Annotated in this window: 48 protein-coding genes; 13 read left to right on the plus strand and 35 right to left on the minus strand. The window is 63.0% G+C overall.

Annotated elements, in window-relative coordinates:
- Nucleotides 1–208: hypothetical protein (locus tag KFO72_RS23595; protein WP_225033164.1), on the minus strand; the 208-nt coding region annotated here is incomplete at its 3' end.
- Nucleotides 209–220: 12 nt separating this feature from the next.
- Here KFO72_RS23595 and KFO72_RS23600 point away from each other — a divergent pair.
- Nucleotides 221–763, plus strand: coding sequence for a hypothetical protein (locus KFO72_RS23600; protein WP_062917231.1), 543 nt, complete (start codon nucleotides 221–223; stop codon nucleotides 761–763).
- A gap of 8 nt (nucleotides 764–771) precedes the next feature.
- Here KFO72_RS23600 and KFO72_RS23605 read toward each other — a convergent pair whose 3' ends face one another.
- On the minus strand, nucleotides 772–3,204 hold the full coding sequence (locus tag KFO72_RS23605) for a GNAT family N-acetyltransferase (protein ID WP_225033165.1): 2,433 nt from the start codon (nucleotides 3,202–3,204) through the stop codon (nucleotides 772–774).
- Nucleotides 3,205–3,525: 321 nt separating this feature from the next.
- Between KFO72_RS23605 and KFO72_RS23610 the strand changes: the two genes are divergently transcribed.
- Nucleotides 3,526–4,395, plus strand: a complete 870-nt coding sequence (locus KFO72_RS23610; RefSeq protein WP_054933373.1) for a LysR family transcriptional regulator — start codon at nucleotides 3,526–3,528, stop codon at nucleotides 4,393–4,395.
- Nucleotides 4,396–4,636: 241 nt separating this feature from the next.
- A complete protein-coding gene (locus KFO72_RS23615) occupies nucleotides 4,637–5,644 on the plus strand; it encodes a fimbrial protein (protein WP_225033166.1) in 1,008 nt (335 codons plus the stop codon).
- Between the two features lie 71 nt (nucleotides 5,645–5,715).
- Here the strand turns inward: KFO72_RS23615 and KFO72_RS23620 are convergent, their stop codons facing one another.
- The 20 genes from KFO72_RS23620 to KFO72_RS23715 all read right to left on the minus strand — a co-directional run bounded on the left by KFO72_RS23620 (nucleotide 5,716) and on the right by KFO72_RS23715 (nucleotide 28,345).
- Nucleotides 5,716–7,317: a peptide chain release factor 3 gene (locus KFO72_RS23620; protein WP_054933371.1), complete on the minus strand. Its 1,602-nt coding sequence runs from the start codon at nucleotides 7,315–7,317 to the stop codon at nucleotides 5,716–5,718.
- Nucleotides 7,318–7,587: 270 nt separating this feature from the next.
- The gene (locus KFO72_RS23625) at nucleotides 7,588–8,685 is read right to left on the minus strand and encodes a fimbrial protein (RefSeq protein ID WP_054933370.1); all 1,098 of its coding nucleotides are present in this window, start codon (nucleotides 8,683–8,685) and stop codon (nucleotides 7,588–7,590) included.
- A 22-nt stretch (nucleotides 8,686–8,707) separates the two neighbouring features.
- Nucleotides 8,708–11,332 (minus strand): fimbria/pilus outer membrane usher protein, encoded by a 2,625-nt coding sequence (locus KFO72_RS23630; RefSeq protein ID WP_225033167.1) that lies wholly within the window; start codon nucleotides 11,330–11,332, stop codon nucleotides 8,708–8,710.
- Nucleotides 11,333–11,563: 231 nt separating this feature from the next.
- Nucleotides 11,564–12,304 carry a fimbria/pilus periplasmic chaperone gene (locus tag KFO72_RS23635; RefSeq protein WP_054933368.1) on the minus strand — a complete coding sequence of 247 codons (741 nt, stop codon included), beginning with the start codon at nucleotides 12,302–12,304 and terminating at the stop codon, nucleotides 11,564–11,566.
- A gap of 82 nt (nucleotides 12,305–12,386) precedes the next feature.
- Nucleotides 12,387–12,956 carry a fimbrial protein gene (locus KFO72_RS23640; RefSeq protein ID WP_060604859.1) on the minus strand — a complete coding sequence of 190 codons (570 nt, stop codon included), beginning with the start codon at nucleotides 12,954–12,956 and terminating at the stop codon, nucleotides 12,387–12,389.
- Nucleotides 12,957–12,986: 30 nt separating this feature from the next.
- Nucleotides 12,987–13,196 (minus strand): hypothetical protein, encoded by a 210-nt coding sequence (locus KFO72_RS23645; protein ID WP_225033168.1) that lies wholly within the window; start codon nucleotides 13,194–13,196, stop codon nucleotides 12,987–12,989.
- Between the two features lie 205 nt (nucleotides 13,197–13,401).
- Nucleotides 13,402–14,499, minus strand: coding sequence for a fimbrial protein (locus KFO72_RS23650; protein ID WP_054933366.1), 1,098 nt, complete (start codon nucleotides 14,497–14,499; stop codon nucleotides 13,402–13,404).
- A complete protein-coding gene (locus KFO72_RS23655; RefSeq protein ID WP_225033169.1) occupies nucleotides 14,492–14,638 on the minus strand; it encodes a hypothetical protein in 147 nt (48 codons plus the stop codon). The genes KFO72_RS23650 and KFO72_RS23655 overlap by 8 nt, the downstream gene beginning before the upstream one ends.
- A gap of 38 nt (nucleotides 14,639–14,676) precedes the next feature.
- Nucleotides 14,677–17,289, minus strand: coding sequence for a fimbria/pilus outer membrane usher protein (locus tag KFO72_RS23660; protein WP_225033170.1), 2,613 nt, complete (start codon nucleotides 17,287–17,289; stop codon nucleotides 14,677–14,679).
- 223 nt (nucleotides 17,290–17,512) lie between these two features.
- Entirely contained in the window at nucleotides 17,513–18,262 is a 750-nt protein-coding gene (locus tag KFO72_RS23665; RefSeq protein ID WP_225033171.1) for a fimbria/pilus periplasmic chaperone, read from the minus strand.
- A gap of 69 nt (nucleotides 18,263–18,331) precedes the next feature.
- Complete coding sequence (locus tag KFO72_RS23670; RefSeq protein ID WP_054933363.1) at nucleotides 18,332–18,892, minus strand: fimbrial protein; 561 nt, start codon at nucleotides 18,890–18,892, stop codon at nucleotides 18,332–18,334.
- Nucleotides 18,893–19,453: 561 nt separating this feature from the next.
- Entirely contained in the window at nucleotides 19,454–20,866 is a 1,413-nt protein-coding gene (locus KFO72_RS23675; RefSeq protein WP_225033172.1) for an MFS transporter, read from the minus strand.
- A gap of 90 nt (nucleotides 20,867–20,956) precedes the next feature.
- Nucleotides 20,957–22,396: an NAD-dependent succinate-semialdehyde dehydrogenase gene (locus tag KFO72_RS23680; RefSeq protein WP_225033173.1), complete on the minus strand. Its 1,440-nt coding sequence runs from the start codon at nucleotides 22,394–22,396 to the stop codon at nucleotides 20,957–20,959.
- Nucleotides 22,393–23,439: an aldo/keto reductase gene (locus KFO72_RS23685; RefSeq protein ID WP_060604843.1), complete on the minus strand. Its 1,047-nt coding sequence runs from the start codon at nucleotides 23,437–23,439 to the stop codon at nucleotides 22,393–22,395. Before KFO72_RS23685 ends, KFO72_RS23680 begins: the two co-directional genes overlap by 4 nt.
- A 12-nt stretch (nucleotides 23,440–23,451) precedes the next feature.
- A complete protein-coding gene (gene fae, locus KFO72_RS23690; RefSeq protein ID WP_054933359.1) occupies nucleotides 23,452–23,973 on the minus strand; it encodes a formaldehyde-activating enzyme in 522 nt (173 codons plus the stop codon).
- A 571-nt stretch (nucleotides 23,974–24,544) separates the two neighbouring features.
- On the minus strand, nucleotides 24,545–24,838 hold the full coding sequence (locus KFO72_RS23695) for an H-NS family nucleoid-associated regulatory protein (RefSeq protein WP_225033174.1): 294 nt from the start codon (nucleotides 24,836–24,838) through the stop codon (nucleotides 24,545–24,547).
- Nucleotides 24,839–25,182: 344 nt separating this feature from the next.
- Nucleotides 25,183–25,386 (minus strand): hypothetical protein, encoded by a 204-nt coding sequence (locus tag KFO72_RS23700; protein WP_035999124.1) that lies wholly within the window; start codon nucleotides 25,384–25,386, stop codon nucleotides 25,183–25,185.
- A 468-nt stretch (nucleotides 25,387–25,854) separates the two neighbouring features.
- On the minus strand, nucleotides 25,855–26,133 hold the full coding sequence (locus tag KFO72_RS23705) for a hypothetical protein (RefSeq protein WP_054933356.1): 279 nt from the start codon (nucleotides 26,131–26,133) through the stop codon (nucleotides 25,855–25,857).
- Nucleotides 26,134–26,207: 74 nt separating this feature from the next.
- On the minus strand, nucleotides 26,208–26,804 hold the full coding sequence (locus tag KFO72_RS23710) for a BON domain-containing protein (protein WP_225033175.1): 597 nt from the start codon (nucleotides 26,802–26,804) through the stop codon (nucleotides 26,208–26,210).
- A gap of 74 nt (nucleotides 26,805–26,878) precedes the next feature.
- Nucleotides 26,879–28,345, minus strand: a complete 1,467-nt coding sequence (locus KFO72_RS23715) for a sigma-54 interaction domain-containing protein (RefSeq protein ID WP_225033176.1) — start codon at nucleotides 28,343–28,345, stop codon at nucleotides 26,879–26,881.
- Nucleotides 28,346–28,748: 403 nt separating this feature from the next.
- On the opposite strand from KFO72_RS23715, the gene KFO72_RS23720 reads away from it, so the two are divergent.
- Complete coding sequence (locus tag KFO72_RS23720; protein WP_054933353.1) at nucleotides 28,749–30,152, plus strand: GntP family permease; 1,404 nt, start codon at nucleotides 28,749–28,751, stop codon at nucleotides 30,150–30,152.
- Nucleotides 30,153–30,260: 108 nt separating this feature from the next.
- Here the strand turns inward: KFO72_RS23720 and KFO72_RS23725 are convergent, their stop codons facing one another.
- The 7 genes from KFO72_RS23725 to KFO72_RS23750 all read right to left on the minus strand — a co-directional run bounded on the left by KFO72_RS23725 (nucleotide 30,261) and on the right by KFO72_RS23750 (nucleotide 35,545).
- On the minus strand, nucleotides 30,261–31,556 hold the full coding sequence (locus KFO72_RS23725) for a DUF3443 domain-containing protein (protein WP_060604835.1): 1,296 nt from the start codon (nucleotides 31,554–31,556) through the stop codon (nucleotides 30,261–30,263).
- Between the two features lie 16 nt (nucleotides 31,557–31,572).
- Nucleotides 31,573–32,040, minus strand: a complete 468-nt coding sequence (locus tag KFO72_RS23730) for a DUF2844 domain-containing protein (protein WP_060604832.1) — start codon at nucleotides 32,038–32,040, stop codon at nucleotides 31,573–31,575.
- Nucleotides 32,037–32,165, minus strand: coding sequence for a hypothetical protein (locus KFO72_RS42125; RefSeq protein ID WP_257841640.1), 129 nt, complete (start codon nucleotides 32,163–32,165; stop codon nucleotides 32,037–32,039). The genes KFO72_RS23730 and KFO72_RS42125 overlap by 4 nt, the downstream gene beginning before the upstream one ends.
- 340 nt (nucleotides 32,166–32,505) lie before the next feature.
- On the minus strand, nucleotides 32,506–32,643 hold the full coding sequence (locus tag KFO72_RS23735) for a hypothetical protein (protein WP_156516718.1): 138 nt from the start codon (nucleotides 32,641–32,643) through the stop codon (nucleotides 32,506–32,508).
- Between the two features lie 178 nt (nucleotides 32,644–32,821).
- A complete protein-coding gene (locus KFO72_RS23740; RefSeq protein ID WP_007587719.1) occupies nucleotides 32,822–33,061 on the minus strand; it encodes a DUF2442 domain-containing protein in 240 nt (79 codons plus the stop codon).
- Between the two features lie 104 nt (nucleotides 33,062–33,165).
- On the minus strand, nucleotides 33,166–33,420 hold the full coding sequence (locus KFO72_RS23745) for a DUF6723 family protein (RefSeq protein WP_062917243.1): 255 nt from the start codon (nucleotides 33,418–33,420) through the stop codon (nucleotides 33,166–33,168).
- Between the two features lie 103 nt (nucleotides 33,421–33,523).
- The gene (locus KFO72_RS23750) at nucleotides 33,524–35,545 is read right to left on the minus strand and encodes an acyl CoA:acetate/3-ketoacid CoA transferase (RefSeq protein WP_054933349.1); all 2,022 of its coding nucleotides are present in this window, start codon (nucleotides 35,543–35,545) and stop codon (nucleotides 33,524–33,526) included.
- Nucleotides 35,546–36,211: 666 nt separating this feature from the next.
- Here KFO72_RS23750 and KFO72_RS23755 point away from each other — a divergent pair.
- A complete protein-coding gene (locus KFO72_RS23755) occupies nucleotides 36,212–38,554 on the plus strand; it encodes a putative bifunctional diguanylate cyclase/phosphodiesterase (RefSeq protein ID WP_225033177.1) in 2,343 nt (780 codons plus the stop codon).
- Nucleotides 38,555–38,566: 12 nt separating this feature from the next.
- Here KFO72_RS23755 and KFO72_RS23760 read toward each other — a convergent pair whose 3' ends face one another.
- Nucleotides 38,567–39,673 (minus strand): porin, encoded by a 1,107-nt coding sequence (locus tag KFO72_RS23760; protein WP_225033178.1) that lies wholly within the window; start codon nucleotides 39,671–39,673, stop codon nucleotides 38,567–38,569.
- Between the two features lie 473 nt (nucleotides 39,674–40,146).
- Here KFO72_RS23760 and KFO72_RS23765 point away from each other — a divergent pair, with 473 nt between their 5' ends.
- Nucleotides 40,147–41,823 (plus strand): methyl-accepting chemotaxis protein, encoded by a 1,677-nt coding sequence (locus KFO72_RS23765; RefSeq protein ID WP_054933346.1) that lies wholly within the window; start codon nucleotides 40,147–40,149, stop codon nucleotides 41,821–41,823.
- Nucleotides 41,824–41,974: 151 nt separating this feature from the next.
- Here KFO72_RS23765 and KFO72_RS23770 read toward each other — a convergent pair whose 3' ends face one another.
- Nucleotides 41,975–42,496 carry a methylated-DNA--[protein]-cysteine S-methyltransferase gene (locus KFO72_RS23770; protein ID WP_225033179.1) on the minus strand — a complete coding sequence of 174 codons (522 nt, stop codon included), beginning with the start codon at nucleotides 42,494–42,496 and terminating at the stop codon, nucleotides 41,975–41,977.
- Nucleotides 42,497–42,921: 425 nt separating this feature from the next.
- Here KFO72_RS23770 and KFO72_RS23775 point away from each other — a divergent pair, with 425 nt between their 5' ends.
- From KFO72_RS23775 to KFO72_RS23795, 5 genes are all read left to right on the plus strand, one after another.
- On the plus strand, nucleotides 42,922–43,173 hold the full coding sequence (locus tag KFO72_RS23775) for a hypothetical protein (RefSeq protein ID WP_012403560.1): 252 nt from the start codon (nucleotides 42,922–42,924) through the stop codon (nucleotides 43,171–43,173).
- Nucleotides 43,174–43,469: 296 nt separating this feature from the next.
- Nucleotides 43,470–44,459, plus strand: a complete 990-nt coding sequence (locus tag KFO72_RS23780; RefSeq protein ID WP_054933345.1) for a DedA family protein/thiosulfate sulfurtransferase GlpE — start codon at nucleotides 43,470–43,472, stop codon at nucleotides 44,457–44,459.
- 55 nt (nucleotides 44,460–44,514) lie between these two features.
- Entirely contained in the window at nucleotides 44,515–46,221 is a 1,707-nt protein-coding gene (locus tag KFO72_RS23785; RefSeq protein WP_054933379.1) for an FAD-dependent oxidoreductase, read from the plus strand.
- A gap of 199 nt (nucleotides 46,222–46,420) precedes the next feature.
- Nucleotides 46,421–46,708, plus strand: a complete 288-nt coding sequence (locus tag KFO72_RS23790) for a hypothetical protein (protein WP_054933344.1) — start codon at nucleotides 46,421–46,423, stop codon at nucleotides 46,706–46,708.
- Between the two features lie 175 nt (nucleotides 46,709–46,883).
- Complete coding sequence (locus KFO72_RS23795; RefSeq protein WP_225033180.1) at nucleotides 46,884–48,095, plus strand: winged helix-turn-helix domain-containing protein; 1,212 nt, start codon at nucleotides 46,884–46,886, stop codon at nucleotides 48,093–48,095.
- 17 nt (nucleotides 48,096–48,112) lie between these two features.
- Here the strand turns inward: KFO72_RS23795 and KFO72_RS23800 are convergent, their stop codons facing one another.
- The 4 genes from KFO72_RS23800 to KFO72_RS23815 form a co-directional block, all read right to left on the minus strand.
- Nucleotides 48,113–48,712: a LysE family translocator gene (locus KFO72_RS23800; RefSeq protein WP_054933343.1), complete on the minus strand. Its 600-nt coding sequence runs from the start codon at nucleotides 48,710–48,712 to the stop codon at nucleotides 48,113–48,115.
- Nucleotides 48,713–48,867: 155 nt separating this feature from the next.
- On the minus strand, nucleotides 48,868–49,125 hold the full coding sequence (locus tag KFO72_RS23805; protein ID WP_035999074.1) for a hypothetical protein: 258 nt from the start codon (nucleotides 49,123–49,125) through the stop codon (nucleotides 48,868–48,870).
- A 150-nt stretch (nucleotides 49,126–49,275) separates the two neighbouring features.
- A complete protein-coding gene (locus KFO72_RS23810; RefSeq protein ID WP_224102151.1) occupies nucleotides 49,276–51,459 on the minus strand; it encodes a hypothetical protein in 2,184 nt (727 codons plus the stop codon).
- A 231-nt stretch (nucleotides 51,460–51,690) separates the two neighbouring features.
- Nucleotides 51,691–52,590: a DMT family transporter gene (locus tag KFO72_RS23815; protein ID WP_054933342.1), complete on the minus strand. Its 900-nt coding sequence runs from the start codon at nucleotides 52,588–52,590 to the stop codon at nucleotides 51,691–51,693.
- Nucleotides 52,591–52,778: 188 nt separating this feature from the next.
- Between KFO72_RS23815 and KFO72_RS23820 the strand changes: the two genes are divergently transcribed.
- Both KFO72_RS23820 and KFO72_RS23825 read left to right on the plus strand, forming a co-directional pair.
- Complete coding sequence (locus KFO72_RS23820) at nucleotides 52,779–53,702, plus strand: helix-turn-helix domain-containing protein (protein WP_225033182.1); 924 nt, start codon at nucleotides 52,779–52,781, stop codon at nucleotides 53,700–53,702.
- Nucleotides 53,703–53,930: 228 nt separating this feature from the next.
- Nucleotides 53,931–55,049, plus strand: a complete 1,119-nt coding sequence (locus KFO72_RS23825; protein WP_225033181.1) for an aminotransferase — start codon at nucleotides 53,931–53,933, stop codon at nucleotides 55,047–55,049.
- The last annotated feature ends 125 nt before the right edge of the window (nucleotides 55,050–55,174 follow it).

Consider the following 55,174-nt stretch of genomic DNA (forward strand, 5'->3'; position numbering starts at 1 on the left):
CTAGATAACGCATCGCGGATGCCAGCGAAAGCAAAAGCAAATCGCGGATGCCAGCAAAACCAAAAGCAACCCAAGCCGCCCGCGCCACGAAGGCAAAACGCAACCGGAAGACCAAAGCCCCAAACGCGATCCTCCCACCCCCAATGCGATAGAATGTCGCCCCTTCCCAAACCGCAAAAAATCCCTTTGCGCCCACGCGCAAACCCAAACCGAAACCTTTATGGCCAAACTTCTGTCCGACCTCGAATTCCAGCGTTTTTCCGAACTCCAGCAGAAGCAGGCAAGCTTCACCATCACAAGCGAAGAAGCCGACGAACTCCGTGAAATCGTCTCCCGCGCGCAGCAAAAACGCGACGACCGCGCCGCGGCAATGAAGCAGATCGAAACCTTCATCGCGCAATTCGACATCACGCCCGACGAACTCTTCTCGGCCGATCAGATCGGCGATGCCGCCCGCAACTTCGGCCTGATTCCCGCAGCAAAGAAAGAACGCATGCTGCCGCCGACAGTCACGTTCAACGGCAAGCCATATCAATGGACCCGCGCGCTGCCCGACGAAGTCCGCGTGCCGCTGTTCGAAGCCTTCACCGCAGGACAATCGGTGAAACCGTTCATCGCCACACCGAAGGACGCAGTGCGCTGCGCAGCGACGATCGCGCGCCTCGAACGCGAAACGGGCGCGACTTACGCCCCCGAGTGGCTCGAAGAACTCTCCGTGTCGCGCGAACAGGTGGACGCGGCAGCGATGAAGCTCGCAGCTTAAACACTCGCTCAGCGACGCGTGTTCGCAGAGGCAGAGGCCGAGCCAGAACACGCAGGCGACGCGCCGAACCCCACGGCGCCTGTCTCATCCGGCTGATCGAGCGCCATCCTGAAGCCGACCACGCCCGGGTCTTCCGTACGCGTCGTCGTGAAGCCGACTGCCGTCGCCAGCCCGATCATCGCCGAGTTCTCGCGCAACGCCTCGCCGATAATCCAGTGCGTGCCGCGCGAGCGCGCATACGCGATGATGCGCTCCATCAACAGACGCCCCAGCCCCTTGCCCTTCTGATCCGAACGCACGGCCATCGCGAACTCGGCCGTTTCGTTGTCCGGGTCGGCGACGGCGCGCACGACGCCCAGCGTGTGCGTCGAACCGTCGTCGTTCTGTGTCGTCGCGATCAACGCCATTTCGCGGTCGTAGTCGATCTGCGTCATCCGCGCGAGCTGCGAATGATCGAAGCTGCCGACCGCGCCGAAAAAGCGCAGGCGCAGATCGTCGGGCGTCATCGATTCGACGAACTCCCGATGCGCCGCTTCGTCTTCCGGGCGAATGGGCCGCACCGTAATACGCTGGCCGCGCCAGTCGAGCGTCTCTTCATAGCGCCGCGGATACGGCATGATCGCGAAACGCGTCCGGTTCGCCGACAGCCACAGGCGCGGCGCGACGATCGCCGCGCCGTTTCTCATCACGCGCAGCACGAGCTTCAGCGAAACGATCTCGCGTATCTCCGACACCGCCTGCGAGATCGACGTCAGCGTAGTCAGAACCGGCTCGGGCGCGACTTCGCGCGAATACGCCGAGTTCGACAGGATGTCGCCCGACAGCACAGGGTTCAGCGGCGGCAGGCCGAACACGCACATCGGCCGCGCTTCGTCGTGCTCGGACGGTGCGGTGAAACGGAACACCGGGCCGAAGTTGGCGTCGTCGCGCAGCTCCACCGTGATATCGACGACGGCGTTCTCACGCGCCTCGTCGGGCACGGTGCGCAGCCCGAAGTGCGCGAGCAGCCCCGCGGCGGCGTCGCCTTCGAGCTGCGTCACGCCCGACGAGAGCGCGGCGCATGCCTGCGCCTGCGCGGCGTCGATCGCTTCGGGCACGCGCGCGGGCTGACCTTCGGGCGTCTGCATCAACAGCTCGCGCACGAGGCGATACTCGACGAGACGCTCGAACGCGCGCGCCAGCCGCTGCGGCGTGGTGTGCACAGGAATGCCGTGTTCGTGCAACGCGTCGCGCGTCTCGCGCTTCACGCCGCCGAAAAAGCACGCCAGCAGCCCGCGATACGCGTAGCGCTGATTCGCGATCAACGCCTGCGCCACTTCCTCGACGGGCGCGCCGTGCGTCGACGCGTGCACGACGAACGCCGTCCCCGTCGAACGCTGATCGGCGAGCACCTTCAGCGCCGTGCCGAAATGCTCGGCGCGCGCGTCGCTGCCGAGCAGCAGCGGATTGCCGGGCACGGCGCGCGGCAACGCTTGGGCAAGCGCATCGACGGCGCCTGGCGGGCATGGCGCGAGCGTATCGCCGGCGGCCTTGAACGCGTCGGTGGCGAGCGTCGCGACGCCGCGGTCGCTCGTGATCAGCGTCGCCGTCGCGCCCGCCGCCACGCGACCCACGCCCAGCGTTTCGATTTCATCGAGCAGATCGTCGAGCGCATCGACACGCACCATGCCGGCGCGGCGGAATGCGGCCGTGTAGAGCGCATCGTCGGGATCGCTGCGGCCCGAGCGCAATGCCAGCACCGGCTTGTTGCGCGCCGCCGCCCGCGCCGCCGACATGAACTTGCGCGCCGCCTTCACGGAGTCCACTTCGAGCAGGATCGCGCGGGTGCTGGGGTCGCTCGCGAGATAGTCGAGTACGTCGCCAGCATCGACGTCGGCTTCGTCGCCGAGCGCCACCGCATGCGAAAAGCCCAGGCCGCGCGCATGCGCCCAGCCGAGCACCGCGTTCGTCAACGCATTCGACTGCGACACCCACGCGACGCCGCCCGAGCGCACCGTCACGGATGGCGCGCCGAGATGCGCCTTGAGCGCGGGCGTGATGACGCCAAGGCTGCCCGGCCCGACGACGCGCAGCAAATGCGGCCGCGCGGCGGCGAGCGTGTGGCGCACGTCGGCGCGGTCGTCGTCGCAGTGCGCCTCGCCGACGATGATCGCCGCGCGCGTGCCGTGCCCGCCGAGCGTGTGGACGATGGCAGGCCACGTCGTCGGCGGCGTGCAGATGATCGCAACCGTCGGCGCTTCGGGCAGATCGCCCGCGTTGCCGACGCAGGCGTGGCCGTCGAGCATGTCGTACTTCGGATTGACGGCCCAGACGGGGCCGTCGAAGCCGCCTTCTATCAGCCGCTTCCAGACCATCGCGCCCGTGCTGCCCTCGCGATTCGAGGCGCCGATCACGGCGACGGATTTCGGGCGAAACAACGCGTCGAGATTGCGTACGGTCACGGGTGCTCCGCGAATGAGTGGGTGCGCGGCCAAAGCGCGCACGATTCCATCAGGATAGGCGATGAGCGTCGCGCTGTGGGACGGGTTGGTCGAAGGCGGCTGGGTTCATTCGACGTTTGCGCGTGCTACGGGCTTGACCGGGGACGTGCGGACGAACCGCCGGGCAGGCGCGCCATCCGTCCGCCCGCTGCCGCCCCGCGCACCATGTAGAATCGCCTCCGCGGCTCGCAGCGCGGCTTTCCGTCGTGCCACTGTTGCGCATCGGTCAAGAAAGCGCATGCGGGTGTAACAGAGAAGAACGATGAGACTGAAGGAAGGTTTATGCGGCGTCTGCCCTCGCTGATCGCGTTGCGCTTTTTCGAAGAGACGGCACGGCACATGAGTTTCAACCGCGCTGCCGTTGCGCTGTGCGTCACGCAGGGCGCCGTCAGCCGGCAGATCAAGATTCTCGAAGAATCGCTTGGGGCGAAGCTCTTCGAGCGCGATCACAAAGGCATCCGTCTGACGAAGGCCGGACAGCAGTTGCTGCCGTGCGTGTCCGAAGCGTTCGACACGCTCGAGCGCGGCACGCGCCAGGTCACGACGGCCAAAGGGCGCCGGCGCCTCGTGCTGTCGGTGCCGCCCACGTTCGCCACCCAATGGTTTTCGCCGCGCCTCGGCTCGCTCGCCATCGAGTTGCCGGACGTCGAACTGTCCGTGCGCACCGGGCCCACCGACGACTGCCACTGCAACATCCGCTTCGGCCGCGACGCGCTGCCCGACGCGCATTCCGAGCTATTGATGATCGAGCGGCATACGCTGGTCGGCGCGCCGCGCCTTGGCGGCGAGCCGCTGGACAAACTGCTGGAAACGCTGCCCGCGCTGCACGTACTGCACAACGACGCACGCCTGAACCTGTGGCCCGACTGGCTCGAAAAAGCGGGCCTGCCCGCGCATTACGCCGACAACGGCATCGAGTTCTCGACGCTCGAACAGGCGATCCACGCGGCGCGCAAAGGCGTGGGCCTCGCGATCGTCGATCGCAACATGATCATCGAGGAACTGGGCGAAGGCAGCCTCGCGCCGATGTCGGATATCGAGGTGAGCGGGCCTTATGGGTACTGGCTGGATATCGCCGAGCGGCATGCGACGCTCGAACATGTGCAGGCGTTTGCGAGCTGGATGCGGGAGCAGGTGCTGGGCATGGCATGACGGTGCGAACAGATCAGGTATCGTCGGCACTCGCCTTGCGGCCGATCAATGCGCTGATACCGGTCACCCGATAGATTGCGCTGTTTCACAGGCGGCGTAATCGTGCGATGGCCTCATTGCGTTTCGTCGACGCTTGCCCGTCGGCGAAACCAAACGGAATCCCTGAACCGGCACCTGGGCCGGCATATGGGCCATCGCCGCCGCGCTCAACCTTGAACGCTGCCGGCGCCACGGGCCATGTATGAATCACATTCCTTCGAAACGTTGCCGCGAGCGCGTACTTGCCTTCAGAAATGCACTGCTTGCACTGATCCTGACGACGCCCGGCATACCGGCGGCAAACGCCGCGTGCACCTTCGCGGACGGTGTATCGACGCAAACTTACACGTTCGACATTCCCACGATCAACGTGCCACGCGATGCCGCCGTCGGCTCTGTCGTGTATACGTCGCCGCGTCAGCAGGCTCAACCCGCAACGGGAAGCTACGCAACCTGCGTCTTCCAGGTCAGCTATAGCTACGGCGTGACGGGTGCGCCACTCGTCGCGAACATGTCCAACACCTATGCGACAAGCGTCCCTGGAATCGGTATCCGCTTCTTTGATTCGAAAGGACCCGGCGGCGGGCAGCAGTATTGGGGGCCAAACAACACGGGGAGCTATACCGGCAGCGGCAGTGAGACGCACAGCGCCAACGGGGGCGACTACTACGGCATCGAGCTTGTCGTGACGGGCGCCATCGGGCCCGGCACGATCACCCCGACGGCCAGTGGCGTGTATTCGCTCGGCGGGCTGACAATCTCGGTCTTGCAGACCACGAGCGGCCAGATCGTCGCGCAAACTTGCCAGGTCATTACCGACCCAAACATCGACCTGCCGGACATTGCGGCGAGTGCGCTGTCGTCGACCGGGTCTACGGCAGGCCGCACGCGCTTCGACATCACGCTGGCCAACTGTCCGCCGCAACTCCATGCGATCCAGTACCGGCTTGACGCGCCGGGCGGCGTGATCAATGCGGCTGCAGGTACTTTTTCGGTGAGTGAAACGTCGACTGTGAAGGGCGTCGACCTGATGGTCACGGATGATTCCGATAACCCGTTCGCTCTTGGGACAGCACACACGCTCAGTCAATACAATCCATCGACAGGCGGCACTTACCCGATCGGCTTCAATCTCAAGTATTACCGCACAGGCGCCGTCTCGGCCGGGATGTTGCAAGGGCAGCTTACCTATACGGTCTCGTATCAGTGATGCCGTGGGTGTTGCGTATGCGCAAACCGGCGCGCATTTGAAAGGACGGGCCGGGCGGCCCGTCCTTCGCTTTACATCGCCTTCCGGAACGGCGCGCCCGAATGTTCGCGCAGTTCGTTGAACACAATCTTCGGCCACGCCTTTTGCGCGACTTCGATCTCGGAGATGTGCGACGCGAGATAGGTTGGCGCATCGGCGGCATCGTAGGCGATACGTTGCGCGTAGGAATCGCAGAAGCGGCGCAATTCGGCTGCGTCGTCGCAGGTCACCCAGCGCGACATCCGGTAGCGCGCCGGCGCCATCCGCACATCGACCTTGTATTCCGTCGACAGACGGTGCGACACCACTTCGAACTGCAGCTGCCCAACCGCGCCGAGAATGGTCAGCCCGCCCATGACCGGCTTGAACACCTGAATCGCGCCTTCTTCGCCGAGCTGCTTCAGCGCTTCGCCAAGTTGCTTGGAGCGCATCGGATCGACCACTTCGACGGTCTGGAAAATTTCCGGCGCGAAGAACGGCAGGCCGACGAACTGCAGCATTTCGCCTTCCGTCAGCGTATCGCCGAGACTCAGCGTGCCGTGATTCGGAATACCGATGATGTCGCCCGCGTACGCTTCGCTGACCGTCTCGCGGCGCTGCGACAGGAACGTCACGACGTTGTTCGCACGGAACGTCTTGTTGTTGCGCGTGACCTTCAGCGCCATGCCGCGCTCGAAACGTCCCGAACACACGCGGATGAACGCGACGCGGTCGCGGTGCGCCAGGTCCATGTTCGCCTGCACCTTGAAGACGACGCCCGTGAACTTCGGCTCGTCCGGCTGCACCGGGCGCTGCACCGTCAGACGCGCGGACGGCGGCGGCGCGAGATCGACCAGCGCATCGAGAATTTCCTTCACGCCGAAGTTGTTGATCGCCGAGCCGAACAGCACGGGCGACTGCTGGCCCGCGAGAAATTCGTCGCGATCGAACGAGGGCGTTGCGCCCGTAATCAGATCGATCTCTTCTTTCGCGCGTACCCAGGCGTGGCCGAAGCGGCGCTCGCCTTCCGCGTCGTCCGGCGCGCGCAGCGTTTCGACCGCGCCGCCGAGCGTGTCCTGCCCCGCGCGGAACACGCGCACCTGATCGTTCTGGATGTCGTAGACGCCCTGGAAGTCCTTGCCCATGCCGATCGGCCAGGTGAACGGCACCGCCGATACACCAAGATGCTGTTCGATTTCGTCGAGCAGATCGAGCGGCTCGCGCACTTCGCGGTCGAGCTTGTTGATGAACGTGACGATCGGCGTCTTGCGGCTGCGGCAGACTTCGAGCAGCTTGAGCGTCTGCGCTTCGACGCCGTTCGCGCCGTCGATCACCATCACGGCGGCATCGACGGCCGTCAGCACGCGGTAGGTGTCTTCCGAGAAGTCCTCGTGGCCCGGCGTGTCGAGCAGATTAATCACGCAGTCGCCGTACTCGAACTGCATCACCGAACTGGCGACGGAAATGCCGCGCTGCTTTTCGATTTCCATCCAGTCGGAGGTCGCGTAGCGGTTGCTCTTGCGGCCCTTCACGGTGCCCGCGATCTGGATCGCGCCCGAGAACAGCAGCAGCTTTTCGGTGAGCGTGGTTTTACCGGCGTCCGGGTGGGAAATGACCGCGAACGTGCGGCGGCGTTTGAGTTCGGAGACTGACATCGTGTGAGGCGGCTAGTAGGGTTCGGGCGCTTCCGGGCAACGCAGGCGGCGCTCGCGTGTCCGCTCCGCCCGGGGAGGCGCGCCTGGTACGGCAAATCCGGGCCACGGACGGCGGACGCCGCGCGCGACCGGTAAAACATGCAGGGATGCCGGGTTGGGACAGCGCCGGGACGAATGATACACGTCCGCGGTGGGGACGTATCGGCAGAGGGTGCCGGGTCAGACTCCTAACCCGCTGCGCGGTGCTCGCGCCCTGCGGCGAAACAACACTCACTGATACGACATCGTGAACGTCGCCAGCGCCTTGATACTGCCGGCCGAAACCGTGCCGGTTCGCACATAGCGGGCACCCAATGGAACCAGAAGCTTGCCGTTCGGCGAATCGCCGATCAGCCATTGATTCGCATTTCCCGGAGCAGCCGAATCCGCGCCGAAGGACACAGGAGAACCAGTGCTGTTCAGCACCTGAATCCCAACACCCTGCGCAGTCGAATCGCTCGATAGCGTCAGCGTATTGGTGCGGTTAGATGGGTTGACACTGTCTGTCAACGTGATCAACACCTTCGCGCCTGTGGCACAGTCGAGCGACAACTGGAACGGTTGCGAAGGAGTGACCGCTCCAATACCCGAGGCAAACGCCTTCGTGTCAGCATTGGGAAGGTAAACGTACACATTGGACTGACTGATCGAGCACGTTGCATGAACGAACTGGCCAGTCGCCGCCCCCGTGTACAAGGAACCCTTGTTCCATGAGGTGTCTTGATCACTCGATGTATACATGATCGTCACGGCCGGGACGGTTGAAAGCGCCTTCGTGCCTGGCGCAATCGTTCCCGTAACAACCAGCGTCGGCGTGACGGTTATATTGGCGTTCTGATAAGGACCGTCCAGAGGTCCACTGAAGTAGCAGCCTACCTGCGCTTGACCATTGGTCATCACGACATGTGTCGCGTTGCATTGCGCCGAGTCGAAGGTATAACGGATGCCGATTCCAGCGACATTCGTCTGGTAAACATCGGTGAATCCGGGTGCAAGCTGCGATGTCGCGAAATTTGCGTAATTGGTCGCCTCAGTCACACTGTTCACCCGGGTAACAAAGTGACAGCTCATCTGGAAGGTGCTGGGCGCGAGGCTGGCCAGTGTCTGCCCGACCGGTGCGGCGACAGGCACAGAAATGGTACCCGCCGAAGCCGTCAGGGAAATATTGGCAATCTCGCATGCAATGTTCGCGTGCGCAGGTGCTGACGTCACGCCCGCCAGCACGAGTAGCGCAAGGCGCAGGAAATACCGCACACGTGCAATATCGTGCCAGAGGATCCGGCGGAGATCACGTGCGGACGCCGACTTCGTTATTTTCTTCGCAAACATTTCACCAGTCTCCTCAAATTCCTCAGCTCCGTTGAGCGGAACCCGTGTCGGCAACAACCGGTCTGTTCGCTTTAACGCAATGTGCTTCCAACGACACATATGCGTCTCCTGCCTTGTTGCTTTTCACCGGCAGCGAATACTGGACACGGCACACATCTTCGTCCTTCTCGCCGAACTTCACGACCAGCGTGCCCACGTCGTCGAGACCCCGCGCGAAAATCCGGCTGTCCTGAGCGACGACGCCGATGACGTGTCCGTTGCCATCCGTGACTTCGGCGCCGAAAGGCAGTGGCGCATCGCCCATTTGCGGCGCCCGGATCAACGCCGCACGCCCCGTCACCGTCTTGTACTTCAGCATCACCACCGAGCCCAGTCGCGGTGCCACGCGCTCCGACGTGGACACGAACTCCACATCCGTCGACGAACCCTGCGGGTCGATATCGACCGTGTTCATTCCGTATGCCGCGAGGAACGGCACGACCGCGTAGCCGCGCGAGTCCACCTTCACACCCGACGCGCTCGACACCGTCGCGCCTTCCGCACCCTTCGCCTCGACAATCCCGAACGTATCGCCGACCGTCTGTGAGAACGTCACACCGCCCGGATGCGCGACGATCGAGCCGCTCACGCCCGCCGAGACCTGCGTCGCGCTGGAGCCCGCGCTCGCCGAGGCCGTCACCTGCGAATAAGGCGCGCGCCACGTGCCGCTGACGCCGCCGTTCACATTCGCACCCGACGACGAACCCTGCCCCGCCGTCGCATACGCGTTGTACGAATACTGGTTGCGCTCGCCCGCCGAGCCGCCCAGGCTCGTTTGCGCCGTCGCCGCGCCGTTGCCCATGTTCAGATTGGTCGAGAGCATCGGGGCATGCTGCGTGTGGCCAAGCGGAATCGTCGTGCTGAGCATGATCTCGTTGGACAGCGTGCCGTCAGCGCTGCGCGTGCGGCCCGCAGTAACACTATAGGTGCCGTACTTGAAGCCGTTCGAGTAACCCGCCTGGTAGAACACGTCGCGCCCGGGACGGTTCCAGTAATGCTGCGACGAAACCGTCGCGAATACCGAGCCGCGGTCTTTCAGGTTCTGGTTGACCGTCAGTTGCAGACGGCCGCGCGCCTGGTCGGCCGCGTTGGCATCGCCGCCATGCAGCGCGGCGTCGCGTGTACGCGCGGCTTCGGCAAGACCCAGATAGCCAGCGTCCGAGTAACGATATGCGCCCAGCGCGATGTTGGTATCGGTTGCGTCGACGAACTTGCTATAGCCGATGTGCAGACTTTGCCCTTGCTGCGTCCCCGCGCCGGGCACTTGCGTGCGCGCTGTCGTGACGTCGCCCGCGACGGCGCCGAATTTAGTGTTGAACGCCGCGCCCAGATTCGCCGCGACATAACCGTTCGATACGATGCCGCCGCCGTACAGCGTGACGAGATTCGTCAGCCCGCGCTGCACCGTGAACTGCGTGAAGCCAGGCTTCGTTTGCAGCGAATCGTCGCGCAGTACGCCTGCCGTTACCGCAAAACGCGTCGTGCCCGCGCGCAGCGACTGCGCGACTGCTGCATACGGCACCGTGAAACTGCGGGTACGTCCATCGGCTTCCGTCACGGTCACGTCGAGATTGCCGCCGTAGCCGGTTGCGTACAGATCCCTGATTTCGAACGGACCGGGCGACACGCTCGATTCGTAAATCACCTGGCCATTCTGGCGCACCGTCACGCGCGCGTTCGATTCCGCCGTGCCGCGCACCACAGGCGCGTAACCGCGCAGCGATTCGGGCAGCATGCGGTCGTCGGTGGCGATCTGCGCGCCGCGGAAGGCAACGCTGTCGAACACGTCGCCAGTCGTTTGCGCGTCGCCGAGCGTCGCCTGCGAGCGCAGTTTGGTGACGTCGTGCTGCACGTAAGTGGCGATGTTGTCGAACTGCGCCGACTGACCCGTCGCCGACGTCATCGACGATTGATGCCGGAAGTGCCAGCCGCCGATATTCACACCGCTGTTCAGGCCGAGATAGGCTTGCGTCGAATGCACGCCGCCGCTGTCCGAACGATACATGTTCGCGTTGTAGCTGAGGAAGCCTGCATTCACGCCCTTGTCCCACAGCTCCGGCGCGACGTAGCCGCGCGCCAGATTGTGCATGTATTTTTGCGGAATCGTGATGGCGAGCTTTTGTTCGCCGAAGTCGAAGTCGACGGTTGCATCAGGAATGATCGCGCTTACATCAATGCATTCGTCAGCGGCCCGCGCGGATGCCTTCGCATCGTCGCTTGCCAGCTTCGAGAAATCGACGCCGTAGCGCTCAAGCATCTTGCGCGTCAGACATGCGCGCGCGTTCTCGCCTTCATGCGTCGCGACGAAGCGCACGGCGTCGCGCGCGACGGGGTTGTCGTTGACCACGATGTCGACCGTGTAGGCACCCGGCGACACGACGTTGCCGCGCCCAAGGCGCGCGACGTCGACCCGTTGCGAGTCGATCTGCAGAAACGTCGTATCGAACTCGACCGCGCCGCCTGCTTCCGCCGCACACGCGATGCCCGCATTCATCAAGCCTGCCATCGCAAATACGGACAGCACGACGGCCGTGACGGGATTCAGGATGAACGAACCGGCTGCTGCACTTGCCGGGCGTTGCGATTGGCGTTGGCGTGAGGGTTTCATGATCCGATAACTTCGATTCAGAAGAACTTTGGCCTGTCGATCAGGCATGAATCGATGTTATGGATTTACGAGATAGGAGTACCTCAGACGACTCCTAATTTTGAGATGCTCAAGATCCGCGCGCACAAAGGATCAGCGCGTATCTGATCGCCTCGCGCGAACGTCTTTTTGAGATTTCAAGCAGATGAGGGCCGCCGGCGAAACCGGCGCCTCGAGCAGGAGAGAAATGCGTTAAGGCGCAATGTCCGCGTCGCCTTCGATTGCGCCGCCGAAGTCGTTGATCGCGACGTAGTGCACCTTGCCGGACTTCACGCCGTTCATCTGCGGCACCGGGATGATCTCCTTGCCGCGCGGCGCGACCATACCGCCGCGTTCGTTTTTGTACGTAGCGCCGCTCGACGACACGCTGATCTCGCTGAACGAAACGTGATACGCCGTCGGGTTCGACACCGCGAGCGCCTGGCCCTTACCTTCCGGAGCCGGTACGACCTTCCAGTCGAGCTGGCGCGGCGCCTCGTCCGGCGTGCCCTGCAGCTTCGGCGGCCGCACGAACACCTTGATGCGCGTGCGATAGGCGAATTGCAGCGTATTGGCGTCAGGCCTGGCGTCGGCTTTGGGCGGCACGTCCAGCACGTTGAGCCAGTACACGGACTCGCGGTCCTGCGGCAGTGCTTCCCCGCTGTACATGACGCGCAGTGTCTGCGACTTGCCCGCATCCATGCGGAAGATGGGCGGCGTGATGACGAACGGCGCCTTGCTGTCGCCCGGCTTCGCGTCGACGTTGCCGTCGTCCATCCAGACCTGCACCAGCGAAGGCGCGCGACTGTCGTTGTTCAGCTTGACAGTCACTTCGCGCTGATCCAGCGGATACACGACCCGCGTGCCGCCAATCGTCACGCTCGCCTGAGCCGCGCCCGCGAACAACGCACATGCCACGCCCGCACCAGCCAGCAACCGACCTATCGTTTTCATCGCTTCACCTTTTACTGCGCGTTATCGAAACAATCTTTCTGAAGAGGGTGTTTGCTGCAACAAACACCCTCTTCGGTCCCGCTTACTGGTACTGCATTGTGTACTGGACCGACGTGCTGACGCTACCCGGCTGCGCCTTGCCCGTGGCGTAGTACTGCGCGAAGTAATTCAGCATCGCCGCGCCGCCGGTGATGACCGCGCCGTTGGTCGCTGCGTCGTTGTTCGCGTTGGTCAGGATGTTGATCGGCTGCATCGTCGCGTTCAGCAGGCGCACTTCGACGTTCTGCGCCGGGGAAGCGGATGCCTTGTTCAGGAGGTAACCGCTGCTTTGATCGACGTTCGAGCCGTTTTCGAAGCGCGCGACAGCCTTCGTCGCCGTGCCCGAGCAGCCACTCAGCGAAAACCTGATATCGCCGAGGTTCGACGTGCCGGCCGTGGCGCCAGCCGCGGCCAGCGAACCGGCCTGGACGGTCGGCAGGGTGACCGACACATCCGCGGGCGAACCCGCCGCGACACCGTTGATCGAGCAGGTCGTGTCCGACACTGCGCCGTTGATGGTGATCGTGCCGTCGGCGGCGTGTGCTCTCATCGATTGAAGACTGACGATGCCCATTGCGACGATGACGACTGCGGGGATGAGGCGCTTTTGCATTTGAATGCTCCTAAATTTCTGATGGACGAATCAAGGCTGATCTGGAAAATCCGGCGGCACTTTCGCGTTGACGAGATCGCACCGCTTACGCTGATCGATGCTGTCCGGCCTGCTACTTTGTTCGGCCGCGTCGTCGTTCAGCACAGAAACAATCTTAAAATTGGCTCGCCAACGAATATTTAAGACGATTCTCAAATTTTTGAGATTGTCGCGCGGCCAACGAATACCCTGAAACGCCATTCGGAACACCGGCTCCACGGTCTAGCGCAGTTTTTTTGCGATACAAGAAACATTTTCGAGATTGGGTCTAAGTCCCAGAAACGTCGTCCGCACATCTCAAAAGTCGCAGTGCAAAAGAAAAAAGCCCGAAGCGCTCGCGAAGAACGCTTCGGGCTTCCCCGGGCCTGCGCTCCGACAACCGAGCGCCGCTACGACTAGCCGATCGTCACTGATACGACATCGTGAAGGTCGCCAGCGCCTTGACGCTGCCCGGCGTTACCGCGTCCGTCCGCACATAGCGGGCGCTCATCGGCACCTGAAGCGTTCCGTCCGGCGAATCGCCGATCAGCCACTGGTTCTGGTTCCCCGGCGCAGCCGAATCCGCGCCGAAGAACACGGAAGCGCCGACGCTGTTCAGTATCTGAATCCTGATGCCCCGCGCGGTCGAGTCGTTCGTCAAATTCAGCAAATTGGTCCGGTTATCCGGGCTGACGCTGTCGGTCAACGTGATCAACACCTTCGCGCCCCTCGCGCACTCGAGCGACAACTGGAACGGTTGCGCAGGCGTGACTGAGCCAATGCCGACCGAAAATGCCCGCGCGTTGGCGGTTTGAAGCGAAACGTACACATTGGGCTCTTTCACCGAGCACGTCGCATGAACGAACTGGCCGGTCGCCGCCCCCGTGAACAAAGGATCCTTAACCCATGAGGTGGTTTGATCGCTTTCTGTAAACAGGATCGTCACGGGTGGGATGGATGAAAGCGCCGTCGTGCCTGGCGGCAACGTCCCCGTAACAACCAGCGTCGGTGAGACGGTGATATTCGCGTTCTGGTAAGGACCGTCCAGAGGTCCACTGAAGTAACAGCCGACCCGCGCCTGACCATTGGTCATCACGACGCGTGTCGCGTTGCATCGCGCCGAATCGAAGGTATAGCGGATGCCGATTCCGGCGGTACCCGTCTGGTAAACGTCGGAGAATCCTGGCGCGAGCTGCGTCGTCGCGAAATTGGCGTAGTTAGTCGCCTCAGTCCCAGGGTTCACGCGGTTCACAAAGCGGCAGCTCATCTGGAACGTGATGGGTGGAACGCTAGCTATCGTCTGACCGACCTCTGCCCTGAAAGGCACCGAAATGGTCCCCGCCCAAAGCGGCAGGTTAACATTTTCGAGTCCGCATGAAATGTTCGCCTGCGCGGGAGCCGACGTCGCACACATCAGCACGAACAGCGCAAGGCGCAGCATCCGGCGCAGCGGCGCAACATCGCGCTGGATAATCCGGCCGACAACATGCGGCGATGCCGGCTGCAAAATTCTCGCGTCAAACATGGCATGGGCCTCCCTGGTCGGTAATCGGCGTGGCATAAGCCGCCGAAGCAGCCAGCAGCACGGCCATCAGCACGGCCATCTGGAGCGATCGCCTGAAACACCGTGCGCCGCTACGTTTAACCATCGTCGCCAGTTTCATCTCGTCCTTCTCCTGATATGCAAAGCCTCTGGTCGAGGCTATTTCGCCGGCGCAGTCACCAGCGGTTTTGTCGCCGCACGCGCAACGGGCAGACAATGCGCGTCTATAAATGCAAAGCCGATTTCCGCCTTGCCGCTTTCCTTGCGCGGCGGCAGCGTGTAATCGATGCTGCATTGCTGGCTGGTCTTGATGCCCCACTTCACCGTCAGCTTTCCTTGCTCGTACAGATCGCGCGCGAAGATGCGGCTGTCCTGCCCGACGACGCCCACGCTCTTGCCTGTCTCGTCGCTGACCTCCGCGCCGAACGGCAGCGCCTTGCCACCCGCGCGCGGTGCGCGAATCAGCGCGGCGCGGCCGGTGTCGGTCCGGTACTTGAACAGCACGACGGATCCAAGACGCGGCGCCGCGCTCTCCGAGGTCGACTCGAATTCGACATCCATCGACGCGCCCTTCGGATCGATATCCACCGTGTTCATCGCATACGGTGTGAGGTAAGGCACGATCGCGTAGCCGTCGCCGTCGATCTTCGCGCCCGTCGCCCCTGGCAAACGCGCGCCTTGCGCGCCCTGCGCCTCGACGATGCCGAAGGTCTCGCCGACCGTCTGCGAGAACGTGACGCCGCCGCGATGCGCGACGATCGAGCCGCTCGCGCCCGCCGACACCTGCGACGTATGCGAGCCGCCGCTCGCCGACGCCGTCAACTGCGCGTAGGGTCCGCGGTACGTGCTGCTCGCACCGCCGTTGCCGCTGACGCCCGTCGCCGATGCGTTGTTCATCGTGCCGTAGACGTTGTACGAGTATTGATTGCCGTCGCCTGCGGAGCCGCTCATGCTTGCCTGCAGGCTCGACGTGTCGCCGTTGCGGTTGTAGGTCGAGGAAAGCATCGGCGCGTGCCGCGACTTGCCGAGCGGAATCGTCGTGGTCAGCATGATCTGGTTCGACGGCTCGCCATACGCGTTCTGGGTGCGCCCCAACGTCACGCTATAAGTGCCGAACCGGTAACTGTTCGAGTACCCGGCCTGATAGAAGGTGTCGCGTCCACCGCGATTCCAGTAGTCCTGCGCCGTGACGTTGACGAATAGCGAGCCGTATTGCGCCAGCCTCTGGCTGATCGACAGCTGGAACTGGCCGCGCGTGCGGTCGGCAGGATTGCCCACCGATCCACGCTCGACGTAATCGCGCAGCCGCGCGGCGTCGGTGAGATTGAGATAGCCGGAGCTCGAATAGCGATAGGCGCCGAGCGCAAAGTTGGTGTCCGTCGCATCGACGAACTTGCTGTAGCTGATATGCAGGCTGTTGCCTTGCATCGTTGCCTGGCCCGGCACCTGTGTGCGTGCCAATGTGACGTCGCCCGCGACCGCGCCCACGGGCGTATTCAGCGCGACGCCGAAGTTCGCGGCCAGATAGCCGTCTGCCGCAATGGCGCCGCCATAGAGCGTGACGAGATTCGTCAGGCCCCGCTGCAACGTCAGTTGCGCAAAAACAGGCTTGCTCTGCAGCGATGCATCGCGAAGCTGGCCGGCCGTCAAGGCGAAACGCGTCATGCCCGGCCGCAGCAATTGCGCGACCGACGCATACGGCACGGTGAAAAACTTCTGGCGGCCGTCGGCTTCCGTCACGCTCACTTCGAGGTTGCCGCCGTAGCCCGTCGGGTAGATGTCCCGGATCTCGAACGGTCCGGGCGGCACCACGGTTTCGTAGATTGTCTGGCCGTTCTGGCTGATATTGACGCGCGCATTTGATTCAGCCGTGCCGCGCACGACGGGCGCGTAGCCGCGCAGCGATTCCGGCAGCATGCGGTCGTCGGTGGCGATCTGCGCGCCGCGAAACGCGACGCTGTTGAACACGTCCCCGGTGGTAAAGGCTTCGCCCACCACGACCTGCGAGCGCAGCTTCGTTACGTCATGCTGAAGATAGGTCGCAATATCGTCGAACTGCGTGGTCTGTCCCGTCATCGCCGTGACGGACGACTGATGTCGGAAATGCCAGCCGCCCACATTTACGCCGACATTCAGTCCGACATAGCCCTGCGTCGTGTTCGTGCCGTTGTTGCCCGACTGATAGACGTTCGCGTTGTAGCTGAGGAAACCGGCATTGACGCCGCTCTCCCACAACTCGGGCGGCACGTAGCCGCGCGCCTGGCTGCGCATGTACTTCTGCGGCACGGTGAGCGCGAGCTTTTGCTCGGAAAAGTCGAAATCGACGGTGGCTTGCGGCACGACGACGCCCACGTCGATACATTCGTTCGCGGCCGGCGGCGTCGCGTTCCCTTCCGTTGCGGCGACGCGCGAGAAATCGACGCCCCACTTTTCCAGCATCAACCGTGTCACGCAGGCGCGCGCGCTCTGACCTTCGCCCGTCGGCACGAAGCGTACGTTCTCACGCGCCGTGCGCGCGTCGTTGAGCCAGACGTCGACGTAATAGCTGCCAGGCGCAATTGCGTTGCCGCGCGAAAAGCGCGAAACATCGACCTTCGAGCCCGATTGAAGAAACGTCGGGTCGAAATCGACGGGATTCACCGGGTCGGCGGCCGTCGCGTGGTCGGCATACAGCCCGGCGATCATCGCGAACACGGGCGAAATCAGCGCAGCAACAGGGCGCAAGGTCCGTGGACCGGGCATCGGAACATCAGGGTGGCGAAAGCAGGTCATGTCGGGAAATCATCGCGTGCACGAAGCTCGTGGCATGCATGGCCGTCTGACGAAGCGAGGTCCTGCATGACGCGATCGCCTCCCGTAAATTTCGGCCTCAACAGAAATGCCCGGCACACGCGCGCAACGACCCGCCGTGCGCGCAGGCACACGTCTTCACGTTCGGCAGAGTAGAAATGGAACGCGGCCGACAACGGCCGCACATGGCGCTACATCGAGCGGCTCATGGACGGATGACTGCGTCGCCCTCGATCACACCGCCAAAGTCATTGATGGCGATGTAGTGAATCTGACCCGACTGAACCCCTTCCATCTTCGGAATGACAAAGGTTTCCTCACCGTGCGGCACGACCATGCCACCCGCGTCGTACTCATAGCGACGGCCGTTCGCCGTCACCGTGATCTTGCTGAACGACACGTGATAGGCCGTCGGATTCGACAGGAGCAGTGCTTGTCCCTTGCCTTCCTCGGCCGGCAAGACTTTCCATTCGATCTGACGCGGCGCATCCTCCGGCGTACCCGGCAATGTCGGCGGACGCGCGAAGAGCTTGATTCGCGTGCGGTACGCGAGTTGCAGCGTGTTGACGTCCGGCTTTGGCACGGCCTTCGGCGGAATATCGAGCACGTTGAGCCAAAACACCGATTCCCGGTCCTGCGGCAGCACATCGCCGCTGTAGATGATGCGCAAGGTCTGCGACCGGCCCGCGTTCATGCGGAAAATAGGCGGCGTAATCACGAACGGCGTTCTGCTTTCGTCGACCTCCGCGTTGGCGTCGCCGCTGTCGAGCCAGACCTGGACCAGCGACGGATTGCGGCTGTCGTTGGTCAGCTTGACTGTCACTTCGCGCTGATCGAGCGGATAGACAACGCGCGTGCCGGCAATCGTCACGCTGGCATGCGCGGCGCCCGCAGCCATCACAGCCGCCAGCAGAACCGTCTGCCATAGGCAGCTCAGTCTTCGTTTCATTGACATGTCGCGCGTGCTCCGTGCAATGCAAAAGGATCGGGGCATGCACGCAAGCGCACGCCCCACTCCAGCTGGTTACTGATACTGCATCGTGTATTGAACCGACGTGCTCACGTTACCCGGCTGCGCTTTGCCCGTTGCGTAGTACTGCGCGAAATAGTTCAGCGTGGCCGCGCCGCCCGTGATCGTCGCGCCGTTCGTGGCGAGCGTGTTGTTGGCGCCCGTCAGGACGTTGATCGGTTGCGCATTCGCGTTCAGCAGGCGCACCTGCACGTTTTGCGCAGGGGTGGCCGATGCCTGATTGGTCAGATAACCGCTGCTCTGATCGACGGTCGGGCCGTTCTCGAAGCGCGCGATCGCCTTCGTGGCCGCGCCCGAACAACCGCTCAGCGTGAGACGGACATCGCCGAGACTCGACGTGCCCGCCGTTGCGCCAGCGGCTGGCAGCGAGCCGGCCTGCACGGTCGGCAAAATCACCGCGACATCGGCGGCCGTACCGCTCGCCGTGCCATTGATCGAGCAGGTGGTGTCGGTGACAGAACCTGTGAACGTGATCGTGCCGTCGGCCGCCTGAGCTGCCGTGGACAGCAATGCCATCAGACCGATAACGGCCGTGGACACAATGCGCTTTTGCATGCTTATGCTCCTGAAGTAGTTACCAATAAAAAATGACGCAAACGTTTGCGTTGCAAGTCAGACGAACACCGAAGACGACTGAAACGCCTTGAATAACGAACATCAACGACCCGTGTTCCCTGGAATGACTTCAATAGAGGAAGCCCGCATCAAGCGTCGCGAGAAATATTTGATTAACGCTCGCGGACCGCAGTGATCCCGGCGTTCAAACCTTGCCGACGTGTCGCCTTGATATCCGGCTCAAATCAGAAAACTGATTGAACAGTAAGCGTTCGTGTCGTTGAGCGTCGATAAAATTAACATCGACATATAGCGGTACTGAATGACCAAGATCAATGGTTCTATCTTTTCAGGAGCCGGTTTTGAACGGAATTGGGAAAGTCTTTTTATTGCAGATGAGAGACGTAAATAAAAATGTTTAAAACGCTCGGAAATGACATTTCAGGCTTTGTGCAAGCCGATACATGCGCTATGCAGTGCAGGCTCAAATAGAAAAGCCCGAAGCACCCTCATGGGCGCTTCGGGCTTTAACCGAAGAATGCGTTATCGATGCGCGCTTCGTCAGGCGCCGCTCGCCTGATTCAGCGTCAGGTGCTTCGTTTCAGGCGCCCACGCGATCGAAACGATCATCCCAACCAGCAGCACGGCGGACAACGCGAGCATCGTCGAATGAAAACCGAGTTGCGCGATGCCGAGCGGCAGCAGGAACGTGCCGACGGCGGAGCCCAGGCGGCTGCACGCAATCGCCAGGCCGACGCCGCAGGCACGCACTTCCGTCGGAAAGCACTCGGGCGGAAACACGCCGACCAGATTCGAGAACGCCGACATCGTCAGCGTGAACACGGCGAACGCGACGATCATCCACAGCGCCGCCGATTCCGGCAGCACACTCAGCGCAAGCAACGACAGGCACGTCACCGCGAACGAGCCGATCAGGAACGCGCGGCGCGACAGCACGATCGTCAGCCAGATGCCGAGCAGCGCGCCGAGCACGAGAAAGCCGTTGAGCAGGAAATCCGCGCCCGAGCCGTTGTCGAGATGAATCGCCTTGAGGATCGACGGCAGGAAGGTGTAGATCGCGAAGTACGGAATCACGAGACACACGAAGAACGCGCAATTGAAGATCGTGCGGCGGATCAGATCGCGCCTGAAAAGACGCGCAAAGCCACCTTGAGCACCGTGGGCGTGATCGTCATGCGCGCCGTCGATCGTCACGTTCGGGCCGAAGTATTTCAGCACGATGGCCTGCGCTTGCGCGACGCGTCCCTTGTCGTGCAGCCAGCGCGGCGATTCCGGCGTGCCGATCCGCATGACCAGCACCGCGAGCGCGGGCACGCCCGCCGACGCCAGCAGCCAGCGCCACGCATCGGGCGACGCGTCCGCGTAACACAGGCCGAGCACGTTCGCGACCACGTAGCCAATCGTCCAGATCACGCTGAACGAACCGAGCAGCGTGCCGCGATGCTTGCGCGGCGAGAACTCCGCGAGAATCGCGTGACCGACGGCGAAATCGCCGCCCATGCCGAAGCCGATCAGCACGCGCAGCGCGCACAGCATCGCTGGCGACGACACGTAGAACTGCGCGAAAGCCGCAAGCGTGATGATCAGAAAGCTCAGCAGGAAAATGCGCTGGCGGCCCATGCGATCCGACAGCCAGCCGAACACCAGGCTGCCGACGAAAATCCCCATCAGCGCGGAACTGCCGATCATCCCTTGCCAGAACGCATCGAGCGGCATCTGCTTGTTGAGCGACGCGAGCGCATAACCGATCGTGCCGAGCGCGAAGCCTTCCGTGAAGTGCGCGCCGAACGTCAGTCCGGCGATCTTGATGTGAAACCGGTTGAGGGGAACGTCGTCGAGCGAGACGGTGTGGCTATTCGTGAATTGCGAGGTTTGAGATTGGGCCGGCGCTGAAACGCGCGAGGACGGGGATGCGGGGCCGGACGGCCGCGCAAGCAGGTCTTGATCGCTCAAGATGTCTCCTTGTTATCGCGTCCCGTGGTGCGCGCCGGGACGCGTGCTTCTTGCTTTTCCGCCGCGCGTGGCAGACGAAGCCTCGACGGCCTAGCGGCCCAGACCGCCCATCATCATGTACTTCAGTTCGACGTATTCATCCATGCCGTACTTCGAGCCTTCACGGCCGAGGCCGGACTGCTTGACGCCGCCGAACGGCGCGACTTCCGTCGAGATGATCCCTTCGTTGATGCCGACCATGCCGCTCTCCAGCGCTTCCGCGACGCGCCATGCACGCCCCAGATCGCGCGTGTAGAAGTACGCGGACAGACCGAACGGCGTGTCGTTGGCGGCCTGGATCGCTTCGTCTTCCGTCTTGAAGCGGAAGCACGCCGCCACCGGGCCGAAGGTTTCTTCTTCGGCGATCAGCATCGGTTGCGTCGCGTCGACGAGCACGGTCGGCTCGTAGAACGTGCCGCCCAGCGCGTGACGCTTGCCGCCCGTCAGCGCCTTCGCGCCATGTTGAAACGCATCGGCGACGTGCGCCTCGACTTTCATCAACGCCGCTTCGTTGATCAGCGGACCTTGCTCGACGTCGCCCTTCAGCGCATCGCCGACGCGCATCTTCTTCACGGCTTCCGTCAGCGCCTGGGTAAATGCGTCGTAGATGCCGTCCTGAACATAGAAGCGATTGACGCACACACAGGTCTGCCCCGTGTTGCGGAACTTCGACGCCATCGCCCCCTGCACGGCTGCCTCGATATCGGCATCGTCGAACACGATGAACGGCGCGTTGCCGCCCAGTTCCAGCGACAGCTTCTTCAGCGTATCCGCCGACTGCTTGGCGAGCAGCTTGCCGACGCGCGTCGAGCCCGTGAACGACAGCTTGCGCACGACGGGCGACTCCGTCAGCACGCCGCCGATCGCGACGGCATCGCCCGACACGATGTTGAACACGCCCGCCGGAATGCCCGCGCGCTCGGCGAGCACGGCCAGCGCGAACGCGGACAGCGGCGTTTCCTCGGAAGGCTTCAGGACCATCGTGCAACCGGCCGCGATCGCGGGACCGGCTTTGCGCGTGATCATCGCGAGTGGGAAATTCCACGGCGTGATCGCCGCGACCACGCCAACCGGCTCACGCGTGACGATGATCTTCGAATCGGGCTTCGGGCTCGGAATCACATCGCCGTAGCTGCGCTTCGCTTCTTCCGCGAACCATTCGAAGAAGCTCGCCGCGTAGCCGACTTCGCCCTTCGCTTCGGCGAGCGGCTTGCCTTGCTCGCGCGTCAGCAACTCGGCGAGCGCGTCGCGATGTTCGAGCATCAGCTCGCCCCAACGCTTCACGCGTGCGCCGCGCTCTTTCGCGGTCAGCGCGCGCCAGGCGGGGAACGCACGCTCGGCGGCTCCGATGGCTTGCGCCGTTTCCTGTGCGCCGCCCTTTGCGACGTTGGCGATTACCTCGCCCGTCGCCGGATTGCGAACGGGATACGTGTTCGCGCTTTCATACCACTCGCCGTTGATGTAGTGGCCGGTGCGAAGAAATTCACTCATGCTGCTTTATCCAGATTACCTGCCACGTCGGCGAACACGCCTTGTGCCGCGCGCGTTTCGCGCGCGATGCGCTTGCCCGCCGTGTAGTCGTTGATCAGATCGCACGGCGTGTAGTTGCGCTCCAGCTCGTGCAGTTCTTCCGCTTCGAGCTTCGTGCCCAGCGCGGCGAGCGCGCTGTCGAACTGCGCCGGCGTATCCGCGCCGACCAGCATGCTCGCGATGCCTTCACGCTGCAGTACCCACGCCTGGGCGATCTGCGCCGCAGAAACGCCACGCCGCGCCGCCACGCGCGCCACCGATGCCGCGATCTCGCGCGACGCCGTGTCGCCATACATCTGCGCGGTGAAGAAGTCGGTCTGATTACGCGTCGATTGCGCGTCGCTCGTCAGAAGACCGCGCGCGAGCGGGCTGAACACCGACACGCCCACGCCCTGATCCTGGCAATACGGAATCATTTCGCGCTCTTCCTCGCGATACGCCAGGTTCAGTTGCAGTTGCATGTTGATCGGCTTGTGCCAGCCGTTGCGCTCGCACACCTGCATGATCTTGGCAAATTGCCACGTGTACATCGTCGATACGCCGATGTAGCGCGCCTTGCCCGCGCGCACGATGTCGTTCAACGCGCCCATCGTTTCTTCGACGGGCGTGTTCACGTCGAAGTAGTGCAACATGTAGATATCGACGTAATCCATGCCCAGACGCGACAGCGAGCCGTCGATGCCGTCCATGATGTGCTTGCGCGAATGGCCGCCCGCGTTCTGGTACGTGCCCATGTCGTAGCCGACCTTGGTCGTCACGACGATCTCTTCGCGGCGCGCGAGGCGCTTGAGGATGCGGCCGACCACTTCTTCGCCGACGCCCGTCGAGTAGAAATCGGCGAGGTCGATGAAGTTCACGCCGGCTTCGAGCGCGTGACGCACGATCGGCTCGCTTTGCGCTTCATCGAAAATCCACGGCTTCCATTGCGGCGTGCCCATGTTCATCGTGCCGAGGCACAGACGCGAAACCTTCAGGCCCGACTGGCCGAGGCGGATGTATTCCATGGCTCGTATCCCTCAACGTTGCTTCGGCGTATAGAACGGGTTCGATACTTCGCGCGCGGCGGCGAACACTTCTTCCTTGTGCGGCAGGCCCTTCATCGCCGCGAGAATCGCGTTCTTGCACGCGCGGTAGTTGTTCTCGAACACGGCGTCGAGATCGTCGGTCTTCGGGTTGACCCAGTTCGCCGACACGACGACCCAGTCGTTCTCCGCTTCGGGCGGCAACGTCCCGTTCTCCAGCGACTCGGCCACCGCCTTCGCGATGCCCGCCTGCGATGCGCCCCACGTCGCGTTGCCGTGGAAGTCGCCGTCGATCTGCGCCTTGTTGACGTACAGCGTCAGCGGCTTGGTCGGCACACCCGGACGCGCGATCACGACGAACGGCGCGTGACCGGCGGAAGGCGTCGACAGCGCGGTGGCGAAGGCCTGGCCCGCAGGACCGCTGCGCGGGCCGACCAGCACGTTGATGTGCGCGAGGTTCACGCCCGGGCCTTCGAATCCTTCGCCGATATACAGCTGCTTCTCAGTGGTGCTCATCTGTCCAGTTCCATCCGGTTGAGTAGATGCGCTGATTGTGCTGGCCGACAAGCAGGACGATGAAGCGATGTTTTTTGATCCGGGGTATGAGGCGCACTCAACTCCGGGTTTCCACTGAGTGATCGTCGGTAACTGAAAAAAACGCTGAGGTGAGCGTTTTCGGGAGGCGGGATGAGTCGCTGCGAATGAAGCGTCACCCGACGATGCGGCGCGCTCGAGAAACGCCTCAGCGACGCGTGCGCGAAGTGCGCCGCCGGTTCGTCCGGAATGCCCAAAACCCTTGCTGTATAAGGCTTTCACGGGCAGTCGCCGCAATCATGAAGTCGCGCTAGCCGCAACGCCTTCAAGCGAATAACAGACGTGCAATAGCGGGTCCGGCACGCCGCTTCGAAGGGCCGCGCCAGCTAAAGGTGAGAGTTTTCGGGATTCCCGCGACGGTGCGCCAGGCGGCTGCACTTTCGCTCACTGAACAGTTCACCGGTCAACGACCGGACCCGCTACGGGATGAGACAAACAGGAAGGAAGCGCAAGCGCACTAATCAGCTGAAGGCGACGGGCGCTTGCGCCGGTTTCATTGTTCGATAAGAAACTTGTCGCGATTCTTACCCGTGAGCCAGCCCGGCGCACGGCCACGGCCGCTCCAGGTCTCGCCCGTCTTGGGGTTGCGGTATTTCGGCGGCAGTGCGGCTTTGCGCGCCACCGCGCGCACCTTGCTCGAGAAGCCTAGCTCCTCGGCGGTGATGCCGTAATCGGCGATCTTCTGTTTGATGTCAGCGATCGCCTGAGTCACTTCCTGTTCACGTGCTTGTTCCATCTCCTTCTGAAGCTTTTCGAGTTGGGCGGTCAGCTGTCTGTATGTGGCCATCTGGCGAAGTCTCCTTGCAAAGCTGTACGGCAACTGAGACCGTACCAGACCTAAAAAGTGCCGGGTAGCAGTGTAGTGCCATCAGAGACTCAGGAACACTGCGTACTGTCAACAAACGTGTATTCCGACTCGAGTCGGGATCGCTGAACGCACGGGTGCCGAAGGCGCCTGGCCATCCGAACGATACGATCGACAGGCCGAGGCCGACAGCTTGCTTCGACCATTGAACGTGTCCGAAGGAAGGTATACGAAGCTGACCGCGCACGCATCGAAACAACCGATCCCACTGTTACGCCATGCGAGCGTCACGAAGCGAGCCGCTTCGCCGCGATCGGTGACGGCGCTCAGCGCTTGTAACGAACCTCAAGAGCATGCAACGCGTCGCTGAGCCGCTGGACGCGCCTGATCTGTGACGGCACCAGCGCGGCCACCGACACCGATTCGATGCGGCCGCGCCAGTATGACAGTGGAATACCGTCGGCAGCGGAGATGCGCGAGATGACGTGTTCCAGATGCTCGATATCCTTTTCTATCTGCTCGTGATTCATTGCGTTCCCCGTCGTCCCTCGCAAAGGCGTCATCGGTTAGCACGAAATGTGCCGCGGGAAATCGACTGCCGCTCTCTCAATGTCGTTGCATTGCCTGCACACGCTTCCCGGAATCGGATGGACATCGCGTGTCTCTCGCCACGCAATCTCATTCGCTATCAGGAATCTATACGAGGAGATCGATGTGTTCCGTTGGGCGGCGCACGGAAGCGCCTTGCGCGATGCGCCAGCGCAACGCTTGTGGGCTGCGCGAAGCCGTGATGACGAGTCGTTGTTCAGAGCGGCCGAGAAATCGGCCGATGCATGGTTCGATCTGCGCGAATGCTGCAACGAAGGCGCAGCGGCTCGGTCGATGCACGTGCATCGACCGCGACATGCAGCGCGCGATAAATCGGCGTGACGTGCTTCAGGAAGTTATCGGGCCGCGAGCGCAGCCCGGCATGGCGAACGCCAGAAACGCAGTGCCGTTCACTTTCCGCGGCAGGCGTAGAGCAGACTGCGCACGCCGTTCTGGGTGGTCGTGCGTATCGCGTCGAACGCGCCGCCGCACATCGCTTGCGCCTGCTGCTCGCAGTTGTCGGAGCCGGCGGGGCATTGAACTAGCGTGGTGGGCCGGCCATCAGGCGCGAAGAGCGGCGGCGCGCTGCTGCACGCGGCGAGCGCGCCCGCCATCGCGACGACGACAGGAAGCGCCGCGCCGCGAACCCGATGCATGACGCGCGCCGTGGATGTTTGACTGCGTTTCATGGAAAACCCCGTTGGCCACTTGTTTTTCGACGAACGCGATTGTGCCATGGCCGCCTTGCGTTGCGTTTATCGTGTTATCGAGTCTTTGGCTTCTGCTCCGTTGCCGGTTCCGCTACCGGTTCCGTTGCCGGCTCCGTTACTGGCTGCGTGTCGGGTTCCGCAAGCGTCTTGTAGGGCATCCGTCCATGCGGGCTCGCGGCGATACGCATGAACACCTGCTCGACGTCCGGAATCGCTTCGAGCTGCTGCTGCAACGCGCGCCTGTCGAACGATGCGGGTGCGCAGCCTTCCGCATACACGAAGCGGCGCTGCACCGTGATCCACACGCTCGTGCCGTCGAATGGATGCGGGCTCGTGAAGCGCGCGCGAATCGCGCTGGCGATGTCGGCGTCGTACAGATAGGAGTTGGGCTTCGTGCATTGATGCGCAAGCCAGCAGGTCGTGCCTCGCTCCACGCGATAGTGCGCGTCGTCCTCCATCTGCGCGTGCGTCATCATCGGGCCGAGCGGCACGGGACAATCGGCGATCGCATGCGAAAGCGCGAAGAACGGGTCGTTGTACCAGTTGCGCCGTTCGCCTGGTGGCGCCGCCGATGACGCCTCCTGCGCACGCGGCACATTGCAGGCGCCACTCGCAATAACCAGCATGATCCAAACGATCCAGCGTGCCATGGCCGAGTCTCCTTTGGGTTGGCGTTGCTGCCAGCATCACGATCGTACTGCGCGGCGGCATCGCCCGGCGACGCTCACACCTCGATGCCATACGCAGCGATTTTCTTGTACAGCGTCGCGCGGCCCATGCCGATGCGCGCGGCCGCTTCCGTGACGCGTCCCTGGCAAGCGCGCAGCGCTTCGTCGATAAAACGTCTTTCGAACGCGACCATCGCATCCGCCCACTGTTGCGGCTGCGCTTCGTCCGATGCACTGGCCGCCGCTGCCTGCACGGGCACGGGCACGCGCGCATCGAACGCAAGCTGTCCGCGCACGGGTCCGATGAACGGCGCAAGCGCGCGTGCATCGATGCGCTCGCTGTCCGACAGCATCACCGCGCGCTCCAGCGTGTTGCGCAGCTCGCGCACATTGCCTGGCCAGCCGTACGAGCACAACAGCCGCAACGCGTCGTCCTGCAGTTCGAAGTGACCGCCGCGCACCTGCGTCGACAGGTCTTCGAGGATCGTATAGGCGAGCGCCTCGATATCCGTTTGCCGCTCGCGCAGCGGCGGCGCATGAATGGTGAGCACGTTGAGGCGATAGAACAGGTCCGGGCGGAAGCGCCCCTCGGCGACAAGCGCGGGCAGATCGGCCGACGTCGCCGCGATGATCCGCACGTCGGCGCGCACGATCCGGTTCGACCCGAGCGGCTCGAACTCGCGGTCCTGCAGTACGCGCAGCAGCTTGCCTTGCAAGGGCAACGGCATGTCGCCGATCTCGTCGAGAAACAGCGTGCCGCCATCGGCCAGTTCGAACTTGCCGACGCGTCCCTTACGGTCCGCGCCCGTGTATGCACCCGCCGCCGCGCCGAAGAACTCGACTTCGAGCAGCGCATCGGGAATCGCCGCGACGTTGACGGTGACGAGCGGCTTGGTCGAGCGGGCGGACGCGCCGTGAATCGCATGCGCGAGCAGTTCCTTGCCCGTGCCCGTTTCGCCGAGCAGCAGCACGGGCGAATCGACTTGCGACGCGCGCCGCGCCTGACGCTTTACTTCGAGGCTGGCCGCACTCGTGCCGACGAAGCTCGCGAACGTGTATTTCGCGCGGCGCGCTTGCGCGAGCGACTGGCGCGTCGCGATCAGTTCCTGTTGCACGCGCGAGTAGTGAGAGAAGAGCGGCGTGAGCGCTTTCATTTCGTCGAAGAGCGCAAAGCCGACGGCGCCGACCGTCTTGCCCGCGTCGTCCTTCAACGGCAGGCGCGTGACGACGAGCGGTTCGCGGTCGGTTTCGAGAACGTCGAGCAGGATCGGCTTGCCTGTCATCACGACTTCGCGCATCAGGCTATTCGGGATCACGGCTTCGCAGTCGCGGCCGATGGCCTGTTGCGGATCGGCAAAACCAAAGCGCGCCGCGTAGCGTTTATTGATCCACACGACGCGCGCGTCGGCATCGACGATGAAGGTGCCTTCGCTGAAGTTCTCGAACGTGCGGAAGAGCGAGTCCATTGCGCGGCGCAGGACTTCGCTGTAGGTCGCGGGCAGGCCCGACCAGTCGTTCATCATTTTGTCGCTGTCTCCTGTCGATCCTGGTTAGCGCTTTAGCGCTTACCAGGATCCCATGCCATGGCGGTCGATCATGGTTAGCGCTTTAGCGCTTACCAGGATCCCATGCCAAGCTGAAAGTTTTTCTATTGTCTCGATTTGTGGACCGATTATCTCACGTACGAGACCTGCAACGACCCCGCCGATTAAGGTATGCTTCGCCAATTCGAATTCGACAGACTGCAATTCGTCTCAATTTGGAGACGAATTTGTACCATCGTTCGAATCGTCGCGCGGCTCTCTTCGCCGCCCGGGCCGCAGAAGCCCGGCTGACGGGCATGGCACGGAACCTGCATTGTCGGGCGCCGGCCGCCGCGCCTCGCCGCGCGCGTCCACGTAGAACAACCAAGCATTGGAGACTCAATTGGCTTTTGTCATCGTCCTCGCCGCCCTGGCGTTCCTGATGTTCGCCGCCTATCGCGGCTACAGCGTCATTCTCGTCGCGCCGATCGCCGCGCTCGGCGCGGTGCTGCTGGTCGATCCCGCCGCTGTCGCGCCCGTGTTCTCGGGCATCTTCATGGAGAAGATGGTCGTCTTCGTGAAGCTGTACTTCCCGGTGTTCCTGCTCGGCGCGGTATTCGGCAAGGTCATCGAACTGTCGGGTTTCGCCGCGTCGATCGTGCACTCGGCGATCCGCTATATCGGCCGCTCGCGGGCGAATGCCGTGATCGTCGCCGTGTGCGCGCTGCTGACATACGGCGGCGTCTCGCTGTTCGTCGTCGTGTTCGCGGTGTATCCGTTCGCTGCAGAACTGTATCGCCAGAGCAATATTCCGAAGCGTCTGATGCCGGGGGCGATCGCGCTGGGCGCGTTCTCGTTCACGATGGATTCGCTGCCGGGCACGCCGCAGATCCAGAACATCATCCCGACAACCTTCTTCAAGACGACGGCATGGGCCGCGCCCGGCCTCGGTATCGCCGGTTCGCTGTTCATCATCGTCGTGGGCCTGTCGTTCCTCGAATGGCGCCGCCGCTCGGCGATGGCGAAGGGCGAAGGCTACGGCACGTCGCTGCTGAACGAGCCGGAGAAGATGGAAACCGACAAGCTGCCCAATCCGCTGCTGGCGATTGCGCCGCTGGTTCTGGTCGGCGTTGCGAACTTCGTGCTCACGCGCATGATTCCCGCATGGTACGGCGCGACCTACACCGTCTCGCCCGACGTGCTGCCAGGCAACCATGGTGCGCCCGTGACGGCGACGATCAAGTCGTTGGTCGCGATCTGGTCGGTGGAAGGCGCCTTGCTGCTCGGCATTCTGCTCGTCGTCGTCACGGCGTTCGGCAGCGTGAAGGAGCGTTTCGCCACGGGCACGAAGGCGGCTGTCGGCGGTGCGTTGCTCGCCTCGCTCAACACTGCGTCGGAATATGGTTTTGGCGGCGTGATCGCGGCATTGCCGGGCTTCATCGTGGTCAGCGATGCGCTGAAGAGCATTCCGAATCCGCTCGTCAATGCGGCCGTGTCGGTGAGCTCGCTGGCGGGTATCACGGGTTCCGCATCGGGCGGCATGAGCATCGCGCTGGCGGCGATGTCGGATCTGTTCATCAAGGGCGCCGAGGCTGCGCACATTCCGATGGACGTGCTGCATCGCGTAGTCGCGATGGCGAGCGGCGGCATGGATACGTTGCCGCACAACGGCGCGGTGATCACGCTGCTGGCCGTGACGGGCCTGACGCACCGCGAGTCGTATCGCGACATCTTCGCCGTGACGATCATCAAGACGCTGGCTGTGTTCTTCGTGATCGGGCTTTACTACGCGACAGGGCTGGTTTAAGTCAGCCGCTGTACCAACGCAAAGGGGGCGCACCGCGCCCCCTTTTTCATTGCACTCCGCTCACGCGCAACCCGTCAATCCAGCCGGCGTGCGCGGTGTCACGCGCGTTCAGCTCGACACGTACGCGACATAAGGCCCAGCGCCGGCCGACGACGCAGGCTGCCCCGAAATGCCGTAGTACATATGCCGGCCGTAGAAGAAAGGCATACCGATGTCGATCGAATTGAACAGCGCAACGCCCAGATTATTGAAGGCGTAGTTGCCGGAATTGATCAGCGTCACGCCGTTGCTGACGTTGAACTTGACGGTTGCCGTAACGGAATTGGCCGCCGTGAAGACAGCCGACATTCCCGTCGGCGCCGCCGGTGTGTAGAAGCCGTTCGCTGCCTTGCTCAGCACCGTGCTCTGGAAGTACAGTCCGCTCGATCCAGAATCGAAGAAAGCAGCCTTACTGTACGAGCGTCCTTCGAACACGGCATCCATATCGCCCGCGATAGTAGTCGGCAAGATGGTCGCGTTGGTGCCGCTCAGCGCATTGTTCGACTGCGTGTCGATGCCGAAGACGAGCGTACCCGTTCCCGTTGCAGCGCCCGTATCGGGCACTTGCGCCATCTCGACGATCACGCCGTTGTTGTCGGTCGTGAACTTCGTCACCGGGTTCGTCACCTGATTGGGGATCGTCACCTGAGCCGGCGTGCAGCTCGAACCCGTGCACACGTAATAGGCACCCGCGACGAGACTGTTCTGACACGTGGCGCCGCAATCGTTCGGCGAGGTGCCGATACCGAGAATGCCGTTCGCGCCGAGCGCTGCGGGCGTCGTCATGTTGGTGCCGACAAGGCAACCGTTGACGCCCGTCGGAATGGTCGCGGCCAGCGACGGATCGGCGATCACCTGGATCGGCACGTTCTGCGCGACTTCGCTCGACAGGCTCACGTCCGCCGTGCGCACCGTGCCCCATGTATTGCCCGAGCCGAACGACTCGCATTCCGCAACGGCTTGAGCGCCTTGCGTCTGCTGCGGCAAATTGTTCAACGTCGGAATGACGGAAGCGAACAGGCGCAGGCCGAACGATTCGGTGTCGACGAGCACGTTGTCGATAACCGAGCAGTTCAGCGCGGCGCTCGTGCCCGGCGCGCAGACCTTCACGCTCACCATGGGGAAGTTGCGCACGCTGCTGAACGACGAAACGACAATCGGCACCGTATTCGCGGAGCCGGACGACACAGGCGTCGCCGTCGGATCGGCGAACGCGGTGCTCACTGCCGCGGGCGTGTTGCTCACGGGCGTCGACGTGCCGGATGTGCTGCTGGTCGACGTGTTCGACGAACCGCCGCCGCCACCGCATCCAGCCAGCGCCACACACATGCCGCTGACGGCAAGAATCCATTTCAATGCACGCATTTTGAGTCCCTTCGCCTTATTGGATATCGTCGCTGCTCACGCCGGCGGGAAGACCCGTCGGCAACCACGCACGTCCGACGTAGGCGCCCATATGGCCGCCCGTCTGGACCACGACATCCGGGCGCTGCACCGTCGCGGGACCGAATGCGCTGCCCTGCTGCGCATGCTGTTGATTGACGGTGTCGAGGTAGCCCGCAAAGTAGCTGCCCAGCAGCGAGCTGAGATCCGGCATATGAGGGCCGTGCCAGGACACGGCGAAGACCGTGCCCGATTTCCCGACGTACTCGCGCACCAGCGTGCCGTCGGCGAGCGTCGCTTCGCTGACGGTGTAGGGCACGGCCGTTGCGCTCAGGCGCATGACAGCCTGTGTCGAGCTTGCAGTCGTTGTTGCGGTGTAGGTGGGAGACGAGCCGAGCGCCGCGTGAGCGGCAAGGCAATGGGCGAATGCGGCTGCTGCCAACAGGCATTGCAAACGTAACTTCATTCAAGTCCTCGGTTTATTTTTTCTTCGATTGAAGCCAATCCCCGCTCGCTCACGACAAGGCGAGCGATTTGATATTTTGCTTCCATCGTATCTTTAACGACACTGCCACCACTTCGATCTTCCATTCACGCACTTTTCATTAATCCCGCATCAGCTAAAACATGGCGCAGAAGATCAAACCCTGTTAACGGTATGAGGGATTTAAACTGAAGGGAGACGCGGGAGAAAAGCGGAGTGCGCGTGCAATATGTGCGATACGCGTATTAGAAACGGGCGAAGCAATTGCAAACAGACAGCAGAATGAAATGAATAGAAAGATTAAATTAATCTTTTAGTCGCCGGGCTGTCGCCATGCAATGCGGCTTTAAAAGCGTTATTAGCAGGCAGCGAAACAACGTGAGCAACGCGCACAAACGACAACGGCGCGCTTGCCCGAAAGCAAGCGCGCCGTTTTATTCGTTCTTGTTAGAGAGCCTGAACCGACGGACCATCGTGTGTAGTCGAATCGACGACGATGTCTCCCCGATCATGTTCGACCTTCGCATTGCGATCCAGGTCGGCGCGGACCTCGCGCACGCCTGAAGCCGATACAGATTCCGTCATGGTGTCCAGGGAAGGCGTGAGATAAATAACGACAGATCGCACATAAACTCCGTTTGGCACCAAGCCGTTATTTTAACGCATGCGGATGGGGCCGCCGGCGTTTGCGCGATCGGCAGACGAACGAAACGGGACGACGCCGGGCGGCGCCGTCCTGAAGCATCGACGGTAAGTGCCTTCTCTAGTGCCGCATCGACTCCGGCAGCGACAGCAGCAACGCAGTCACATCCATATCCTCGTCGAGTTCCGGCCAGATCAGTTGCTGCTTGTCGATCGAAATGGCGAAGTGTTCACGCTCCGCTTCCGTCGCCGCAGCGAGCGTGGGAAACCAGTTGAGTGGAAACTCGACGGCGCGGCCGTCGGACAGATCGAGAAACAGGTGTGCACTATCGAAATGCACATCGACGGCATCGGCACGCATGATTGCCTCCCGCAGGAATCCACTCAAACGATAGTCGTGCCAGCCCTTCGCTTCAAGCGCATTGCACGGGGCACGAACAGAAAAAATCGCTGGGGAGAAAGCGCTTACAACTCAGGCCGCGCGAGATCGCCCTCGACGATGTGCTCGCCGTACACCTGCGCCGCCGCGAGCGCTTCTTGTCTGGTTGGATAGGGACCGAGATCGGGCGCGCCGTCGAACGGAAAGAGCAGGCGCCCGTCCGTTTTGCGCACCACGCGCAGCACGCCGAAAAATCGCTTGTAGCCTGCGAGCTTCGAGCCCGCGCTGACTTCGAAATCGCCCTCGCTCTTGCCGGGCACACTGGGAATGAAGCTGCTCATGATGACTTCTTGAATGCTTGAATTGTCGTCCGAAAAGCGCCATTTTCGCACGCTCACTGTGAGCGCTTCATGTCAGGAACCACATGTGCATACCAGCGCGTATTCAACGGTGCGTGGACGCGTCGCCGGGCCGTTCGTTGATGTACGTGGCGACGTCGCGCTGTTCCAGTGCGTCCCCCAGTTTCATGCGCAGGAAGCTGCTGGTCGTGTAGCGCGTCACGCTGGAGTAGAACTGATTGACGAGCCTCGTGATGGTTGTCGAATAGATGTCGATCAGCTCGGGATTGATAGAGAAATTGTCGTAATTGACGATTGCCTGCGGCTTGAACCGCACACCCGACAGACGCGATGCGACCTGCTGCCAGATCGCGTCGATCTGTTCCTTGGTCGTCACCTGCAAGCCTTCGAAGTTGACGAAGAACATGTTCTTCTCTGCGTCGTAATTGAAGCGCTCTTCGAGCGGCAGGCAAAGCAGCAGCGTGCGCAGTCCCATCGGCGCGTCGCGAAAGATGCGCTCGTCCATCAGGCGCGGCGGGCGCTCGATAATCGGCTTGAAGCCCATCTGCGCGACGATATCGTTCTCCACGTCGACGCCGGGCGCCACTTCAGTCAGTTCGAGTCCGCGCGGCGTGAGCGTGAACACGCAGCGCTCGGTGATGTACAGCACGTGCTGTCCGCGCTTCGCAGCATATTCGCCGCTGAACGTGCGATGCTCGACTTCATCGACGAACTTCTGGTTCTTGCCTTCGGCTCTGATCTTCAGGCGCCCGTCTTCGATCGCGACGTCCAGATTGCCCGCGTTGAACGTGCCGACGAACACCACCCGCTTCGCGCTCTGGCTGATGTTGATGAAGCCGCCCGCGCCCGCCAGTTTCGGCCCGAATTTGCTGACATTGAGATTGCCCTGCCGGTCCGCCTGCGCGAGGCCGAGAAACGCCAAGTCGAGACCGCCGCCATCGTAGAAGTCGAACTGATACGGCTGATCGATGATGGCCTGCGTATTCGTCGCCGCGCCGAAGTTCAACCCGCCCGCCGGAATGCCGCCGATCACGCCCGGCTCCGTCGTCATTGTGAACAGATCGATCACGCCTTCTTCGTTCGCGACGCTCGCAATGCCTTCCGGCATGCCGATGCCCAGATTCACCACGCTATTGGCCATCAATTCCATTGCCGCGCGGCGCGCGATCACCTTGCGCTCCGTCAAGTCCATTGGCGGCACGGAACTCGCGGGCACGCGCAGTTCGCTGGCGAAGGCCGCCGAATACGGCTCGGCGAACGTCTGCCAATGATGCTCGGGCCGCGCGACCACTACGCAATCGACCATGATGCCCGGTATCTTCACCTCACGCGGGTTGAGCGTGTTCGTATCGGCGAGCCGCTCGACCTGCACGATCACGACGCCGCCCGAATTGCGCGCCGCCATCGCGATAGCCAGCGCTTCGAGCGTGAGCGCCTCGCGTTCCATGGTGACATTGCCGTTCGCGTCGGCCGTGGTGCCGCGAATGATCGCGACGTCGATGGGAAAGGTCTTGTAGAGCAGATACTCGCTGCCGTCGATTTCCATCAGCCTGACGATATCTTCCGCCGTGCGGCTGTTCAGCTTGCCGCCGCCGTGGCGCGGATCGACGAACGTGCCGAGCCCGATTGTGGACAGATGCCCCGGCTTGCCTGCGGCGATATCGCGGAACAGGTGCGAAATCACACCTTGCGGCAGGTTGTACGCCTCGATGCGGCCTTCGATGGCGAGTTGCTGCAGCTTCGGCACCAGCCCCCAATGCCCGCCGATCACCCGCCGCACCAGCCCTTCATGGGCGAGATGATTCAGCCCTTTCGACTTGCCGTCGCCCTGACCGGCGGCGTACACGAGCGTCAGGTCGAGATGCACGCTCGACGCGTCGGGCGTCCCCAACGCGCCCGGCCCGCCCGAGGTCGCCGCGTTTGCATCGAAAAAACGCTCTTCGAGCGCGATCGCGACTTCCTCGGCGAAACCGACGCCGACGAAACCGCCCGTCGCGAGCGTGTCGCCTGCGCGAATCAGTTCGACCGCGGCGCGCGCGCTGACGACCTTGTTGCGCCCGACCTTGCGCTCGGTCACGGGAAACGGGTACTGGAATACGGCGCGCATGGGGTCTCCCTGTTGTTGACCAGATTCAGCGCTTCAGCGTCCCATGCAAGATGGTTGCCACCGGTTCGTACAACGCCGTAGCGGGTTGCGCCACGCAAGGGTGCAACCGGCCGGCACGCGGGGTTTTTTGCGGTGCCTGACCATGCAATTTAGCAAGCCGCAGAGCGATCGTCAGCATTTATTGGCAACGGCGTGCAAGCCTCCGGATTCGCCGAACGGGCGTTCATTTACAAGCGACTTGTCTATTTCCTTCGTGCCGCATCTTTCGATGTCGCGGGAAAGCTTAGGCAAGCAGAGTTTCTCCATTGAACGCCGCTTCTTTGCTACAAAGATGCATCGCGCATTTAGACAATGCGATTCGGCATACGCGTCGTCGCGTGACCAACGACGAGATAGTTCGAGCCTTCGAAAACAGGCACAATCGTATGGGCTAAACAAAAACACCGGCGCGCCGTAAACGTAGAAAGCAGCGCCGTCCGCAAGCGCAGCAACAATTACCGCCGAAGCGGCTGGCCACCATGAAAGGCAACACACCTCCCCACTCAACCAGCGCGCGACGCGTGGCGCGCGTGAGTCCGCTCGCGTTCGCGGCACGCACTGCGTCTATTACGGCGCCGCTTGTGCGCCCGCTGCGCGCTTTGCGCGTGCATTAAGGCGAGTCCGTATATGCCGACGAGCCTCACATTGAAATGGCGCCGTGCGTTGCGCCGGCATGGCGAAGACAGCCCGCGCCAGGACCAGCATTTCCTTTCGCTGCTGCTCGACGCCTGGTCGAGCCGCCGCCCGGCCGGCACATTCGGCTTCGCGGTCAGCGTTGCCACGGGAATCGGCGCGGGTGCGGCCGGCATCGCGCTGCAAATGGCCCTGCGCGGGCCAGCGAGCGCGCCGTTCAGCGTGCAGATCGCTGTCGGCGCGACGGCGGGCGCGATCGCGATGATCGTGACGCGCCAGCGCTTCGCCGCGCAAAAAGCGCGACAGGCGGCCACGACGGCACTCGCCAGTTCGTTTCTCGATGCCAGCCGCGACTGCGTCAAGCTGCTCGATCTGCAAGGGCAGATGCTGCGCATCAACGACTACGGCGCGACGCTGATGGAAGCGGCGTCGCCCGTGCAGCTGGCGGGCGCGGACTGGCTCGGCTTCTGGAAAGGCACCGACAACGACGCCGCGAAGGCCGCTTTCAGAAGCGCACTGAACGGCACGCCTGCCTCGTTTCGCGGCAGTTGCACGACGATCACAGGCCAGCCGAAGTGGTGGGATTCGCAACTCATTCCCGTGAAAGACCATGCCGGCAAGGTCGTCGCCGTGGTCTGCGCATCGCTCGACATCACGAGCCAGACGCAACTGCTCCAGCAACTGCGCGCGAAAAGCGAGCTGATGTCGGAGATGGAAGCGCACGTCAAACTGGTGTTCTTCTCGTACAGCGCGAATTTCGAGTATTTCCATTACATCACTGCGGGTTCGTCGAACGTGTTCGGCGTCGAACCGGAAGAGTTCATGCGCAACCCGCACGGCTGGCGCGAAATGGTCCTGCCGGAAGACCGCGCCGCGCTGCAGGCGGAAATGGCGCGCATCATTGCCGAATCGACGGAAGGCCGCGCGGAGTACCGGATCAGAAAAGCCGACGGCTCGGTGCGCTGGCTGCGCAGCACCGGCTACCCGGTGCTCGACGAAAAAGGCAATGTGCTTCGCATCGTCGGCATTACCGAAGACGTGACCGTCGAGCAGGAGCGCATCGCGGAACTGGACCGGCTCGCCTACACCGATTCGCTCACGGGGCTCGCGAACCGCGCCGCGCTGCTGCGTGAAATCGAAAGCCGTTGTGAGGCGGGCAGGCCGTTCGGCCTGATGTTCGTCGATCTCGACCGCTTCAAGGTGCTCAACGACACGCTCGGCCATCTCGCCGCCGATCATCTGTTGCGCAACGTCGGCGGCATCATTCGCCGCTCACTGCCGGGCGACGCGTATGTCGCGCGTCTGGGCGGCGACGAGTTTGCGGTGCTGATCGGCAGCGTGGTCGACAAGGCGGGTCTCGAGACGCAGGCGAAGGCGCTGCTCGGCGGTCTGGCGGAAAACCGGCTGCAGGACAGCGCGGGTGCGTTCATCACGGCGTCGATCGGCATCTCGATCTACCCGGAGCACGGCAGCGGCCACGACGCGCTGCTGTCGAGCGCCGATGTCGCGATGTACGCCGCGAAGAAAACCGGCCGCAACGGCTATCAGTTCGCTGGCAAGGAGGCGGCCCGGACCCTCGGCGACTTCGAACTGGAGCGCGACGTGCCCGAGGCACTGAAGACCGACCAGTTTTTCCTGCACTTCCAGACCATTCACGAGCCGCATTCGCTCGCGGTGCATGGCGCGGAAGCGCTGATCCGCTGGCAGCACCCCGTGCGGGGCCTGATTCCGCCGTGTGACTTCATTCCGTTGCTGGAAGAAACCGGCTTTGTCGAGGATGTCGGCGTCTGGGTGCTCGACAACGCGTTGCGCCAGCTCGCCGCGTGGCGCCAGGCGGGCTCGATGAATCTGGGTGTGTCGGTGAACGTGTCGGCGCGGCAACTGGGCGGCGAGCAGATCGTGCGCGAGGTGGACCGCGCCCTCAAGCAGTTCGGCATTCCGCCCGCCAAGCTCGAAATCGAGCTGACGGAAACCGCGCTGATGAAGAACCCGAAGCAGGCGCAAAAGTCGATCGTCGAGCTGAAGCGGCTCGGCGTGCGCATCGCCATCGACGATTTCGGCACCGGCTACTCGAGCCTCATGTATCTCGCCGATTTCGAGCCGCACACGCTGAAGATCGACCGCCATTTCACGTCGAAGATCGAACACGATCCGACCACGCAAACCATCGTCGAAGGCGTCATCGGCCTTGCGCACAAGCTGGGCATCGAGGTGATCGCGGAAGGCGTCGAGGAGGCCGCGCAGCTGGAGATTCTGCGCCAGGTGAACTGCGACTATGTGCAGGGCTACCTGCTCAGCCGGCCGCGGGCGCCCGAAGGACTGCTCACACTGGCGTGAAAGGCACGCGCGTCAGAACCTGTGCCGCAGGCCCGCGCCGATCAGCACCTGATTGTGGCTGGATGATGGATCGGCCGTATTGATGACGGCCGGCGCGCCCGAAGACGAGCGCTGATAGATCGCTTCCAGGTACGTGTCCGTGCGCTTCGAAAACTGATAGTCGGCCTGCACGCCGCCGTTGTGCCAGTGCGCGGCCGATCCCTTCGTGTACGTGTACGAGCCGGCAAGCGCAACGCTCGGCGTCAACTGATAGGTGCCGTTGACTTCGTAGTTGGAAAAGCCGACGGAAGGCGCCACACCGCCCGTGTCGATCACGGTCACGCCCGTGAACGTGGAGCGCGACCACGCCGCCGCCATCGTGAAGTCGCCGATCGCATAGCTGATGCCGACGCCGTAGGTGTTCTGCGTCTGCACGGCGGCATCGAACACACCCGTGGCGTTGGGCAGCACGACGGACTCATACGCGCCCGCCGACGAATTGCCGCGCCCGTTCGCATGCAGATACGCCGCGCCCGCATTCAGCGCGCCCGCCTGGTAGTTCATGCCGAAGCTATACGCGCGGTTGTTCGCAAACTGCCCGGCCGCGTTCGAAAACGCGTACATGCCGCCGAACGTCAAACCGCCGAACGACGGGCTCGCATACTTGACCGAGTTCGCCGCGAGGTACGTGTTGTTCGCGTTGTCGTTGTCGAACGGATGGGCGAACGCGGTGCCGCCTGTGCCGCCCGTCAGCGTGAACGGCGCGAAATAGTCATGCACGAGATCGTACTGATGGCCGAGCGTGAGCGTGCCCGCCCTCTCATTGCCAAGCCCGACGTAATACGGGTGGTCATTGAACATCTCGCCCGATGTCACCGACAAACCCCGTTCGAGCCGGAAGATCGCGCGATAACCGCCGCCCAGGTCCTCAATGCCCTGCAAGCCCCAATAGCTGCCGTCGACGAGACCCGAGGTCGCCTTCCACTGAGAATGCCCGCCAGCGTTGCTGATATAGGCGAGGCCCGTGTCGAGCTCGCCGTACATCGTGACGCTGCTTTGCGCGTGCGCCCCCGTAGCGAGCGAGAAGAGCGCGGCGCTCACGGCCGCTGCGGCTTTCTTGTTGATCTTGTTCGCGGACATGCTTGGCTTCCCTGAGTTGAGTCGGTTCGTCTTTGGAAGGCGACTTTTTATAGGAACAACAGCCACACGCACAAGTGGAGCGAGTCGAACTCTCAGGAACCGCTCCGTAAGCTAGATTACGAAATGCAAGTAAATCCCATTATCGGATTCGCGAGAAACGGAAGTAAAGCGAAAACAATGTGCCGCGCCGACGTCCGCGCGGGGGATCGAACCACGGCATGCCAGGACGGGCGCGCGTAGAAAGCGTACCCCCAATGCCCGGCGCCCGGCGTTGTTTTCACGCGACGCCGGACCTCCGCAATCGACGCGTCAGCGTCGGTTACGAACCCAGCCCCGCCGAACTCTGTGTTATCGGCGCAAACCCGCTTTACCTGAGTCAAATACCAGGAAAACCCTAAAGCATCAGGGGTCAATGCCGTTAAGCCTTACAGAACCATTCGGATGCGGAGGCATCCGGCAGTCCAAGGAACGTCATGCGCAACAATCAGCCTGTCACCCCGAACGAGTACGACTACCCGTCCTCGCAGATGCTCGTTTCCGCAACCGACCTCAAGGGCAAGATCCAGTACTGCAATCCCGCCTTTATCGCCGTGTCCGGCTACAGCCGCGACGAGTTGATCGGCCAGCCGCACAACCTGATCCGCCATCCCGACATGCCGGCCGAAGCCTTCGCCGACATGTGGACGACGATCCGCGCCGGCCGCCCATGGTCGGCGTTCGTCAAGAACCGCCGCAAGAACGGCGACCACTACTGGGTGCGCGCGAGCGTCACGCCCGTGGTCGAAAACGGCACGCCCGTCGGCTACCTGAGCGTGCGCGTGAAACCGGATCGCAACGAGGTACGCGCGGCAGAAGCGCTCTACGCGAAGATGCGCGCGGGCACCGCGCGCGGCCTGCGACTGCACCGGGGCGTGGTCGTGCGCACGGGGCTGGTCGGCAAGTTGCATGCGTTGATGCGTCTGCCCGTCGCGATGCGCGCCACGATCGGCTACATGGTTGCGCCTGTCGCGCTGCTCGCGGCCGGTCTCGCGGCGTGGGGCGGCACGCCGCCGCTGCCGTTCTGGATCGCGTTCGGCGTGACGGCCGTAGTGAGCGCCGCTGCCGCGCAGCTGTTGTCGCGCCATCTCGGTCAGCCGGTCGATGCCATGGCGTCGTTCGCTACACGCATGGCGGCAGGCGACCTGACCGCAGATCTCGCCATCGCGCGTCACGACGATCTCGGCGACGTGCTGCAGGCGCTCAACCAGCTAAAGGCGAATCTGGCCGCGATCGTGTCCGACGTGCGTGCGCAGATCGGCGGGATGCTCGACGCCGCGCACGAGATTTCGACAGGCAACCTGGATCTCGCCCGCCGCACGGAAATGCAGGCGGCATCGCTGGAAGAGACGGCGGCAACGATGGAGCAATTGACGACCACGGTGCAAGCCAACGCCGACGCCACCGTGCGCGCGCTCGATCTCGCGAGGGATGCGCAATCGGCGGCCGCGACGGGCGGCAAGATCGCGCTGCAGGTCGAGCAGACGATGGCGGGCATCACCGAGGCGTCGAAGCGCATCGCCGACATCACGGGCGTGATCGACGGCATTGCGTTCCAAACCAACATCCTCGCGCTCAATGCCGCCGTCGAAGCGGCGCGCGCGGGCGAGGCGGGCCGCTCGTTCGCCGTCGTCGCGAGCGAAGTGCGCATGCTGGCGCAGCGCTGCGCGGCGTCGGCGAAGGAAATCAAGCAGGTGGTCGATACGACGGTGAACGAGGTGGCGCAAGGCACCGAGCTCGTCGCGCGGACCACGGCGCAGATGGGTGTGATCGATGAGGCCGTGGCGCGCGTGTCGTCGCTGATCGTCGAAGTGGCGAACGCGAGCAGCGAACAGGCCGACGGCATCGGCCAGGTCAATCAGGCCGTGTCGCATCTGGACAGCGCCACCCAGCAGAACGCCGCGATGGTCGAGCAGGCTGCGGCGACGGCGCAACGCCTCGCGGAACAGGCCGACGTGCTCGACGAAGCGGTGCGCCTGTTCACCGTCGCGGGCGCGCCGGACACACGCCGCCCGGCAAGCGCAGCCGCGCGCCCGGCGGCCCGGACGTTGCGCAACCCGGCGGCGCCGGTTCACGTCGCTCACGCTGCCGTCGACGAAGACGCTTTGGTCTGATGGATCATCGTTACTACCATCTCGACAGCGCGCTATTGGCCGATAAAGATACGTCCGTCAGCGCCCTGGATTGTGTACGGGCCGGCTGACCCGAGTAACAACGGCGTTTACGCAGCCCGCCCTTTTTGGACGGGCTATTTTTTTGGTGCGTTCAACCGCACGCGAGCAACTCCAGCTGTTGCGGCGCTTTCGACATCGGCCGCTCCAGCGTCAGTAGCGCCTCCTTCCGATGCAGCCCGCCCGCGTAGCCGGTCAGGTCGCCCGCACTCGAAATCACGCGGTGACACGGCACGATGATCGATACGGGATTGCGCCCGTTGGCCGCGCCGACCGCGCGCGACGCCGAAAGCGGCAGGCCGAGCCGCCGCGCGATGCTGCCGTAGCTCGCCGTCTCGCCATACGGAATCTGCACGAGTTGATCCCATACATCGCGCTGGAACGCGCTGCCGAACATTCTCAAAGGCACCGTGAACGCATGGCGCTCGCCCGCGAAATATTCGTCGAGTTGCTCACGCGCCTGATGCAGCACGCGTGACGCGTGCGCCGCTGCAAACACGCTGTCGGCAGCCGGGAAATACTTCTGTCCGACGAAGTACACGCCTGTGAGCGCGTCGTCTTCGGCGCGCAGCAACATTTCTCCCAGCGGGCTCGGCATCGACATGCATTGCTTCATGACATCCTCCTGCATGGTCGAAGGCCGGGTGGCAAAGTCGGGTGCGGCCTTCTGGATGCGTGCACTTTATCGCACCGGCAAGTGGCACTGCCTCCCGGATCTTGCTGAACGAAGCCCATCACACGCACGCGTCATTGCCATGACAATGGGCAAATGCACGCCGCGAACCCGCATCGAGCGCGTGTCCGGCAAGTCCCCGAACACGCGCGACGCCTGTATTAGCTACCAGGCAAAAAATCGCGGCACCCCGCCAGGAGCCGCACCGGCCTTATATTTGCGCGCCCCTGCGCGTTCCTTCGATGCATCGCGCACGCCTCGCCCGCATAATCCAGGAAGTGTGAGCGCCACGCGACAGACGGCGCGCGGTACTGCCCTTACAATGCCTGTTCAGCAACGTTGTTCAATCACGCAAGAGGGAATTTTCGATGCGCACCACCGGGTCTTCCGGGGCAATGGCCCTGCTCACCGAGCACGACGACGCAACGGGTCGCGAACTACGCTCGCTGCGCCTCGAATCGACAGAAGACGGGAAAGGCATACTTCTGATCGAAGTCGATGAACGCAAGCCAGGCATTCACCGAGAAGTGCGTTATGAAATCACGCCTGCGGAACTGATCGCAGCCATCCGTGCGCATGGCGCCGAGCTACCGGGCGAGCAGCATAACCACCGTCAATAATTCACAGCAGTCGTCAATGGCAATATGAAGAGTGCGCGGCGCAGCCTGGATCAGGCGCCGCGCCTCTTGTTTTTTGCGCTGTCACCATCATCTTTGATCCCTCGTCGAACGTCGCATGACGTTCGCGGGCATATCGAAGCCTTTGCGCCGAAGACCGAGGCGTCAGGCGCTTTCCCCGCATGTCGGCAATATCCGGACGCAAAACGCACCTCTCTTGCACGCGTTGAAAATGCGTCCATAATCTTTTAGTTACTTCCAGTCGTCTTCGCGGCCGAAACGGTCACGAAAGTAAGCCGATGCTACATGATCTCGTCGAGCAGTACGGGCCTGCCATCGTATTCGTCAATGTGCTCGCCGCATCCATCGGGCTGCCCGTGCCCGCCATGCCCTCCCTCGTGCTGTTCGGCGCGATGGCCGCGATGCATCCCGGTTCGGTCGGCGCGCAAGTGCTGCCCGTGCTCGTGCTCGCGGTGTTCGCCACGCTGATCGGCGACAGCGCGTGGTTCGCCGCGGGCCGCATTTACGGCGGCAACACGCTGAAAACGCTCTGCAAACTGTCGCTGTCGCGCGATACCTGCGTGAAGAAGACCGAGCGTTTCTTCGGCCGCTGGGGTGTGCGCGTGCTGGCCGTCGCGAAGTTCGTACCGGGCCTGTCGATCGTCTCCATCCCGATGGCGGGCGCGATGGGCACGCCGTACCGCATGTTCCTCGCGTACGACAGCATTGGCGCGACGCTGTGGTCGGGCCTCGGCCTTGGGCTCGGCGTGGTGTTCGCGCAGCAGATCGACATGTTGTTCGCCGGCGCGAGCCGTCTGGGCAAGATGACGGCCGTGGTCGTCGCGGTGCTGCTGGCTGTCTACTGCGCGTACCGCTGGTATCGGCGCCGTCAGTTGATCAAGAAGCTCGCCACGGCGCGCATGGACGTCGACGAACTGTACGACCTGATGCTCGACAAGCGCACGCCCGTGCTGTTCGACATCCGCTCCGAGGAAAAGCGCGCACTCGATCCGTTCGTGATTCCCGGCTCGGTATTCGCGGACGAGCGCCAGCTCGAGGAAATCGTCGCAAAGTATCCGCACGACCAGAAGCTGGTGATCTATTGCTCGTGCCCGAACGAGGTGTCGGCGGCGTGGATGGCGAAGCAGTTGACGGAAGCCGGCTTCCAGGACGTGATTCCGTTGCGCGGCGGCCTCGATGCGTGGCGCGACGCAGGCCGCCAGCTCGAACCGCTCGCCGAAGAACCCGAGCCCACGCTGGATATCGGCATCACGCCGAAGACAGTCTGAACCGCCATTGGCTGCATGCCGCATCCGGCGCGCGGCAACGCAAGGAGCAAAATCGATGGGTGTAACGCGAGAGGGTGAAGACACTCAACGCGCCGCCGTCAACGAGGCGCCATTCTCGACGCTTTCGACGCGGCGTCATCAGATGTTTCCCATACTCCAGCCCGAGGAAATCAAGCGGCTGTGCAAGTTTGGCGAACGGCAGGATTTCGAAGCGGGCGAGTTCCTGCTCCGCACGGGCAGTACCGGCCCGGGCATGTTCGTGGTGCTGAAAGGCTCGGTGAAGGTGTTTCAGCGCGACGGGCTCGGGCGCGAACTGCTCATCAACGAACACCATCAAGGTTCGTTCCTCGCCGAAGTCGGCCAGTTGTCGGGCAAGCCGGCGCTCGTCGACGGCATGGCGCTGGAACACGTCGAAGCGCTGCTGATCTCCCCGGAGCGGCTGCGTGCGCTGATCGTCGCGGAGGCCGAACTCGGCGAGCGCATCATGCGCGCGTTGATTCTGCGCCGTGTCGGGCTGATCGAGCGCGGCGCGGGCGGCCCGATCATCGTCGGCCAGAGTAACGACCGGCGGCTGGTGTCGCTGCAAGGCTTTCTGTCGCGCAACGGCCATCCGCATACCGTGCTCGACGAACGCGATGAAGACGGGCTGCGCGTCATCGAACAGTTCGCGGCGGGTCCCGAGGACATGCCGCTCGTGATCTGCCCGGACGGCTCGGTGCTGCGCCATCCGAGCGACCCGGAACTGGCAACCTGTCTCGGCCTGATTCCCGATCTCGACTCGGAGCATGTCTACGACGTGGCGATTGTCGGCGCGGGTCCCGCGGGACTCGCGACGGCCGTGTACGCGGCCTCGGAAGGGTTGTCGGTGATCGTGCTCGACAGCCGCGCGCCGGGCGGCCAGGCGGGCGCCAGTTCGCGCATCGAAAACTATCTCGGTTTTCCGACGGGCATTTCGGGCCAGGCGCTCGCGGGCCGCGCATTCGTGCAGGCGCAGAAGTTCGGCGCGCACGTCGCGATCCCCGTGAAGGTCAAGCATCTGCATTGCGAGGAACGTCCGTACCGCCTCGAACTGCAATGCCAGGGCAGCATCCGCGCGCAGACAATCGTGATCGCAAGCGGCGCGGTGTATCGTCGCCCCGAGATCGACGGGCTCGATCGCTTCGACGGCCGCGGCATTTACTACTGGGCGTCGCCTGTCGAGGCAAAGCTGTGCAAGCGCGAGGAAATCGTGCTGGTCGGCGGAGGGAATTCGGCGGGCCAGGGCATCGTTTATCTGGCTTCGCATGCCAAGCACATTCACGTGCTGATCCGCCGCAGCGGCTTCGAGGCGACGATGTCGCGCTATCTGATCGACCGCATCGCTTCGCTGCCGAACGTCACCGTGTATCCGGGTACGGAGATCGGCTGGCTCGAAGGCGGTGAAGGCGGTCTCGAACAGATCGGCCTGAAAAACCCATGCGCGGACGGACGCGATTGCTTCGATTCGCGGCATCTTTTCCTGTTCACGGGCGCCGATCCGAATACGGACTGGCTGCGCAGCTGCGGCGTCGAACTGGACAAGAAGGGCTTCGTGATTACGGGCGCGAACTCGGCGTGCGATCTGAACACCTCCGTCGAAGGCGTGTATGCGATCGGCGACGCACGCGCAGGGTCGACCAAGCGCGTGGCGGCTGCCGTCGGCGAAGGCGCGCAGGTCGTCGCGCAAATCCACCAGATGCTCGCGCAACTCGCAGGCGAAACGACCGTCGCGCTCGGCGCCTGATCCCATCCGTCTTGCACCGGCCTGCGCGCTTCGCCGCGCGGGCCGGCCGCGTCTGATTTGCATAGAATTCGCGTCGATCGTCAGCCTGCTTACCGGTTGTTACATAAGCGACGCTCTGCTTTCACCTGTGATGCTTTCTGCTTCGTAATATCCAGTCAGGCTTTAGTTAGCAACCGGCTTGGGACGGAAGGAGAACAGCATGATCCAACGTGCGATGGTGTGGGTGGCAATCGGACTTGCCGCGGCAGGCGTATCGACGGCTGCGTCGGCGCATGTCGGCGTCGGCGTCTATCTGGGCGGGCCTGTTTATGCGGCGCCGCCTGTCGTGTATTCGCCGCCTGTCGTGTACGCGCCGCCCCCTGTGGTCTACGCACCGCCGCCGCCCGTCTACTATGGCGGGCCCCGCTACTGGGGCGGCGGTCCGCGCTGGCACGATCACGGCCGTCATCGCGGCTGGGAAGGACGTCACCACCACGGGCGCTGGTAACCGGCGACGCACCGCGACGGCAAATGCCATCTGACGGTGCGTTTTAACCGATCACGCTACAGTAGCGGCAAGTCCGGCATGGCGACCCACCATGCCGCCCTGATGAGGCGCGACCCGGGTTTCGCTCGACGGTTCGCCTTCCGGATTGCCACAACGCCGCTACGACGCCGACCGCGTGATTACACTGCCCCTGCCCGCCGCCCGCACCCTGCATCTGGCCGCACAAGGCCTGCTTTCCCCACCGCGCCGCAAGGCGACCAAAGCCGATGTGCTCGACGCCATCCGGCAAATGGCGCAATTGCAGATCGACACGATCCATGTCGTAGCGCGCAGTCCTTATCTCGTGCTGTTCAGCCGTCTTGGACCGTATCAGCCGCAATGGCTCGACGAGCATCTCGCCGAAGGCAAGCTGTTCGAATACTGGGCGCACGAAGCGTGTTTTCTTCCGATCGAAGATTACGGCCTGATGCGCCACCGGATGCTCGATCCAGGCGACATGGGGTGGAAATACGCCGCCGACTGGCACAGGCAATACCGCGCCGAGATCGACGATCTGCTCGCGCACATCCGCGCGACAGGTCCCGTGCGCTCGGCGGATTTCGCGCGCGAAGCAGGCAAGAGCAATGGCTGGTGGGACTGGAAACCGCAGAAGCGGCACCTTGAAGTGCTGTTCGCGATCGGCGAGTTGATGGTCGCGGAGCGGCGTAATTTTCAGCGTGTCTACGACGTGACCGAGCGCGTGTTGCCGCATTGGAACGACAAGCGCCATCTGCAGCCCGTCGATGCCGTCGCGAAGGAACTGCTGCGGCGCAGTTGCCGCGCGCTGGGTGTCGTGCGCTCGGACTGGGTCGCGGATTACTACCGGATGCCGCGCCGCCCGTACGCCGACGCGCTGCATCGACTGGCCGACGAGGGCGAGCTGACGCCTGTGCGCGTCGAAGGATGGAAGCAGCCGACCTTCGTGCATCGAGACGTCGCGCCGATGATCGACGACGCGTCGAACGGCACGATCGCGTCGACGGTCACCACGCTGCTGTCGCCATTCGATCCCGTCGTCTGGGATCGCAAACGCGCGGCCGCACTGTTCGACTTCGACTATGTGATCGAGTGCTACGTGCCCGCGCCAAAGCGCAAATACGGTTACTACGTGCTGCCCATTCTGAATCGCGGCAAGCTGATCGGGCGGGTCGACGCCAAAGCGCACCGCGCGAGCGGCGTGTTCGAACTGAAAGCGCTGCATCTGGAGCCGGGCGTGCGCGTGAGCGGCCGGCTGACGTCGGATTTGCGCCGCGCGCTGCAGCGTTGCGCCGACTGGCACGGCACGCCGCAATTGCAGATCACCTCGGCACCCGGCGATCTCAGCGCTGCGCTCGCCGCCGCCGGCTGAGCCCGCCGTCTACAGGCTCAGTGCAACGCGGCCCACGCGAGCGACAACGAAAACATCCCGAGCACGATCGACGCCGCGCGCTGCATCTTTACCGGGTCGAGCCAGCTGAGCTTGCCGCTGCCGAGCGCCGCGCCGAACGAAATCCACGCCAGCGCAATGGGCGCGAGCAGACACGCGAACAGCGACATCGCAAAGCCATAGGTTGCGAGGTGCTCGAACGCGACGGACGGAAAGATCGTGCCCGCGAACAGCAATGCCTTCGGATTGAGCAGTGTGGCGACGAACAGCGCGCGCGGCCCGTTCGCCGGTTGTGCCGAGTCGGGCAGCGCCACGGCTGCGCGCCACATATCGACGGCCAGATACGCGATGTACAGTCCGCTCGCGATGCGCAGCACAGAAGGCAGCCAGGGCAAGGCATGCGCCGCGTGCGCGAGAAAACGGCCCCACGCGGAAATCGATACCAGATAGCCAGCCAGTTCCGCGCCGATCAGCGGCAACGAGCGGCGCGCGCCCTGGCGCAAGCCAGCGGCGGCCAACAGCGTGTTGGTCGGGCCAGGCGTGATCAGCACGACGATGATGCCGAGCGCGAGCAGCGTGGTATCGGTAGGAGAAAGCATCGGGTGAAAACGGGCGGGTCGGAAAGAGCGCCCTTTTTATCACAGTCGCGTGTCAGCGCCGAATTCTGTCAAGAAAACAAGGCGCAGCATGCGGCGCGCGCGAAAGCGCTACCGCATGCTGCGCGACACGCGTTGCGTGCGCAACCGCAAGCAACCTAGCGATCGAGTTTGACCCGCAGTTCGCGCGCAGTTTCGAGCAGGCCTTCGTAGCCGGAACGCGCATGCTCCGGCAGGTCCGGGTCGCCGACCAGCGCACCGAGCGTCTCGATCAGACTGTAAAGAATGCCGCGGGCCGCGCTGACCGCGATATTGCCCGACGACACCATCTCGTTCACATGCGACACGGCTGCGTCGAGATGTTCGAGGTCCGGCTGACCGCCAGGCTGTTGCTTGTCCGGGTCGTCGGGGGTCATGATGAATCGTCGCTCCTGTAGTGGCTCGTCAACAAAGGTTCTGTCGTTATATATATACCGATCGTGTGCAGCCGTCCATTCGCACAGACGGCAGGCACCGGCAGCATGTCTTGTTCGACTGACGACGATCAAGCCGGGTTCACACGGCGTTCAGGGCGTCCATCGGTACATCAGGATTTTCGCGCGCGCATCGTCTTCGAGCAGCACGACGTATTCGCCGTTCTCGCGCCGCACCGCGCTAATGCCGAGATACACGTCGACCCATCCCGTCGTGTTGCCGACCGCGGCGCCCGGCGTCATATAGCCCACCATTTGCCCCGAACGCGCGTCGTACACGTCAACCTTCGGCGTGTACAACTCGGCGACGAAGATATAGTTGCCCGCCACGGCGACGCCGACAGGCGTGATCTGCGGATTGCTGCCCGCATCCCACGGCAGCGCGATCGTATAAACGGGTGTCGGCGAGCCTGAGCTCCAGTTGTCATATCGCACCAGAATGCGGCCCGCCTCCTTCCAGTGCGTCGCGTCCCACGGCAGGTTGCTCGTGTAGCCGGACACATACATGGTGTCCGTTTCAGCGATATAGACGATGCGCGCGATGCGATTGAACGGCGCAGGCATCGGGAATGTCTTCGAGCTTGCGTATGTGTAGATCGGGTTGCCCGCGCTGTCGAAGCCCTGCAACGGCGTTTCGCGTATGCCGCTCGCAGGCGTCGCGAGCCATACGTTGCCCGGCGTATCGACCCACCAGAAGCCGTTGCCGACCGTGCTGCCCGTCGACGGATTGCCGGTGATCTCGCTTGCGTCGACATGGCCGTCGCCGTTCGTATCGCGCCACATCCATTCGCCGTACGCCGGCTGCCCGGCGGGCCAGTTGCCCGGCAGCGGGTTCTGCGCGAACAGGCCCGATGGAATCGCCACTTCGTCATGGACGGCATCGAAGCGATAGACGTTCAGGTAATGCGCGCCCGGATCGAGCGTGTACAGATACGGCTTGCCGTTGATCCGCCGCACCATCGGCTCGCCGCGTACGCCGCGTGGTTGATGAAACGTCGGGTCGTCGGGGAAATCGAAACGGTTGAGTGTGAAACCTGTGTACTTCCATTCGCGGCCAGGCGGCTGCGCGTAGTCCATCGTGAAGCGTTTCGAGCCTGTGTAGACGATGTTCGGCGTCGCGGGATCGAACGCCGCGCTGTCGACGAAGGTCAGCCCTTGCAGCCGCCAGTTGAAGCCGCGCGTCGCGTACCGGTAGCTTTCCAGCACCGCGCCCTGTCCGACTGTCGCCGATGCGAGCGGACGCGGCCCCTCGCCGTTCTGCGCGACGTACAGGTTGCCCGCCTGGTCGAAGCCGATGCCCGTGACGCCGTTGAAGCGCCAGTTGCCGGGCGTGCCCTTCGGTTCGTGGAAGATGCCGTATAGCGTGCCGAGCGCACCCGTCAGTCGGGTCGCGCCGCTTGCCGCTTTGTCGTAGACGAGGAGCTGCTGCTTCGGGCCGTTATCGGCAATGAGAATCTGTCCCGAGGGCGAAATGGCGAGGTCCGTCGGCACGGTGCCGGCGGGCAATGCGAGCGTGCCCGCCAATGGCGCGCCCGTCGGCGAATAGTGGAGCACGCTCACGCTGCCCGTGCCGAAGCCGCTCATCACCCAGAGGGTCGAGTCGGTATCGAGCGCGATGCGTCCCGGTGCAGCGACACTCCACGAGCGCAGACGCCGCATCGTGTTTGCGTCGAACGCGACGATCTGGTTGCCGTAAGTGTCCGACGCATACAGCTCGCCATCCGTCGCCGCGAGGCCGCGAATGCCCGCGTCCGTGCCAGCCGCGACGGCATTCACGCGCAGAAAGCTGTTCTTCGTCGCGTTTGCGCTATTGCCGATGCCGCTGTCGAAAGGCGCACCAGCCGCGATGTTCGCCAGCGAGCGGCGCGTGATGCCGAACCACGTCTGCCCGCTCGGCGGATAATCCGCGCCGACCAGCCCGTTGTTCTGATTGCCGATCGACATCGCCGCGTACACGTACGTGTGATTCGACGCAATCGCGTCGCCGCCTGCCGCGCCCCAGCCATGCGTCGCGCCGGCAATTGCAATTTTGTCGCCATTTTTATAAGCGGCGATTTCGCTTCCGCTTTCATCCCATGGCGAATTGGTGAATACGGTGCCATCCGGGGCAACGTTAATTGCCTGAATGTCCTGCTGCATCCATTTACCGTCGCCGAAGCCGAAACTATTGCCTATCCACGATGTGGCGTAGGTCAATTGTGATTGCGCAGCAGCGCCGATGGGAATCAGGCTGCCGAGCGCGAAGAGCGCAGCAGCAAGGCGGGTGGAGACTTTCACGGTCGTGTCCTTGCGAGAAGCAAAACGTTTGCAAATGCAGATAAAGCGTTTCATCGATAGGCTTATCGACGGGCATTTGCCATTCCGCACGAGTTAATATCTAATTCGCATGGAATAAATTTATTGTGCTTGTTATCTTCTCAAATCAGAACGCGACCGTTTCTCCTTAAATAATTCGTTTAGCGATTTTTTCCGCTTTTATTCGAATCGAATTGGGATTAGCCTGAAGCATCAGGCAGCGCGCGCACGCCGCACGAACAGCCGCTGTGTGATGCCGAATGCGACGAGATTGCCCGCCACCACCAGTACGAGTCCGACGACGGCAAGCGCCGACCATCGATAGCCTTCGAACACTGTCGACACCGCCAGCGCCACGAACGGAAACAGCACCGTGCAATACGCGGCGCGTTCCGGTCCGATGCGCCCGACCAGCATCAGATACGCGGTAAAACCGATCACCGAGCCGGGCACGGCGAGATAGACGAGCGCGCCGAGATAGCGCGCGTCCGTCTCCAACGCGAACGGCAGGCCGGCGGCGAGACTGCCGAGCGTCAGCACGCTTGCGCCGATCAGCATCGCCCAGGCGTTCGTGACGATGGGATGCAGACCCATCGACTGCATGCGGCTAGACAGCAGATTGCCCGCCGAAAAGCACATCGTCCCCGCGAACGCGACGGCAAGACCGAGCCACGCGGCGTGATCGCCGAGATGCCCGGCCATCTGCTGCAACGACAGACACAGGATGCCCGCCAGCCCGAGCACCGCGCCGACAATGGCCGTCGGCTGCAACGGGCGGCCCATGAAAAGCCGTCCGTTGAGCGAGTTCAGAAGCGGTGCGGTCGAGAACACGACGGCCACGAGCCCGCTGGGCACGACGCTCTCCGCGTAATAGAAGCACAGGAAGTTCACGCAAAACAGCGCGAGACCCTGCGCGGCGAGAAAACGCCACGCCGCGCGCGGCGGCCAGATCGGGCGACGCATGATTTTCAGCAGCGCGAACAGCACGACGGCGGCGAGCCAAAAGCGGCACGCAATCGAAATGGACGTCGGCACGACACCGAGCTGCCACTTGATCGCGATCCAGGTCGTGCCCCAGATGAGCACGGTCACAACATAAAGAAACAGATTCATTGCAATGGGGTCACACAATACGAGTCGGCCCCGACTATGCGCCAGCGCACGTCCGTTCGATTGTCCAGAATTGCGCACTTTTGGCGTGCCGCGCGAAGTGAAATGCGTGGTGGCCGCGTGGTGGCCGCGCGGTGGCCGTATACTCGACGTTAGCGCTTAGCCACTGCATCCCCTTTTCGTTTCGCCGCATCCACGTGATTACACCGCCCATCGCCACGACCGACCCAGCCGATCCGCCGTTCGGCCTGCATTCGGTCTGCAAGACGCTGAGCGACTCCAATGCGACGCTCGAACGCTTCGCGTGGCTGGGCGATCAGCTTGCCGTGGCGATCTGGACGCGCGAAACGAAGGAAGCCGAGACGATCTACGCGCAGCCTGGCCATCACACGCTGTCGTGCTATCTGGACGGCGGCTATCGCACCGAGCGCCAGAAGCTGCCGGGGCGCTATGGCGCGCCGAGCCGCCTGTGCGCGCTGCCCGGCGACCACGAATCGCGCTGGTGGGTACGCGGACACATGCATTTCATGCATCTGTATTTCCTGCCCGAGCACTTCACGCATCGCGCGATCCGCGAACTCGACCGCGAGCCGCGCGAACTGACGCTTGCCGACCGCACGTACTTCGAGGACGAGCAGATTGCGGCGCTCTGCCAGTCGCTCGCAAACGATACATGGGACGACGCCGACGGCCGTCTGCGCGCCAACGAGACATCGCATGAAATCCTGAGCCTGCTGCTGCGCTCGCAAGGCGTGAACCGCGCGGATGCGGTGCTCAAGGGCGGGCTTGCCGTGGCGACGCGCCGCCGGTTGCGCGAGTACATCGACCAGAATCTGACACAGCCGTTGACGCTCGGTGAACTGGCCGCTGTCGCGAATCTCTCCGAATTCCATCTTGCGCGGATGTTCCGCGCATCGTTCGGCCTGCCACCGCATGCGTGGATTGCACAGCAGCGGCTCGAACGCGCGCGCACGCTGCTGCGCACGACAGCCTTGCCGCTCGTCGATATCGCGACGCAATGCGGCTATGCCAACGCGAGCCACTTCAGCCACCGGTTCCGTCAGGGCGTCGGTGTGTCGCCCGCCGCCTGGCGCCAGGCGCTGCGCGCCGGCTGAGGTTTCGCGCCTGCGTTGCGTCCCGTTCGGGCGTACGCTGTTCTCCCAATCTCCATCTGCTGTCGCGACGCGAACCGTCGCGCGAACGCGTTCGCCATCGCGTCGCCACGCGGCGGACTCCGTTTGTCTATTTGAGACAAATAGTCTACACTCGACAGCAATCAACCTGCGCCGCGAACGTCTGACCAGCCGCGCCCTGGCCACTGCTTTCACACGAGGACAGAACTCATGCAAATCAGGGAATTTGGAGTCGAACGCTGGATGGATCTCTACGAGAACCAATGCGAATTGAACCTTGCGGAAACGTGTGTCGAATCGCTGACGGTTGGCGAACTGTTGAAGATCGCGGGCAAGGAAGAGGCGCTGCTCGGCGAGATTCTGCCGATGAAGCTGACGTATGGCGCGATCGACGGCACTGAGCGTTTGCGCAGCAATGTGGCGTCGCTGTATGAGAAGCAGGGCGTGCCGAATGTGCTGATTACGCACGGGGCGATCAGCGCGAACGCGCTGGTGTACGAAACGCTCGTCGAACCTGGCGATCATGTGATTTCGGTGCTGCCTACGTATCAGCAGCATTATTCGATTCCCGAGAGTTACGGCGCGAAGGTCGACATTTTGCGTTTGCGTGAGGAGAACGGCTTTCTGCCTGATCTGGATGAATTGAGGCGGATGGTCACGCCGACCACGCGCGTCATTGCGATCAACAATCCGAATAACCCGACGGGCTCGCTGATGGACCGCGAGTTTCTGGTGGAGATTGCGGGGATTGCGCGCTCCTGTGGCGCTTATGTACTGAACGACGAGGTGTATCGCGGTACGGATCAGGAAGGGACCGGCTTTACTGCTTCGATTGCGGATGTGTACGAGAAGGGTATCAGCACGGGCAGCATGTCGAAGACGTGGTCGCTGGCGGGCTTGCGGGTGGGCTGGATCGTCGCGCCTGTTGAACTGCTTCAGCGCGTCAGGAAGCATCGTGACTACAACACGATTAGTGTTGGGATGTTGAATGATCTGCTGGCTTCTATCGCGCTGGAAAATCGCAAAGCGATTCTGGAACGTAATCACGGGATTTTGCGGACTAATCTCGCGGTGCTGGATGCCTGGATTGCCAAGGAGCCTTTGCTTTCTTATGTGAAGCCGAAGTCGGGGACTACTGCTCTTGTGAAGGTTAATGTTGATATGACTTCAAGGGAGTTTTGTGTTTCTTTGCTTGAGAAGACGGGGGTGATGTTTACGCCTGGTAGCGCGCTGGATGTCGAGGGTTATGTTCGGATCGGGTATACGAATAATCGTGAGGTGCTGGTGGCGGGGCTTGCCAGGGTGTCGGAGTTTTTGCGAGGGTGTTGAGGTTTTTTTTGCGCCTGCCGCGGCGTGGGCGGTTTGGTTTGCTTGAGCTTTGTGATGGCATCCGCGAATTGTTATCTCGCTTCAGGCGTCGCCCCTGTGCGGGGCGGCACCTACTTTTCTTTGCC

It is taken from the genome of Paraburkholderia sp. XV, assembly GCF_020177535.1.
GTDB lineage: Bacteria > Pseudomonadota > Gammaproteobacteria > Burkholderiales > Burkholderiaceae > Paraburkholderia > Paraburkholderia caribensis.

What these genes read in the sequence shown, in the direction of transcription:
- KFO72_RS23600 (WP_062917231.1), top strand. Translation starts at nt 221, where the DNA reads ATGGCCAAACTTCTGTCCGACCTCGAATTCCAGCGTTTTTCCGAACTC.
- KFO72_RS23610 (WP_054933373.1), top strand. Translation starts at nt 3,526, where the DNA reads ATGCGGCGTCTGCCCTCGCTGATCGCGTTGCGCTTTTTCGAAGAGACG.
- KFO72_RS23615 (WP_225033166.1), top strand. Translation starts at nt 4,637, where the DNA reads ATGAATCACATTCCTTCGAAACGTTGCCGCGAGCGCGTACTTGCCTTC.
- KFO72_RS23620 (WP_054933371.1), bottom strand. Translation starts at nt 7,317, where the DNA reads ATGTCAGTCTCCGAACTCAAACGCCGCCGCACGTTCGCGGTCATTTCC.
- KFO72_RS23625 (WP_054933370.1), bottom strand. Translation starts at nt 8,685, where the DNA reads ATGTTTGCGAAGAAAATAACGAAGTCGGCGTCCGCACGTGATCTCCGC.
- KFO72_RS23630 (WP_225033167.1), bottom strand. Translation starts at nt 11,332, where the DNA reads ATGAAACCCTCACGCCAACGCCAATCGCAACGCCCGGCAAGTGCAGCA.
- KFO72_RS23635 (WP_054933368.1), bottom strand. Translation starts at nt 12,304, where the DNA reads ATGAAAACGATAGGTCGGTTGCTGGCTGGTGCGGGCGTGGCATGTGCG.
- KFO72_RS23640 (WP_060604859.1), bottom strand. Translation starts at nt 12,956, where the DNA reads ATGCAAAAGCGCCTCATCCCCGCAGTCGTCATCGTCGCAATGGGCATC.
- KFO72_RS23645 (WP_225033168.1), bottom strand. Translation starts at nt 13,196, where the DNA reads ATGGCGTTTCAGGGTATTCGTTGGCCGCGCGACAATCTCAAAAATTTG.
- KFO72_RS23650 (WP_054933366.1), bottom strand. Translation starts at nt 14,499, where the DNA reads ATGTTTGACGCGAGAATTTTGCAGCCGGCATCGCCGCATGTTGTCGGC.
- KFO72_RS23655 (WP_225033169.1), bottom strand. Translation starts at nt 14,638, where the DNA reads ATGAAACTGGCGACGATGGTTAAACGTAGCGGCGCACGGTGTTTCAGG.
- KFO72_RS23660 (WP_225033170.1), bottom strand. Translation starts at nt 17,289, where the DNA reads ATGACCTGCTTTCGCCACCCTGATGTTCCGATGCCCGGTCCACGGACC.
- KFO72_RS23665 (WP_225033171.1), bottom strand. Translation starts at nt 18,262, where the DNA reads ATGTCAATGAAACGAAGACTGAGCTGCCTATGGCAGACGGTTCTGCTG.
- KFO72_RS23670 (WP_054933363.1), bottom strand. Translation starts at nt 18,892, where the DNA reads ATGCAAAAGCGCATTGTGTCCACGGCCGTTATCGGTCTGATGGCATTG.
- KFO72_RS23680 (WP_225033173.1), bottom strand. Translation starts at nt 22,396, where the DNA reads ATGAGTGAATTTCTTCGCACCGGCCACTACATCAACGGCGAGTGGTAT.
- KFO72_RS23685 (WP_060604843.1), bottom strand. Translation starts at nt 23,439, where the DNA reads ATGGAATACATCCGCCTCGGCCAGTCGGGCCTGAAGGTTTCGCGTCTG.
- fae (WP_054933359.1), bottom strand. Translation starts at nt 23,973, where the DNA reads ATGAGCACCACTGAGAAGCAGCTGTATATCGGCGAAGGATTCGAAGGC.
- KFO72_RS23695 (WP_225033174.1), bottom strand. Translation starts at nt 24,838, where the DNA reads ATGGCCACATACAGACAGCTGACCGCCCAACTCGAAAAGCTTCAGAAG.
- KFO72_RS23700 (WP_035999124.1), bottom strand. Translation starts at nt 25,386, where the DNA reads ATGAATCACGAGCAGATAGAAAAGGATATCGAGCATCTGGAACACGTC.
- KFO72_RS23705 (WP_054933356.1), bottom strand. Translation starts at nt 26,133, where the DNA reads ATGAAACGCAGTCAAACATCCACGGCGCGCGTCATGCATCGGGTTCGC.
- KFO72_RS23710 (WP_225033175.1), bottom strand. Translation starts at nt 26,804, where the DNA reads ATGGCACGCTGGATCGTTTGGATCATGCTGGTTATTGCGAGTGGCGCC.
- KFO72_RS23715 (WP_225033176.1), bottom strand. Translation starts at nt 28,345, where the DNA reads ATGATGAACGACTGGTCGGGCCTGCCCGCGACCTACAGCGAAGTCCTG.
- KFO72_RS23725 (WP_060604835.1), bottom strand. Translation starts at nt 31,556, where the DNA reads ATGCGTGCATTGAAATGGATTCTTGCCGTCAGCGGCATGTGTGTGGCG.
- KFO72_RS23730 (WP_060604832.1), bottom strand. Translation starts at nt 32,040, where the DNA reads ATGAAGTTACGTTTGCAATGCCTGTTGGCAGCAGCCGCATTCGCCCAT.
- KFO72_RS42125 (WP_257841640.1), bottom strand. Translation starts at nt 32,165, where the DNA reads ATGGAAGATCGAAGTGGTGGCAGTGTCGTTAAAGATACGATGGAAGCA.
- KFO72_RS23735 (WP_156516718.1), bottom strand. Translation starts at nt 32,643, where the DNA reads ATGACGGAATCTGTATCGGCTTCAGGCGTGCGCGAGGTCCGCGCCGAC.
- KFO72_RS23740 (WP_007587719.1), bottom strand. Translation starts at nt 33,061, where the DNA reads ATGCGTGCCGATGCCGTCGATGTGCATTTCGATAGTGCACACCTGTTT.
- KFO72_RS23745 (WP_062917243.1), bottom strand. Translation starts at nt 33,420, where the DNA reads ATGAGCAGCTTCATTCCCAGTGTGCCCGGCAAGAGCGAGGGCGATTTC.
- KFO72_RS23750 (WP_054933349.1), bottom strand. Translation starts at nt 35,545, where the DNA reads ATGCGCGCCGTATTCCAGTACCCGTTTCCCGTGACCGAGCGCAAGGTC.
- KFO72_RS23755 (WP_225033177.1), top strand. Translation starts at nt 36,212, where the DNA reads ATGCCGACGAGCCTCACATTGAAATGGCGCCGTGCGTTGCGCCGGCAT.
- KFO72_RS23760 (WP_225033178.1), bottom strand. Translation starts at nt 39,673, where the DNA reads ATGTCCGCGAACAAGATCAACAAGAAAGCCGCAGCGGCCGTGAGCGCC.
- KFO72_RS23765 (WP_054933346.1), top strand. Translation starts at nt 40,147, where the DNA reads ATGCGCAACAATCAGCCTGTCACCCCGAACGAGTACGACTACCCGTCC.
- KFO72_RS23770 (WP_225033179.1), bottom strand. Translation starts at nt 42,496, where the DNA reads ATGAAGCAATGCATGTCGATGCCGAGCCCGCTGGGAGAAATGTTGCTG.
- KFO72_RS23775 (WP_012403560.1), top strand. Translation starts at nt 42,922, where the DNA reads ATGCGCACCACCGGGTCTTCCGGGGCAATGGCCCTGCTCACCGAGCAC.
- KFO72_RS23780 (WP_054933345.1), top strand. Translation starts at nt 43,470, where the DNA reads ATGCTACATGATCTCGTCGAGCAGTACGGGCCTGCCATCGTATTCGTC.
- KFO72_RS23785 (WP_054933379.1), top strand. Translation starts at nt 44,515, where the DNA reads ATGGGTGTAACGCGAGAGGGTGAAGACACTCAACGCGCCGCCGTCAAC.
- KFO72_RS23790 (WP_054933344.1), top strand. Translation starts at nt 46,421, where the DNA reads ATGATCCAACGTGCGATGGTGTGGGTGGCAATCGGACTTGCCGCGGCA.
- KFO72_RS23800 (WP_054933343.1), bottom strand. Translation starts at nt 48,712, where the DNA reads ATGCTTTCTCCTACCGATACCACGCTGCTCGCGCTCGGCATCATCGTC.
- KFO72_RS23805 (WP_035999074.1), bottom strand. Translation starts at nt 49,125, where the DNA reads ATGACCCCCGACGACCCGGACAAGCAACAGCCTGGCGGTCAGCCGGAC.
- KFO72_RS23815 (WP_054933342.1), bottom strand. Translation starts at nt 52,590, where the DNA reads ATGAATCTGTTTCTTTATGTTGTGACCGTGCTCATCTGGGGCACGACC.
- KFO72_RS23825 (WP_225033181.1), top strand. Translation starts at nt 53,931, where the DNA reads ATGCAAATCAGGGAATTTGGAGTCGAACGCTGGATGGATCTCTACGAG.